This window comes from Pseudomonas marginalis (assembly GCF_008692035.1).
Lineage (GTDB): Bacteria > Pseudomonadota > Gammaproteobacteria > Pseudomonadales > Pseudomonadaceae > Aquipseudomonas > Aquipseudomonas marginalis.
Genome location: NZ_VTFG01000002.1, coordinates 1478994 through 1535253 on the forward strand (window position 1 = coordinate 1478994; position 56260 = coordinate 1535253).

Consider the following 56260-nt stretch of genomic DNA (forward strand, 5'->3'; position numbering starts at 1 on the left):
ACAAAGGCCGGCATCGGCATGAACGCCGGGCGGTGCAGCGCCTGGCCCAATGTCCTGGCGAACTCGCGGTTACGCACCGGGTGCGGCGCGCAGGCATTATAAGGACCGCTGGCGTCATCCTTGTGCAGAAGAAAATCAATCAAGGCGATTTGATCCTTGATATGCACCCACGGCATCCACTGCCGCCCGTTGCCGATAGGCCCGCCCAGCCCGAGTTTGAACGGCAGCAACAGGCGCGACAAAAAGCCGCCCTCGGCCGCCAGTACCAGGCCGGTGCGCACCAGCACCACGCGGATGCCCATCGCTTCGGCACGTTGGGCGGTTTCTTCCCAGGCGATGCACAGTTGGCTGGGGAAATCGTCCTGTACCGGCCCACTCGCCTCGGTCAGTTCGCGCTCGCCGCCGTCGCCGTACCAGCCCACCGCCGAACCGGAAACCAGCACCGCCGGCTTCTGCGCCTGGCTTTCGAGCCAGGCCAGCAGGGTTTCGGTCAAGCCGATGCGGCTGCTCCAGAGCAGCGCCTTGCGTTTGTGGGTCCAGGGACGGTCAGCTATCGGCGCGCCTGCCAGGTTGACCACCGCGTCCACCGCGCCAATCACCTCCTCCAGACGAGCCACCCCGAGCACCGTTGCACCGCATAACCGGGCGACGTCTTCAGGATGGCGGCTCCACACCGTCAGGCGATGACCTTGGGCAATCCAGTGTTGGCAGAGTTGGCGACCGATCAGGCCGGTACCGCCGGTCAGCAAAATATGCATGGGACGCTCCTCATGTAACGTTCGCCGCCGATCACTAGTCTATTTTATAAGCAGGGATCAATTTGTAATCGAGCGTGACTTTTGTTTAAGCCTCATGCTTAACCATAGGTCACGCCAAGCGATCAGGTACGCCAAAACTTATACCAAAAAATAATATTGTACAGCTATTGGTGTCGGCGTAGCCTGTACCCAACGGTAAAACGAGGCCTCCCATGACTGTCCCCATCGCGATCATCGGCACCGGCATCGCCGGTCTCTCCGCCGCCCGAGCGTTACAAGACGCCGGGCACGTTGTACAACTCTTCGATAAAAGCCGCGGCAGCGGCGGCCGCATGTCCAGCAAGCGCAGCGACGCCGGCGCATTGGACATGGGCGCCCAATACTTCACCGCCCGCGACCGACGCTTCGTCAACGAAGTGCAGCGCTGGCAAAGCAACGGCTGGGCCGAGCAGTGGAAGCCCCAGCTGTACAACTTCAAGTCCGGCCAACTCACGCCCTCCCCCGATGAACAGATCCGCTGGGTCGGCACGCCGCGCATGAGCGCCATTACCCGCGCCCTGCTCGATGACCTGCCGGTGGAGTTCGGTTGCCGGATCACCGAAGTGTTCCAAGGCAAGCAACACTGGAACCTGCTGGATGCCGACGGCGAAAACCACGGCCCGTTCAGCCATGTGATCATCGCCACGCCTGCGCCCCAGGCCACGGCCCTGCTGGCGGCAGCGCCCAAATTGGCGAGTGCCGCCGCCGGCGTGAAGATGGACCCGACCTGGGCCATTGCCCTGGCCTTCGACAAGCCCCTGGATACCCCCATGGAAGGCTGCTTCGTGCAAGACAGCCCGCTGGACTGGCTGGCGCGCAACCGCAGCAAGCCCGGGCGCGATACGACCCTCGACACCTGGGTGCTGCATGCCACCAGCACCTGGAGCAAGGCCCACCTGGACCTGTCCAAGGACGCGGTGATCGAACACCTGCACGGCGCCTTCGCCGAATTGCTGCACAGCGCCATGCCCGCACCGTCCTTCAGCCTGGCCCACCGCTGGCTCTACGCACGGCCGTCAGCCGCCCATGAGTTCGGGGTGCTGGCCGACGCCGACCTGGGCCTGTACGTGTGTGGCGACTGGTGCCTCTCGGGCCGCGTGGAAGGGGCGTGGCTCAGTGGCCAGGAAGCCGCGCGACGGTTGATCGAGCACCTGCAATGAACCGCATCAACCCGGCCAAATTGCTGCTGTCGAAGTGGACGGCAGCCCGGCCCCGCAACAAGGAAAAACACTTTCTGGTGACCGAACTGTTTCGTGACGAAGACGGCACAGTGCTGGAAATCGAGTTGCAAGCCGTGATGACCCTGCGCGCCCAGCGCCTGGCCTGGCAAACCCTGCAAAATGCCGAGGCTTGGCAAATCGGCTGGAAATAGCCCCGCGCAAATACTTGTACAAAATATTTGACTTGTACAGCATCAAACCTATGATGAGATTTAGTTGTACGGATTTCAGATCTTGTACAGGAATCTTGCAGAGGTTTGGCCATGCCCAGCACACCGTCCATCAAGCCGAAGATTGGCATCAGCGCCTGCCTGCTGGGCGAGAACGTGCGTTTCAATGGCGGTCACAAGCAATCCCAGCTATGCAGCGAGGTCCTCGCCGAGTACTTCGACTTTGTGCCGCTGTGCCCGGAAGTGGCGATCGGACTGGGTATCCCCCGTGAAACCATTCGCCTGGTGGGCAATGCCGAACAGCCCCAGGCAGTCGGCACCGTACACCGCGAGCTGAATGTCACCGCGCCGCTGGACGCATACGGCCGCAAAATGGCCGCCGAACACACCGACCTGTGCGGCTACATCTTCATGCAGAAGTCGCCGTCCTGCGGCCTGGAACGCGTCAAGATCTACCGTGAAAACGGAGCGCCGGTGGAGGGCGGCGGGCGTGGCATCTACGCCCAGGCGTTCTGCGCGCGCCACCCGAACCTGCCTGTGGAAGAAGACGGCCGCCTGAATGACCCGGTACTGCGGGAAAACTTCCTGACCCGCGTCTTCGTCTACGCCAGTTGGCAGCAACTGCTGGCCGAGGGCCTGACCCGCCACCGCCTGCTGGCGTTTCACGCGCGCTACAAGTATTTGCTGATGGCCCACAGCCTGATGCACTACAAGAGCCTGGGCCACCGCCTCGGCAGCATGGCCAGGGACGTCAACCTCGACGAGGTGGCCGCCTGCTATTTCAGCGACTTGATGACCGGCCTGAAAAAGTGCGCCACCCGCGGCACCCACACCAACGTGCTGCAACACATCAGCGGCTACCTCAAGCAGGCCATCAGCGCCGATGACAAACAGGAAATGCAGACGGTCATCAGCCAGTATCACCAGGGCATCGTGCCGCTCGTGGTGCCGTTGACCCTGCTCAAGCATCACTTTCGCCAACACCCGGACCGCTACATCGCGCAGCAGGCCTACTTGCAGCCGCACCCGGAAAATCTCAGCCTGCGTAATGCGATCTAAACCATGAAAAGCGTCATGACCGCTATCTTGCAAGACGAACCCGGCGCAGACATCGCCCAAGCCCTCGAAGACGGCTGGCTGCCGATTCGTGAAGTGGCGCGCCAGACCGGCGTCAACGCCGTGACCCTGCGCGCCTGGGAGCGCCGTTATGGCCTGATCGTGCCCCAGCGCACCCCCAAGGGCCATCGGCTGTTCAATGCCGACCATGTCCAACGCATCCACACCATCCTCACCTGGCTCAATCGCGGCGTGCCGGTCAGCCAGGTCAAAGGCCTGATCGATTCCGCCCAGGCCCTTCCCGATGCCGTCGAGAACGAGTGGCACGCCTTGCGCCAGAACCTGGTACAGGCCGTCAGCGAACTGGCCGAACGCCGGGTGGACGATGTGTTTAACCAGGCGATGGCGCTGTACCCGCCGCGCACCCTGTGCGAGCAATTGCTGCTGCCGTTGCTGCAGGAGCTGGAACAGCGCTGGCAAGGCCAGTTTGGCGCACAGATGGAGCGGGTGTTTTTCCTGTCCTGGCTGCGCAGCAAGTTCGGTGCACGCATCTACCACAACAACCGGCAGTTGCACGGCGCGCCGCTGCTGCTGGTCAACCACTCCGACCTGCCCCTGGAGCCGCACCTGTGGCTCAGCGCCTGGCTGGCCAGCAGCGCCGATTGCCCGGTGGAAGTCTTCGACTGGCCGTTGCCCACCGGCGAGCTGGCCCTGGCGGTGGAACACCTGCAACCGCGCGCCGTGCTCCTGTATTCGAGCAAGGCCCTGCAATTGCCGGCACTGAGCAAGCTGCTGGCTGGCGTCAATTGCGCAAAACTGCTCGTCGGACCCACGGTCTGCATCCACCAGACCGAGCTGTCCGTATTAACCCAAGACATTGCGCAATTGTTCGTGGCCGAAGACCCGTTGTCGGCCCATCAGCTCCTGATCCAGCGTGGACTTATCTAAATGCACTTGATCTGGCTGCGCACCGACTTGCGCCTTCACGACAACACCGCCCTGGCCGCGGCCTGCCAGCGAGGCCCGGTGGCGGCCGTGTACCTGGTCACGCCCGAGCAATGGCTGGCCCATGACGATGCCCCCTGCAAAGTGGATTTCTGGCTGCGCAACCTGCAGCACTTGAGCCAGGCCCTGGGCACCCTGAACATTCCCTTGCTGATCCGCCATGCCGCTGACTGGGATCAGGTTCCCGCCGTGTTGAGTCAACTGTGCCGGGAACTGGCCGTGGAGTCGGTGCACGTCAACGAGGAATACGGCATTCATGAAAGCCGTCGCGATGCAGCTGTCGCTGAGACGCTGGAAGCCGGCGGCGTGACGTTCCACAGCTACCTGGACCAACTGCTTTTCCAACCGGGCAGCGTGCTGACCAAGACCGGCACCTACTTCCAGGTGTTCAGCCAGTTCCGCAAGGTCTGCTACGCGCGCCTGCACAGCGCCCTGCCGCGTCGGGTCGCAACGCCCAAGGCCCAAGCCGCGCTCACGCTCAAGAGCGATCCGATTCCCGAACAGGTCGACGGCTTCGAACCGCCCAGCGACACCTTGCGCGCCCTCTGGCCCGCCGGCGAAGACGAAGCCCGCCGCCGCCTCGACGCCTTTGCCGACCAGCAGATCAGCTACTACAAAGACGAACGGGATTTTCCGGCCAAGCCCGGCACCAGCCAGCTCTCCGCCTACCTGGCCGCCGGTGTGGTTTCGCCGCGCCAATGCCTGCACGCCGCCCTGCAAACCAACCAGGGCGAGTTCGAAAGCGGCGACATCGGCGCCATCACCTGGATCAACGAACTGCTATGGCGTGAGTTCTACAAGCACATTCTGGTCGGCTACCCGCGGGTCTCCCGTCACCGCGCTTTCCGTCCCGAGACCGAAGCCCTGGCCTGGCGCGATGCGCCCGAGGACCTCGCCGCCTGGCAACAGGCGCGCACCGGCCTGCCGATCATCGATGCCGCGATGCGCCAGTTGCTGGAAACCGGCTGGATGCATAACCGCCTGCGCATGGTAGTGGCGATGTTCCTGACCAAGAACCTGTTGATCGACTGGCGCGAAGGCGAGCGCTTCTTCATGCGCCACCTGATCGACGGTGACCTCGCCGCCAACAACGGCGGCTGGCAATGGAGTTCATCCACCGGCACCGATTCGGCGCCGTATTTCCGGATTTTCAGCCCGCTGAGCCAGTCGGAAAAATTCGACGGCGACGGCGTGTTTATCAAGCGCTGGCTGCCGGAGCTGGCCACGCTGAACAAGAAGGAAGTGCACAACCCGCAAGCGCTCGGCGGCCTGTTTGGCGTGGCGGATTACCCGCGCTCGATTGTCGACCTGAAAAAATCCCGCGAACGCGCCCTCGCAGCCTTTCGCAACCTGCCTTCACGCCAGGAGGTCGCCGAACATGAGTGACTTCCTGCGCCGCTTCGCCCAGGCCTTTGCCTCGCTGGACAAGCACAATCTGCAGCTGCTCGACAGCCTCTACAGCCAGGACATCGCGTTCACTGACCCACTGCATGAAGTCCATGGACTGACCGCGCTGCACACGTATTTCGCCGAGTTGTACAGCAACGTCAGCCAGCTGCGCTTCGACTTCCATGGTTTCGACCAGGTGGCCGAAGGCGAAGGTTACCTGCGCTGGAACATGAGTTTCTGCCACCCGCGCCTGGGCAAAGGCAAGGTCATCCGCGTGGAGGGCTGCTCGCATTTGATGTGGCGTGACAAGGTGTACCGCCACCGCGATTACTTCGACGCCGGCGCCCTGTTGTACGAACACCTTCCCGTGTTGGGTGGGGTCGTCAGTTGGTTGAAAAGGAGAGTGGGATGAACGCACTGCCGCCCCGTCGTTATTGGCTGACCGGTGCCAGCAGTGGCATCGGTGCTGCGCTGGCCGTGGAGCTGCTCAACAGCGGCGCCCACGTGGCCCTCAGTTCACGCACCAAAGGCCCGCTGGAAGCACTCGCCCAACGGTACCCCGGCCAGGCGCTGGTGGTGGCCGGCGACCTGACCAACAGCCAGACCGTGCGCGAGATCGGTGAACACATCGGCGCGACCTGGGGTTCGGTCGACACCGTCATCCTCAACGCCGGCACCTGTGAATATGTCGACGCCAGGCAATTCGATGCCTCGATTATCGAACACGTGGTGCGCACCAACCTGCTGGCCAGCAGTTACTGCATTGAAGCGGCGCTGCCGTTGTTGCGCGCCGGGCGCACGCCACACCTGGTGGGCGTCGCCAGCGCCGTAACCTACCTGCCGATGCCACGGGCCGAAGCGTATGGCGCGTCCAAGGCCGGGCTGCGCTACCTGTTCGAATCCCTGCGCATCAGCCTGTCGACCGAAAACATTGATGTCACGGTGATCAGCCCGGGCTTCGTCGACACCCCACTCACCGAGCGCAATGACTTCCCGATGCCCCTGAGCTGGCCAGCCGACAAGGCCGCGCGGCATATCTTCGCCAAGCTGGAAAAACGCCCGCTGGAGATCGCCTTCCCCGCACTGTTTATCGCCACGCTGTGGCCGCTGTCGAAACTGCCGAACCGCGCGCAATTGATCATCGGCAAACGCATGTTGCGCAGCCCGCCGCCGAAAAAGGACGACCTGTGAAGATCGCCATTATCGGCAGCGGCATCGCCGGGCTGACCAGCGCCTACCTGCTCAGCCGCCGCCACGACATCACCCTGTTCGAGGCCGGCGACCGTATCGGCGGGCACACCCACACGGTCAACGTCACCGTCGAGGGCAAACCCTATGCCGTGGACACCGGCTTCATCGTGTTCAACGATTGGACCTACCCCAACTTCATCCGCTTGCTGGGGCAGATCGGCGTGACCTTCAAACCCACCGAGATGAGCTTTTCGGTGTGCGATCAGGGCAGCGGCTTCGAGTACAACGGCAACAACCTCAACAGCCTGTTTGCCCAGCGCCGCAATATCCTCTCGCCGGGCTTCTGGGGCATGCTGCGTGACATCCTGCGCTTCAATCGCCAGGCCCCGCTGGACCTGCAAGAGCAGCGCATCAGCACCGAGATGACCTTGGGTGACTACCTCGAAGCCGGGGGCTACGGGCCACGGTTTATCCGGCATTACATCGTGCCGATGGGCGCGGCGATCTGGTCGATGTCCCTGGCGGACATGCTGGATTTCCCGTTGCAGTTCTTTGTGCGTTTCTTCAAGAACCACGGTTTGCTCTCGGTGAACAATCGGCCGCAGTGGTGCGTGATCGAAGGTGGCTCCAACCGTTATATCGAACCGTTGACCCGCAGCTTTCGCGAGCAGATCCGCCTCGACTGCCCGGTGCATCTGGTCGAGCGTGACGCAGAGGGCGTAATCATTTACAGCGCCGCCGGCACCGAAGCCTTCGACAAGGTGGTGTTCGCCTGCCACAGCGACCAGGCACTGGCCCTGCTCGGCGACCCAAGCCAGGCCGAGCGGGAGATCCTCGGTGCCCTGCCCTACGCCGACAATGACGTGGTGCTGCACACCGACACGCGGCTGCTGCCCGAGCGCGAACTGGCCTGGGCCAGCTGGAACTACCGGCTGAGCGGCGACACGCAGACCCAGGCCGCTGTCACCTATGACATGAACATCCTGCAAGGCATCGACAGCGCCACCACCTTTTGCGTCAGCCTCAACCAGACCTCGATGATCAACCCGCTGAAGATCCTCGCGCGCTATACCTACGCCCACCCGCAATACAGCCTGGCCGCCGTGGCCGCACAAGCACGCTGGGAAGAACTGAACGGCACCCGCCATACCTGGTACTGCGGCGCCTATTGGGCCAACGGCTTCCATGAAGACGGCGTCGTCAGCGCCCTGCGCGTAGCCGAAGCCTTCGGGGAAAGCCTGTGAACAGCGCCCTGTACAGCGGCTGGATCGCCCATCGGCGGTTTGCCCCCAAGGCCCATGCCTTTCGCTACCGCATCGGCCTGCTGTACCTGGACCTCAGCGAACAAGACGAAGTGCTCGGGCTGTCGCCCCTGGCCGGTGCAAGTCGCCTGGCGCCCTTCGGCTTTCGCCAGCAGGACTACCTGCGTGAATTCACGCGCCACGGCATGCCCTTGAGCGATGCCGTGCGCCAGGAAGTCGGCAAGGCCCTGGGGCATACACCCCTGGGCGTTATCTGCCTGCTGACCCAGGCCCGCAGTTGGGGCCTGGCTTTTAACCCGGTGAGTTTCTTCTACTGCTTCGAGGCCGATGGGCAACTGGCCGCGATCCTGTGCGAAGTGACCAACACCCCATGGCGCGAGCGCTATCACTACGTGCTGCCGGCCCAGGCCCTCGGCGCGGATGAACACCAGCACTTCGCCGTGGCCAAGGCGTTTCACGTGTCGCCGTTTTTGCCGCGCGACCTGGAATACCGCATGAGCTTCAGCCCGCCCGCCACCAGGCTCGGCGTGCACATGGCCGATTGGCAGGGCGACGTGAAAGTCTTCGACGCCACCTTGAGCCTGCACAAAGAAACGCTGAACCGCGCCAGCCTGCACCGTTACCTGTGGCGCTATCCGTGGATGACCGCCAAGACCTGCCTGGCCATTTATTGGCAGGCCCTGCGCCTGTTGCTCAAGCGCACACCGATTTTTTCCCATCAGGCCGCCGACGGCGCTTCTCGCACAGCAGTCGGGTACACCAAGGATCGCCGCCATGAAATCCCCTAGCTTATCGGTCAAGACCCACCGCCTGAACGTCAACGGCATGACCAGTGCGCTGCTGCGCAAGGGCGTGCTGCGCCAACTCAGCCAACTGCGCCATGGCCAGTTGGTGGTGATCGAGGACGGCGAGCGCCAGGTATTCGGCGCACGGGAAGCGCACCTGCTGGGGGAAATCCAGATTATCGATTCGGCGGTCTGGGGCCTGGTGGCGGCCAACGGCTCCATCGGTGCGGGCGAAGCGTTTATCCACGGCTATTGGACCAGCCCGGACCTGACGGCGGTGGTGCGGGTGATGGTGAGTAACCTGGATGTGCTCGATGCAATGGAGGGTGGCCTGGCCAGATTGGCACGGCCGTTCACCCAAGGCCTGCACTGGCTCAACCGCAACACGCGCAAGGGCTCGCAGAAAAACATCGCCGCCCACTACGACCTCGGCAATGAGCTGTTCGAAGAATTCCTCGACCCGACCATGATGTATTCGGCCGCGCAGTTCCTGACGCCCGACGACAGCCTGGAACAGGCGCAACTGAACAAACTGCAACGCATCTGCCAGAAGCTCGCGCTCAAGCCCACCGATCATCTGCTGGAAATCGGCACCGGCTGGGGCAGCATGGCGCTGTATGCGGCGCAGCAGTACGGCTGCAAAGTCACCACCACGACCTTGTCCAAAGAGCAGTTCGCCTACACCGAAAAACGCATCGCCGCCTTGGGCCTGCAAGACCAGGTCACGTTATTGCTGCAGGACTACCGCGACCTGACCGGCGAGTACGACAAGCTGGTGTCCATCGAAATGATCGAAGCGGTGGGCCATCGGTTCCTGCCGACCTACTTCAAGCAGTGCGCGCACCTGCTCAAGCGCGATGGCCTGATGTTGCTGCAAGCCATCACCATCCGTGAGCAACGCTTTGAGCAGGCGAAGAACAGCGTCGACTTTATCCAGCGCTATATCTTCCCCGGCGGCGCCCTGCCCAGTGTGCAGAACATGCTGCATATCGTCAGCCGCGACACCGACATGAACCTGCTGCACATGGAGGACTTCGGCCTGCACTACGCGCGAACCCTGCGCCTGTGGCACGAGAACTTTCGCCACGCCCACGGCCGCCTGACGGAGTTGGGCTACGACGAATATTTCCTGCGACTGTGGGAGTTTTACCTGTGCTACTGCGAGGGCGGCTTTATGGAGCGCACCATTGGCACGGCGCAATTGCTGTTGGCCAAACCGTCGGCCATCAACCCTCCGTTGCTCGGGCGCTTCAGTGCTTAAACCACTGATCAATGCCGTGCTGTTCCAGTGCGGGTGGTTTGCCTGCGTACTCGGTGGCGATAGCCCTTGGTTGCTGGTGGGGCTGGCGGTGCTGGCAATCCACCTGCTGTGGATAAGTTCGTGGGCCACCGACGGCGCGCTGATTATCCGCGTGACGCTGCTGGGCACGGTACTGGATACGTTGCTGCGCAGCCTGGGGGTGTTTCACTTCAGCGAGCCCGGACCGCTGATTCCCTTTTGGCTGATCCTGCTGTGGGCGGAGCTGGCCACCACCCTGCGCCATTGCCTGGCCTGGAGTGCACGGCCCTGGTGGCGTGCGGCCGCATTGGGGGCGATCGGGGGGCCGTTTTCGTATTACGCCGGGAGCCAGTTGGCGGGCGTGCATTTTGGCTACCCACTGCTATCCACCATGGCGGGGCTGGCGCTGCTTTGGGCGGCGGTGTTCGTCGGACTGCACCGGCTGGCGCGCTGACGTCTGTCAGAGCATTCACACGCATAGCATCCGCTTGCCTTACACTGCGCGCCTATGACCAACATCCCCCACACCCAGATCACCGAACCCGCCGTCACCTGCTCGACCTGCGCGGCCTGCTGCTGCCAGCTGGAAGTGATGCTGATCACCGACACCGGCGTGCCGGAGCGCTATATCGACACTGACGATTGGGGCGGTGAAGTGATGCTGCGCCTGGATGACGGCTGGTGCGCGGCGCTGGATCGGGACACGATGATGTGCACGATTTACGAACGTCGGCCGCTGATCTGCCGGGAGTTCGAGATGGGCGCACCGGAGTGCCTGACCGAACGCGAAGGCATCGCCACGGCCTACCGCTGATCTCAGGCCAGTGAGGACCTTAATGTGGGAGGGGGCTTGCCCCCGATAGCGGAGTGTCAGTCGCGGAATTTGCCAACTGATCCATCGCCATCGGGGGCAAGCCCCCTCCCACACTGTCTTGCAGCGTTCCTGGGAATTACAGCGGCATGGTGTAGTGCAGCGAGTAGCTTTCTACACCATCGTTATTGCTGCTGATCCCGGCATTGGAGTAGTGCGTGGCGCGAATGCCGACTTCATGCCCACCGGTGAAGCGCAGGCCAAAGCCCAGGCGGTCTTCGAACTGGAAAGCCTGGCCGATGTTGTTGTCTTCCAGCTTGGTACGCGAGAACACCGCCACGCCAATCCCGGCTTCGATGTAGGGCTTGACCGACTGCCCGGCAAACTCATACACAAATACCGGCGAGAACGACAGGCTGCTGGCACCTGCACGGTCATCACCCTCCCAATAGGTATAGGCGCCGCTCCAATAGCCGGTCAGGCGACCGACGTCGCTCTGCATCCAGCTTTTATCCCAATCCGAGGTCAGGCCCAGCCGATAGGTCAACGTCGAATCGCTGGTACTGCCCACCCCAAACTCCAGGCCTGCAGCCTGGGCCGAAACAGAGTGTCCCACCACTACGGCCGCAATCGCGGCCAAACAGAACAAGCGCTTCATAAGAAACAGTCCTTTGAAAACAAAGTTTGTATGAATTTTTACAGGCCATCTCGCTATAGAAGCTGACGCACACTCAGAAGTTCAGCGACATTTCACGAAATTTTCACGACCCGAAGCTTCGCACAACTGCAGAATGTTTCCATAGTGTCGGTAGGATATTTCTTAGGTGATACACATCACCACTGGTCCAGAACTGTGCAGGCTCAGGATCGCCGAGGGCCAGCAGTTCGCGTTCACCCAGCAAACGCTTGAGCTGTCGCGCGACAGCAGCGCCGGTGTCGATGAGGATGATGCTGGCGGGCAGCATCTGCGCCAGCAGCGGCTTGAGGAAGGGATAGTGGGTACAGCCGAGGATGATGGTGTCGCAGCCGGCGCTGAGCAGCGGGTCGATATAGCCCTGCAACAACTGACGCAGGGCCGGGCTGTCCAGATCACCGGTTTCAATCAGTTCCACCAGGCCCGGACACGGCTGGGTGATCACCCGCACATCGGTGGCAAACCGATCGAGCAACGCGGCGAACTTGGCGCTTTGCAGGGTGCCGGTGGTGGCGAGCACCCCGACCACGCCACTGCGCGTGGCCGCCGCGGCGGGTTTGACCGCGGGCTCCATGCCCACCAGGGGCCAATCGGGGTAGTCCTGGCGCAAATCCGCGACGGCCGCCACGGTTGCGGTGTTGCAGGCGATCACAAAAGCCTTGGCGCCCTGCTCGCGGAAAAACCCGGCAACCGACCGGGAGCGCTCAAGAATGAACGCCGGGGTTTTCTCGCCGTAGGGTATATGCCCGCAATCGGCCACGTACAACAGAGACTCATGGGGCAGCAATTGCTGAATCTCATCCAGCACCGACAAGCCGCCGACACCGGAATCGAACACACCGATTGGCGCGTCCTTACCCATGTTGTGTCCCGCAGACACTGCAAGCGGGATCACGCTTGACCCGCAGTTCGCGAAAACGCGTGGTCAACGCATCGATCAGCAGCAAGCGGCCCACCAACGGCTCGCCGAAACCCGCCAGCAGTTTCAGGGCCTCCAGGGCTTGCAGGCTACCGACCAGGCCCACCAGTGGGCCGACCACACCCGCTTCGCTGCAGGTCAGTTCAGTGTCGCTGCCATGCCCGTATAAACAGTGATAGCACGGGCTTTCGGCACGACGTGGATCGAACACCGACAGTTGCCCTTCAAGCCGGATCGCCGCGCCGCTGATCAATGGCCTGGCCGCCGCCACACAGGCAGCATTGACGGCCTCGCGGGTGGAGAAGTTGTCGCTGCAATCGAGCACTACGTCCACACCCGCCACCGCCGCCGCCAAGGTATCGGCATCCAGCGCGATGGGATGGGCGACCAAGGTGATTTCGGGGTTGAGGGCACTCAGGCGGCGCATGGCCGAATGGACCTTGGCCTGCCCGACGCTGTCGGTGTCATGGATGATCTGGCGTTGCAGGTTGGTGAGGTCGACGGTGTCGAAATCCGCCAGGTGCAACTCACCGACACCCGCGGCGGCCAGGTACATCGCCACCGGGGCACCCAGGCCACCGAGGCCGACGATCAACGCGCGGCCGTTTTTCAGGCGCAATTGGCCGTCGATGTCGACATGCTGCAACAGAATCTGTCGGCTGTAGCGCAACAGCTCCTGATCGGTCAGCACGGCCGGCGTCCCAGGGAGATACGTTCGTGACCGCCAAGGTCGATGCGGCTGTGCACCTGTTCGAAGCCTTGGCTCAGCAACAGGTCGCGCACCGCGCCAGCCTGGTCGTAACCGTGCTCCAGCAGCAGCCAACCCGCGGCGTTCAGGTGGGCCGGGGCCTGGGCGATGATCAGCCGCAGGTCGTCCAGGCCATCATGGCCCGCCACCAGGGCGCTGGCCGGCTCGAAACGCACATCGCCCGCCACCAGGTGCGGATCGTTGGCGGCGATGTAGGGCGGGTTGCTGATGATCAGGTCGTAGGCGTGGCCTGCCAGGGCGCTGAACCAATGACTGTTGATCACCGTGGCGTTATGGAGGTGCAGGCGCTGGCGATTGCGTTCGGCCAGCGCCACGGCTTCCAGCACGCGATCGACGGCCGTGACGTGCCAGGCCGGACGCTCGCTGGCCAGGGCCAGGGCGATGGCGCCGCTGCCAGTACCGAGATCGAGGACCTTGACCGGTGTGGCCGGTAACAATTCCAGGGCCGCTTCCACCAGCAGCTCGGTGTCCGGACGCGGGATCAGCGTGTGGGGCGCGACCTCCAGGTCCAGCTTCCAGAAACCTTGCTGACCGAGGATATAGGCGACCGGCTCGCCGGCGCGGCGGCGTTGCAGGTAGCCGGCAAACGCCAGGGCGTGTTCGCTGCTGACGATTTTTTCCGGCCAGGTGTGCAGGTAGCTGCGGGACTTGCCCAAGGCCGCCGCCAGCAATAACTCGGCATCCAGGCGCGCCGTGGGCGAGTCGGGCAGGTCGGCGGCGCGCAACAGGCTGGCGATAATGGTCATTTATTCACCTATCGCCGCCAGCTGATCGGCCTGGTATTCGGCGAGCAGTGGCTCGATCACCGCATCCACGCCACCGGCGAGAATCTCGTCCAGGGAATAAAGGGTGAGGTTGACCCGGTGGTCGGTGACCCGGCCCTGGGCAAAGTTGTAGGTACGGATGCGCTCGGAGCGGTCGCCCGAGCCCACCAGCAATTTGCGCTCGCTGGCAATCGCGTTGGCGGCGGCGCTGGTCTGCTGGTCATTGAGCTTGGCCGAGAGCCAGGACATGGCCCGTGCACGGTTCTTATGCTGGGAACGTTCTTCCTGGCACTCCACCACGATGCCCGACGGCAAGTGGGTGATACGAATCGCCGAGTCCGTCTTGTTGACGTGCTGGCCACCGGCGCCCGACGAGCGGTAGGTATCGACCCGAAGGTCGGCCGGGTTGATCTCGATGGCTTCCTGCTCGTCCGGCTCGGGCAACACGGCCACGGTGCAGGCCGAGGTGTGGATGCGACCTTGGGATTCCGTTGCGGGAACGCGCTGCACACGGTGGGCACCGGACTCGAACTTCAGCTTGCCATAGACATTGTCGCCTTCGACCCGCGCGATGACTTCTTTATAGCCGCCGTGCTCACCTTCGTTCTCGGACAGGATCTCGACCCGCCAACCGCGACGCTCGGCATAACGCGAATACATGCGGAACAGGTCGCCGGAGAAAATCGCCGCTTCATCACCGCCGGTGCCGGCACGGATTTCAAGGAACACATTGCGCCCGTCGTTGGGGTCTTTGGGCAGCAGCATGCGCTGCAGGTCACCTTCCAGCTCGGCCAACTTTTCCTTGGCCTCGCGGACTTCTTCCACGGCCATTTCACGCATGTCCGGGTCGCTGTCCTTGAGCAGCGCCTGGGCGCCTTCAAGGTCGGCCTGCACTTTGGTGAGATTCTTGTACGTGGCCACAATGGGCTCAACTTCGGCGTATTCCTTGGAATAGGCGCGGAACTTGGTTTGATCGGAAATGACTTCGCCGTCGCCGAGCAAGGCGGTCAGTTCTTCGAAACGGTCCTGGAGCACGTCCAGTTTATTGAGCAGTGACGCTTTCATTGCGATTTTTTATCCGAAGAGCTGGGCGCGCCCTCACCGAGGGCAAAGAGTTCCTGGGCCATGGCCAGCGCATCGAGGCGGCCTTCGGCAGTCAGTTTTTTTAATTGTACGCTGGGCGCATGCAGCAACTTGTTGGTCAGGCCGCGGGCCAGTTGCATCAGCACCTCCTCGGCGCTGCTGCCGTTGGCGAGCAGGCGCTGGGCCTTGATCAACTCTTCATCACGCAGGCGTTCGCCCTGCTGACGATACGCCTTGAGCACGTCCACCGCCGCCAGCTCACGCAGGCGCACCATGAACTCTTCGGCACCGACGCTGACCATCTCTTCAGCCGCCTGGGCAGCGCCCTGGCGACTCTTGAGGTTTTCGGCGACCACTTCATGGAGATCGTCGACGCTATAGAGGTAAACGTCGTCCAACTCGCCGACTTCGGGCTCGATATCCCGGGGAACGGCAATGTCCACCATGAAGATCGGCTTGTGCTTGCGCAGTTTCAGCGCGCTTTCCACCGCGCCCTTGCCGAGGATCGGTAGCTGGCTGGCGGTGGAGCTGATGACGATATCGCTGCGCACCAGTTCGGCCGGGATGTCCGACAGCAGCACCGCATGGGCGCCGAACTGCTCGGCGAGAATGCTGGCGCGCTCCAGGGTACGGTTGGCGACCACGATGCGCTTTACGCCCAGGTCATGCAGGTGGCGGGCAACCAGGGTGATGGTCTCACCGGCGCCGATCAACAGCGCCTGGCTGCGCTGCAGGTCGCTGAAGATCTGCTTGGCCAGGCTGACGGCGGCAAACGCCACGGACACCGGGTTTTCACCGATGGCGGTGTCGGTGCGCACCTGCTTGGCGGAATTGAAGGTGGCCTGGAACAGACGCCCCAGCAGCGGACCGACGGTACCGGCCTCGCGCGCCACGGCATAGGCGGATTTCATCTGGCCCAGGATCTGCGGCTCGCCCAACACCAGCGAATCGAGACCGGATGCCACGCGCATCATGTGACGAACTGCCGCATCGTCTTCGTGCACATAGGCGCTCGCGCGCAGGTCGTCGAGGCTCAAATGGTGATAATCGGCCAGCCAGCGCAGTACCACATCCGCCGAGAGATGTTCCTGCTCTATATAAAGCTCACTGCGATTGCAGGTCGAAAGGATCGCAGCTTCGCGGCTGTCGGTGAGACGGCAGAGCTGCTGCAAGGCCTCAACCAACTGCTCTGGCGTAAACGCCACGCGCTCGCGCACGTCTACGGAAGCAGTCTTGTGGTTAATACCGAGTGCGAGGAAGGCCATTCAATATCGCTGATGATGTCGGGAAGCCGACAATTGTCCTACTTCGAAAGATTCAGAACAACCACCGTCGTCTATTGTCCTAATGCCTTGTGTCTATAAAGGCATCAACTGAGACTCGGTTATGTTTGGCCGAAGGCTTGTGTCATGATGATCCGACCGCAGGTTAGTCGTCCTCTTCCTATATGAATAGATCTTCCGCGTTGCTCCTTGCTTTTGTCTTCCTCAGCGGCTGCCAGGCCATGGCACCCGTGTCGCCGGACGGTACACCGCCGGTGGAAGACAGCACACCCGCCCCTGAAAAGCCCAAGGTTTATTCCTCGTTCAGTGAAGAAACGGTGTTCAGCCTGCTCAGTGCGGAACTGGCCGGCCAGCGCAATCGCTTCGATATTGCGCTGGATAACTACGTGACCCAGGCCATCAACACCCAGGATCCGGGAATTTCCGAGCGGGCGTTCCGCATTGCCGAGTACCTCGGGGCCGATCAGGCCGCGCTGGATACTTCGTTGATCTGGGCAAAGAACGCGCCGGACGACCTGGAAGCCCAGCGGGCGGCCGCCATTCAGTTGGCGCGGGCCGGGCGCTATGACGACTCCATGGTCTATATGGAGAAAGTCCTGCAAGGCAAGGGCGACACCCATTTCGACTTCCTCGCACTGTCGGCTGCCGACACCGACCAGGACACCCGCAATGGCCTGATGAAGAGTTTCGACCGCCTGCTGCAAAAACACCCGAAGAACAGTCAACTGGTGTTCGGCAAGGCCCTGCTGCTGCAACAGGATGATGAAGCCGAAGCCGCATTGAAGCTGCTGGAACAGAACCCGCCGGAAGACGGCGAGATCGCGCCGATTCTGCTGCGCGCGCGCCTGCTGCAGAACCTCAACCGCGGCAAGGAAGCGATTCCACTGCTGGAAAAAAGCATCAAGAAATACCCGGACGACAAGCGCCTGCGCCTGACTTACGCACGCACGCTGGTGGAGCAGGACCGCATGGAGGACGCCAAAGTGCAGTTCGCCAACCTGCTCCAGCAATACCCGGATGACGATGAACTGCGTTACTCCCTGGCGCTGGTGTGCCTGGAAGCCAAGGCCTGGGACGAGGCCAAGGGTTACCTGGAAGAGCTGATCGAGCGCGAAAGTCATGTCGACTCGGCGCACCTGAACCTGGGCCGCATCGCTGAAGAGCGCAACGACCCACAGGCCGCCCTGCTCGAATACGCACAAGTCGGCCCAGGCAACGACTACCTGCCGGCCCAACTGCGCCAGGCCGACATCCTTATGAACAACGGGCGTACCGATGAGGCAGAAAAACGCCTGGCCGCTGCACGGGATGCCGAACCGGACTACGGGATCCAGCTTTACCTGATCCAGGCCGAGACCTTGTCAGCCAATAATCAGGGCGAGCGCGCCTGGAAGGTGCTGCAACAGGCCTTGCTGCAATTCCCCGACGATTTGAACCTGCTGTACACCCGTGCCATGCAGGCGGAAAAACGCAATGACCTGGCGCAGATGGAAAAAGACCTGCGCCTGATCATCAAGCGCGACCCGGACAACGCCATGGCCTTGAATGCCCTGGGCTACACCTTGTCCGACCGCACCACGCGCTACGACGAAGCCAAGGCGTTGATCGAGCAGGCGCACAAGCTCAACCCGGAAGACCCGGCCGTACTCGACAGCCTGGGCTGGGTGAACTATCGCCTGGGTAACCTCGACGAAGCCGAACGCTTGCTGCGCCAGGCCCTGGAGCGCTTCCCCGACCAGGAAGTCGCTGCACACCTGGGCGAGGTGCTGTGGGCCAATGGCAAGCAGCGCGAAGCCCGCCAGATCTGGGAAAAATTCCTCAAGGAACAACCCGAAAGCCCCATCCTGCGCGGCACCATCAAGCGCCTGACCGGATCCGAGACCCTTTAAGCTTATGTTCTTGCGCCACGTTATCGTTTTCAGCTTCATCGCCCTGCTCGCCGGTTGCGCGGGCTTCGGTGCCCGCGAATCCGTTGAGGGCCAGGGCAACCCGGCGCAATGGAAGCAGCACAAGGATCAGCTCGGCAGCATCGACGGCTGGCAGATCGAAGGCAAAGTCGGGGTTCGCGCACCGAAAGATTCCGGCAGCGGCACCTTGTTCTGGCTGCAACGCCAGGATTACTACGACATTCGCTTGTCCGGCCCCTTGGGGCGTGGCGCCGCGCGCCTGACCGGCCGCCCGGGACAAGTCAGCCTCGAAGTCGCCAACCAGGGTCGCTACGAGGCCACCTCGCCCGAAGCGCTGCTGGAAGAGCAGATTGGCTGGAAACTGCCTGTCTCGCACCTGGTGTGGTGGGTCCGCGGCTTGCCCGCGCCGGACAGCAAGAGCCGCCTGAGCCTCAACGGTGACAGTCGCCTGGCCACCCTGGAACAGGATGGCTGGCAGGTCGAGTACCTCAGCTACGTGGAACAGGGCGGTTATTGGCTGCCAGAGCGCATCAAGCTGCATGGCACCGACCTTGACGTCACGCTGGTGATCAAGGACTGGCAACCGCGCAAGCTGGGGCAATAACGTGGCCGTACAAAAACTGACCCTGCCCTCTCCTGCCAAACTCAATCTGATGCTGCACATTCTCGGTCGCCGTGAAGACGGCTACCACGAGCTGCAGACACTGTTTCAATTTCTCGACTACGGCGATGAGCTCACCTTCGCCCTGCGCGACGATGGCGTGATCCAGCTGCACACTGAATTCGAAGGCGTGCCCCACGACAGCAACCTGATCGTGAGGGCCGCGAAAAAACTCCAGGAGCAGTCCGGCTGTTCCCAGGGCATCGATATATGGATCGATAAGATTCTGCCCATGGGTGGCGGAATCGGTGGTGGCAGCTCGAATGCAGCGACCACACTGTTGGGTCTGAACCATTTGTGGCAACTGGGCTGGGACCATGATCGCCTGGCTGCGCTGGGCCTCACGCTGGGCGCCGACGTCCCGGTTTTCGTGCGTGGACACGCCGCTTTTGCTGAGGGCGTGGGGGAAAAACTCACCCCGGAATACCCCGAAGAGCCGTGGTATGTCGTGCTTGTCCCGCAAGTATCTGTAAGTACAGCAGAAATTTTTTCAGATCCGCTGTTGACACGTAACTCTCCTCCCATTAAAGTGCGCCCCGTTCCCAAGGGAAACAGTCGAAATGACTGCTTACCGGTTGTAGCAAGGCGTTATCCAGAGGTACGTAACGCTTTGAATTTGTTAGGTAAATTTACCGAAGCAAAATTAACCGGAACTGGAAGTTGTGTGTTTGGGGGCTTCCCAAGCAAAGCTGAAGCTGATAAAGTCTCGGCCCTTCTTACAGAGACCCTTACAGGGTTTGTAGCAAAGGGAAGCAACGTTTCGATGTTGCATCGCAAGCTGCAAAGTCTGCTCTAAAAGGAATCGAGTACTGGGTACTCGTTGCAACAGATACAGGGGCGTCGCCAAGCGGTAAGGCAGCAGGTTTTGATCCTGCCATGCGTTGGTTCGAATCCAGCCGCCCCTGCCATTTTCTAATACTCATCCAGGTTACCCTCAGCCTCTAGGTACTGCGCGTGTCCAAGATGATGGTCTTTACGGGGAACGCCAACCCCGATCTGGCTCGACGTGTCGTACGTCAGCTGCATATCCCTCTCGGTGACATCTCTGTCGGTAAATTCTCCGACGGCGAAATTACAGCCGAGATCAATGAAAACGTCCGCGGTAAAGACGTCTTCATTATCCAGCCGACCTGCGCTCCGACCAACGATAACCTGATGGAACTCGTCGTGATGGCTGATGCCTTCCGCCGCTCCTCAGCGACTCGAATCACAGCTGTAATCCCTTACTTTGGTTATGCCCGCCAGGATCGCCGTCCGCGTTCCGCACGTGTGGCTATCAGCGCGAAAGTCGTTGCTGACATGCTGACCGTGGTAGGTATCGACCGTGTGCTCACGGTTGACCTGCACGCTGACCAGATCCAGGGGTTCTTCGATATTCCGGTAGATAACATCTACGGCTCCCCCGTCTTGGTGGATGACATCGAAGACCAGCGCTTTGAAAACCTGATGATCGTGTCCCCGGACATTGGTGGCGTCGTGCGTGCACGGGCTGTTGCCAAATCCCTGGGCGTGGACCTCGGGATCATCGACAAACGCCGTGAGAAAGCCAATCACTCTGAAGTGATGCATATCATCGGTGATGTCGAAGGGCGTACCTGTATTCTGGTTGATGACATGGTCGACACCGCCGGCACCCTGTGCCACGCGGCCAAAGCCTTGAAAGAGCACGGTGCTGCTAAAGTCTTCGCCTACTGCACACACCCTGTGCTGTCGGGCCGAGCGATCGAGAACATCGAGAACTCCGTGCTGGACGAACTGGTGGTGACCAACACCATCCCGTTGTCCGCCGCTGCTCAAGCCTGTGCGCGTATCCGTCAACTGGATATCGCACCGGTAGTTGCCGAAGCGGTTCGCCGCATCAGCAATGAAGAATCGATCAGCGCGATGTTCCGCTAAGGGTCAAACCTTCGGAACACCTCACTGACGAAAAGCGCCCCGCCCCAGCATACTGTTGGGGCGGGGCTTTTTTGCCCATATCGCCTTTAGCGCTGGTCGCAAACGCTGGGGCGAATGTGGTTATTTTGGAGATACAACATGAACGATTTTACTCTGAATGCTGAAGTGCGTTCCGACCTGGGGAAAGGTGCGAGCCGCCGCCTGCGTCGTCTCGCAAGCCTGGTTCCAGCTGTAGTTTACGGTGGCGACAAAGCCCCTGAATCCATCAGCATGCTGGCTAAAGAAGTTGCCAAACTGCTCGAAAACGATGCGGCCTACAGCCACGTTATCGAACTGAACGTTGGCGGCAAAAAGCAAAACGTCATCATCAAAGCCCTGCAACGTCACCCATCCAAGGGTCATGTTCTGCACGCTGACTTCGTACGCGTCGTAGCCGGCCAGAAACTGACCGCTATCGTGCCTGTGCACTTTGTTGGTGAAGAAGCTCCGGTCAAGAAAGGCGGCGAGATCTCTCACGTCCTGAACGAAATCGAAGTGACTTGCCTGCCGAAAGACCTGCCTGAGTTCATCGAAGTCGACCTGTCGGCTCTGGAAATCGGCGCAATCATCCACCTGTCCGACCTCAAGGCTCCTAAAGGCGTTGAGTTTGTCGCACTGGCTCACGGTGATGACAAAGCTGTTGCAAACGTACACGCTCCACGCGTTGCTCCAGAAGCTGAAGAAGGCGCTGCAGAGTAATTCACTCTGTATTGCCGGAGCTTGAGGAAACATCGCGGACCGAAACGTAGCGAGAAAGCGGGCGATAACGCGGCGTTTACTCTTGAGTAAATGATCTCTTGTCGTCCACTTTCGCCGCACGCAGGTGTAGCGATGTTATCCACAACTCCAAAGGAAGGGCCCCTGTCGTGACTGCCATTAAACTGATCGTTGGCCTGGGAAATCCAGGCGCCGAATACGAACAGACCCGGCATAACGCGGGGGCCCTTTTTGTTGAGCGCATCGCCCACGCCCAAGGTGTAAACCTGGTGGCCGATCGCAAATATTTTGGCCTGACCGGACGCTTCTCGCATCAGGGTCAGGATGTTCGTCTGTTGATTCCCACCACCTACATGAACCGCAGCGGCCAGGCTGTAGCGGCGCTTGCGGGCTTCTTCAGGATCAAACCCGAAGAAATCCTGGTGGCCCATGACGAACTGGACCTGCCACCCGGCGTTGCCAAGCTCAAGCTCGGCGGCGGGCACGGCGGGCACAATGGCCTGCGCGACATCATCGCGCAGTTGGGCAATCAGAATAATTTTTACCGCCTGCGGCTCGGCATTGGCCACCCAGGCGTCGCCAGTATGGTTTCAAATTTCGTCCTGGGTCGTGCGCCACGCGCCGAACAGGAAAAACTCGATGCCAGCATCGACTTTGCCCTCGGCGTGCTGCCGGATATCTTCGCCGGTGAATGGAACCGCGCGATGAAAAACCTGCACAGCCAGAAGGCCTGACTTTTTTCCGAGGGGAAACACCATGGGATTCAATTGCGGCATCGTCGGCCTGCCCAACGTCGGCAAATCCACCTTGTTCAACGCTTTGACCAAGTCCGGTATTGCGGCGGAGAACTTCCCCTTCTGCACCATCGAACCCAACAGCGGCATCGTGCCGATGCCCGATCCGCGCCTGGACGCACTGGCGGCCATCGTCAATCCCAAGCGCATCCTGCCGACCACCATGGAGTTCGTCGACATCGCAGGCCTGGTAGCCGGCGCGTCGAAAGGTGAAGGCCTGGGCAACAAGTTCCTGGCCAACATCCGTGAAACCGATGCCATCGCCCACGTGGTCCGCTGCTTTGAAGACGAGAACGTGATTCACGTCTCCAACAGCGTCGACCCGAAACGCGACATCGAGATCATCGACCTGGAACTGATCTTCGCCGACCTCGACAGCTGCGAGAAGCAACTGCAGAAAGTCGCGCGCAACGCCAAAGGCGGCGACAAGGACGCAGTGGTCCAGAAAGGCCTGCTGGAACAGTTGATCGCGCACTTCACCCTGGGCAAGCCGGCACGCAGCCTGATGAAGACCATGGGCCCTGACGAGAAGGCCGTGATCAAGGGTTTCCACCTGCTGACCACCAAGCCTGTGATGTACATCGCCAACGTCGCTGAAGATGGCTTCGAGAACAATCCTTTGCTCGACGTGGTCAAGGCCATCGCCGACGAAGAAGGCGCCATCGTGGTGCCGGTGTGCAACAAGATCGAAGCGGAAATCGCCGAACTGGATGACGGCGAAGAGAAAGACATGTTCCTTGAGGCCCTGGGCCTGGAAGAACCTGGCCTGAACCGCGTGATCCGCGCCGGCTACGAAATGCTCAACCTGCAGACCTACTTCACCGCCGGTGTCGAGGAAGTCCGCGCCTGGACCGTAAAAGTCGGCGCCACTGCGCCACAGGCTGCCGGTGTGATCCACACCGACTTTGAAAAAGGCTTTATCCGTGCGGAAGTGATCGCCTACAACGATTTTATCCAGTTCAAGGGTGAGGCCGGTGCCAAGGAAGCGGGTAAATGGCGTTTGGAAGGTAAGGAATACATTGTTAAAGATGGCGATGTGATGCACTTCCGCTTTAACGTGTAAACGCTACCTGCGAAGTCTACGACAAATAAAAAAGCCGATGCACTGCATCGGCTTTTTTGTAGGTGAAACTTCCTAACATAGGACAAGCATCGTTCACACTTCACTACCAGACTTCCCCTACTTACCCCCTCCGCCTTTAATGCAGCCAGGCAGTTGCACAATTTAAACTCAATAATGCCGGGGTTTTCCTACATTATTCCGGCCCACACTTACGTCAATATCCCCGTATAAGTTCTATACCCTCATTCCTGATTGACGAGCATAGACTGTCCTCTCAACACTGAAGTCGAGCGATAATGGAGAACTCTTCGATGTCGGTCTCCACCCTTGGAGAAAATGAAAAAGATACTTCACTCTTCGAAGACACGGATATTGAAAACACACTGAGCAGCACGGCCCCCCTCAACATAGACATACTGTTGCTGGGAGAAACCGGCACTGGCAAAGATACCCTGGCGCAGCGGGTTCACCGCCTATCGACACGGCGGGGCAATTTTGTCGCGGTCAATTGTGCGGCTATTCCTGATAGCCTCGCCGAAAGCCAATTGTTCGGCGTCAACAGCGGTGCCTATACCGGCGCCATCCAGTCCCGTGCCGGTTTTATCGAGGCAGCCCATCTCGGCACCCTGTACCTCGATGAGATCGATAGCATGCCGTTGAACCTGCAAGCCAAACTGCTGCGCGCGCTGGAGTCGCGGGGGGTAGAGCGCCTGGGCTCAACCCGCTTCATCCCGGTGGACATGCGTGTGATCGCGTCTGCCCAACAATCGCTCCACCAGATGGTCGAACTCGGAACCTTCAGGCGCGATCTGTACTTCCGTCTGAATGTCGTCAACATCCAGCTTCCAGCCTTGCGTGATCGGCGAGAGCACATCATCCCGTTGTTCCTGGAGATGATTCAGCAGGAAGCCCACCGGTTCAAACGCACTGCCCCGCCGCCCACTGACGGGCTGCTGCAACAACTGCTGTGCCACACCTGGCAGGGTAATGTTCGGGAGTTACGTTCTACGGCCAAGAGGTTCGTGCTGGGCCTGCCACCGTTTTCTACCTCGGTGAGCGACCAACAGAAAATCCAGATGGGCCTGAAGGCACGCCTACAACACGTTGAAAAAGCGTTTATTGAGGAGTCGTTGCGCAGGCATCACCACTGTGTAGAAACCGTCGCGGTTGAACTGGGTGTTGCCAAGCGCACGCTGTACTACAGGATGAAACAATTAAATATATCATTAATGTAGAAAAACTGTTTCAGCTAAGTGCCTCGCCTAACTAGACACCAGCGCATCTAAAAAACACATTTAGGAACATCTATACCGAGCAATATTCGGAACCATTTCCTTCTAGCAACCACACATTCATCGTCAGATTCAAGTTGTGGAGAAACATGTCACAGACTCAATACAATTTGCTTTACTGACGGTTAGTACCACTTAAATACCTTAAGATAGGAAGTTATTATGAGCGCAATTTCCGCTTCAAGCCCTGTTTCTTCTGGCTACGCCACAAATAATTACGCTTCACCAACGTCATCGGATTTGTCCGGAGCAATGGGCGGAGGCGACGATGATCTGATAGCCCAAGCAAAAGCTGTCGGCAGGGACGGTGCGATGAAAATGCTTGATATGAAAGCGTTTAACAACGTCACCTCGGCCGCTAAAGCAGTCCAATAATAAAAGCACCTCTCCGAGCTGATGATTGGAGAGGTGCTTGTATTGCTTGAATGATTCAATCGTTAACGTCAGCGACAAAAAAACTATCGCCCCCCACACAGTAGACTTCACATGTGGATAGAAAATATTGAGTCTTCAGTATCTGACGAGACTGTCGAGAGGAACGACAAGACGTCTGAATTTTTGGCGCTGGATACGGATGTCAACTTTTTCAGCTCAATGCTCGAACACTCATTCCCGGCTACCTCCGCCTCAGGAAAAAGAGGCCTGCCGACGGCGCTGATAGAAGCGATTGAGCCGCTCAATATCACAAGAGCGCGTCTTGCGCGAGCACTGAAATCCACAAACAAGCAGATAAATATCCAAGAACTTAAAAAATTTCCGGGAGAGCTTTCCGGTGCGGTTCTCACGTCTCAACTACTGGTAAAAACCCTTGGCAAGACAACTCAAGGCATCGACAAGATTTGCAATATGCAATAGTGAACATGAATAGATTGTTATCCGCCGCGCTGATTTTTTTTATTACGTTGATATTAAGCGGTTGCGGTGACCGCGTTGAACTTCATCGTCAGCTCTCTGAACAAGAGGCCAATGAGGTCATAGCAGAATTGGCAGATAAACATATTCGAGCCTTAAAAATCCCGGCCAAAGATGGTGTCGTCGTGGCGGTTAACGCAATCGATATCGGACGCGCCGTACGTACCTTGGAAGCCGCCGGTCTACCGAGAATGGCCCGGGCAACGTTGGGCGATACCTTTCGCAAGGAAGGCGTTATTTCCACGCCATTGGAGGAGCGCGCACGTTACATCTATGCCTTGTCCCAAGAGCTTGAGGCGACCTTCTCTAACATCGACGGCGTTATCGTTGCGCGGGTACACGTAGTGTTGCCCGAACGCATCGCACCTGGGGAACCTGTCCAACCCGCATCCGCGTCAGTATTCATCAAGCATGATCCGCGCCTGGATCCCGATAACATCCAAGCACGCATTCGCAGAATGGTGGCAAGCAGCATCCCTGGCATGACCACAGCAGTGGAAAATCCGCAAAAACTGACCGTGGTATTTGTACCTGCCACCGCTTACCAGGAACAGCAGCGCCTCGTGTATTTTGGCCCTTTCCTGGTACCCAGCGATGACCTGGGGTTTTGGCGCAACAGCACAGTCTTCACTCTGCTAGCCATGGTTGCCGTCGTGAGCACCGGACTATTCCTACGCAATCGGCGTCAGCGTCTTGTAAAAGGTGCGTCCGTGGCAGGCGAATCGACTGGCCTCTCCCATGACGCCTAGACCCGTCAATCCAATGAGCGAACATCTGGCCTGGGCTCAATGGTGGGCATTCCCATGGAAGTATGCCCACGAGGACTGGAGAGGCGAAAAATACCCAGCGATCAGCACGCTATATCACCTTGGACGGTTGGCGCCGGGCAACCTCACGGGGGTTGCAACCTGCTTGCCTGCTGCCCCTCACCCTACCGTGCTTCGCCTGGCCCTCGCCTCAACTGAGCAACTCGACCTGGCGATGACACTGATTCACGACACCTTTAATCCTGAGGCAGCAGCCCCCTTGAGCAACAGCCATCATCTGTGGTGCATGCGTCTGTCCAAGGCGCTGCCCCCAGCCATGCTGCCTTGCGACGCTGATCCATTGCAATTGCTCCATAGCTGGGTGGAACCGGCGACTTGGCAACGTCTTCGGTTGCGCTTCCCACGTGAGCGTGTAGGTGATGTCGAAAAAAGAAATATCTCATTCGAGAACGCCAGCAGCCGCCTGAACACACTGTGGCAAGCCGTGGTCTGGCGCGTGACGAATTTGGCAAGCGACCCCACGCCCCCCTGAATCGAAGGGGTAAGGAAATCAGCGATGTTATGTCGATACACCATTGAGTTGCTCAAGGACGCTACGCACGTACAGAGCAGCCTGATCCTGCGGGAAGAGCTTGCCAACTGGAAGCAGGCCGACCAACTCTTGAACCGGGCCCATGCACAGGCCGATGAGCTGATAAGCCTGGCAGAGGAAAAATGCGAAGCCTTGCTGGAAAAAGTATCCCTGGAGGTCTGGCAGCGCGCGGATGCCCAATTCAAGCGATGGGAGCACGACCGTCAAGCGATGTACGACAGCCTGGAGCACTACGCAACATCGATCACCAACCAGGCAATTCGCTGCCTGCTTGACGAGACGGTAGCCCAACAAAGGCTTGGAGCCCTTCTCAAGCATTTGATGGCGAACCAGATTCAAGAGGTCAACGCCACACTACTCTGTCACCCCCATGACCTGGAGGAGGTGAAACAGTTTTTTGTTCGTCACACCTCCACACGCTGGAAACTTCAGGCTGATGACACAACCCCCCTGCAGACACTGGTACTGAAAACAGACGAGGGCGATTTTCGCATCAGTTGGAATTCGATGATCGAAGCTTTTTTCAACGGCAGTTACGCAAACGAGTCCTCTCCACAATAAGGAAAACCATATGGACTTTTTCGATAAGTTGTCACGCCAACTTTTGAAGAATAACGCTGTCAGCGATAAACGTCTTAGGGCTTTAGTGGAGATGGAAGAAGAGGATGAAGAGTCTGCCGAACTATTCTACAACCTCGCGCTAAGACGCTCTGCGAGCGATATGGCTTATCACGAGCACAAGCGGGCGACCCATCTTATGTACAAATCGACGTTTGAGAGTTTCACCTGATATGCACGAGTTGATCAATGAATGGTTAAACAGCCATAACGAACAGATCAGTTTGTTCGAAGGCGACGATGAAATCATTCTTAAACGTCAAGGGGAAGTGCTATTACTGGGTGCTCAACTAACTTCAGTTCGTCCCGATAATGCAATCCTGCAGAATTGGATGCGACTGGGCGCCGCCAGCCTGAATCATTTCCAAGGCGCACTGGCCCTCAAAACTGAAAGCGGCGCGCTATGGCTGGTTCAAAGTCTGCGCAGCGGGCAGGAAAAGAGGGCTGTGCTCGGCTGTCTCGAAGCCCTGCTTAACCAACGTGACACATGGCGCTCAACGGTGACACGTCTCGCTCAGCCGGCCCGAAACCTCAAACCCACTTCGCTACGCTCACTATCCTACTGAACAGAGAACTGTGAATGTCTAACAAGCCTCACAAGCGCAGTCGCTTGCGTCCAGACTCGCCTGCCGATTCCCTTAAAAGATTCCATTGGCGCAACATGATCCTGCTTCCCTGGCTGCTGATCCCAGCAGGGAACACACTGGCGGCCATACCCCCCGAGTGGAAAAACACCGCATACGCTTATGAAGCTGAACATAAGCCACTCCGGGAAGTGCTGGAGGATTTCGCCCAGACCTTTGGGACACAACTACATGTCGAGGGCCTGCTGGAAGGCAACGTAAATGGCAAGATTCGCGCCAATACCCCGCAGTCGATGCTCGACCGTCTGGGGGTAGAACACCGTTTCCAGTGGTACCTGTACAACAACACCCTCTATATCAGCACGCTGGACCAGCAAGACTCGGCGCGCCTGGAGGTTTCTTCCGAGACCATTGCCGACCTTAAGCAAGCGCTCACCGATATTGGCCTGCTCGATAGCCGTTTCGGTTGGGGCGAGTTGCCCGAAGACGGCGTGGTACTGGTTTCGGGCCCTCGACGCTATATCGAGCAGATCAAACAGTTCAGTACCCAGCGCCGCTCTCCGGATGAAAAGCAGAGTGTGCTGAGTTTCCCGCTTAAATTCGCCAATGCGACGGATCGTCAAGTGGATTACCGCGGCGAGAAGCTCACTATTCCGGGAGTGGCCAGCATTCTGCGTGGATTGCTGGAGCCGCGCTCCAATTCGACCCTCAACAGGCTGAACCAACCCTCCCCGTCACAGCCAGCGCCGCTCGTACCGAACATTCCCCGATTGAACAACCCTTTACTGGGGCAGATGCTGGGTACAAACGTTAACACCGGGCAGGTGGATCCGCTCCCGACACTCACCTCGCGAGCCCCGGTCTCACCCAGCAGGATTCGCGTCGAAGCCGATGTACGCAATAACGCTGTGCTGATCTATGACCTGCCTGAGCGGCAGGGCATGTACCGAGAGTTGATCACTCAACTCGATGTCGCGCGCAAACTGGTGGAAATCGACGCGATCATTCTCGATATCGAGCGCACCCAATTGCGAGAGTTCGGGGTGAACTGGGGGTTTCAGAACAGCCGATTCCGTGGCGGCGTCAATATGGCACCGGGCACCTCTTCACAGGTGTCGATTGAGAACCGCGAGCGCTTCTACGCAGATATACGCGCGCTGGAAGCCAAGGGGCTGGCAAGCATGGTCTCCAACCCCTCGGTGCTCACCCTGGAAAACCAACCGGCGGTCATCGACTTCAACCGCACCCAGTACCTGACCCCCGGCCGGGAGAATGCAACCATTTTACCGGTCACCGTGGGCACCAGCTTCCAGGTGGTCCCCCGTGTCATCACCAGCCGTGGCAGCCACCAGATCCATTTGGCGGTGGATATCGAAGATGGCAACTTCAACGAAACCAACCCCACTCCCGGCAACCTCGATGTACGCCGAGGCAAGGTCAGCACCCAGGCCGTCATGGCGGAAAAGCGCTCACTGGTGGTCGGTGGTTTCCACGTCACCGAAAGCAGCGACAAGCGCAACAAAGTCCCCCTATTGGGTGATATCCCGCTACTGGGCAAGGCGCTGTTTTCCTCGACAGAACGGCAGAATAATCGACGTGAACGCCTGTTCATCCTCACCCCGCGCGTCATCGGTGACCAGGCCGATCCGTCGCGCTACCTGCCCCAGGCCGACCAGGTCGAATTGCAGGCAGCCCTCGCACCGTTGGCGCGGCGCTACAGCCCTCACCAGCCGGTAATCAAGCGCAGCGACATCATCAGTACCCTGGCGCACATGGTCAGCGGGAAAGTGCCCAAGGCCTTCAAGGCGGCACCAATGCCCCTGGGGCTAAACAGTTTGTGCAGCACCCGCGACTTGCTCGCGCTGAACACCGAACGCAGCCAATGGTATGCGGGACCGGACTACAACGTGGCGGTAGTGGTCCTGCGTAACCAGGTCAAACGCCACGTGCGTATCGACGAAAAGGAATGCAGCAACTCGCAGACCCTGGCCGTCAGCGTATGGCCGCGCGCCTGGCTCAAGCCGGGTGAGGAAGCCGAGGTGTTTATCGCCATGCGCCCGGTGGTGAAGGATGAACACCTCAGCGTGCCTCGCCCCTCCTTGATTACTCCTGCTCAGAAGGCCACGCCATGAAACACCGCTTATTGTGCGTCACCCTGATCGCAACGGCACTGCTTGTCACCGCCTGCACGCCCACCTGCAAGGGGGACTCCTGCTCACGCCCGCAATCGAGCAAGGACAAGATGGTGATCTGGTGGCCACCGCAGATGCGTGCCGAGCCTGGTCCCGCCGGGGAACGTGCGGATTACCAGACTATCTCGCTGGAACGATGAGCCGCCAGGAAATGCCCGACAATCAACGCCAGGTATTTCTGGACAATCTGGTGAGTGGCGCTGCCGCTCACCTGATACTCGCTCCCGGTATCAAAGCATGTGCACTGCACGCCGGCAAACGCCCGGGCATGGCCTTGCATGTCGCTCGTTCGGCATTACAGGCAGGGCAGTTGCAGCAGGTATTGGAGCGGCGCTTTGAGCTTGCCGTGGTGTTCGATGGTTGTTTTATCTACCTGGACGCGCAGGATGCCTTGGTAATCTGGCATGCGCTGCCGGCTGCAAACGATGCGCTCGACGGACTCCTCAGCCGGATGCTTTCCCTGGCCAACCTCCAAGCCCTGGACACACGCTCCACCTGCTGATCAGCGACGTTCCAACTCAGGCAATTCCAGCGTTTCGCGCTTGGCTTCATCATCAAGCTCACGCAAGGTGCGATAGATCAGTGCCACAGCCTGCAAGGATTCGCGGGGAATGCTTGCTCCCAACGCTTTGGTATAGAGCAAGCGCGCCAGCCATACGCATTGGATGACCGGCACCTCGGCAGCCTTCGCCTGCGCAATCAACTGGCGGGCGACGGCATCCGTACCTTTGCTGACCAGCAGCGGAAGCGGTGTCTTGCCCGGGCGGTAATACAGGGCGACAGCAAAGTGGGTCGGGTTGACCACCAGCATGTCGGCTTCCTCCAGCTTGGGCAGCTTGACCTTCGGTTCCTCCTGGGCCAATTGCTGCGCCAGCGCGCGGCGCTGGCCCTTCACATGCGGGTCGCCTTCCATATCCTTGTACTCTTTGACGACCTCGACCTGGGTCATGCGCATGCGCTTGGCGAAGAAGTACTTCTGCAAGGTGAAATCGATAACTGCCAGTACCAGTAACAATGCAAGACAGGCATGCAGCAGATAGCGGAACAGGGCGATCAACGCCAGCAGGTAACTTTGCAGATCGCTGTTGGCCAGGTTGATCAACGTCCCAAGAGAGGGCCAGACCACCAAAAATACGATCAGCCCCAAAAGAAACGCCTTGGCGATGCTCATCAACAGATTCATCAGCGACTGGGCAGAAAAGAATTGTTTAACTTGGCTGATCGGGTTGAGACGATTGAAATCGAGCTTCAGTGCCTCGGGTGCAAACAGCAATCCGAACTGCATCCAACTGGCGATCAGCTTCGTGGCAATCGCCACACCGGCCATCAGCAGGCCGAATGAGAAGAACACCACCAGGCCTTCAATCAGCACTTCTTCCAACGCCCGTACAAAGGGCTGGTCCAGGCGTGAGATCGGCAACACCATCAATTGCTGGAAACGTTGCAAGCTGGTATCGGCGGTGAACAAGGCGATCTCGCTGATGGCCGCCAGCACCATCAACTTGGCCACATCCTGACTTTGAGCGACCTGGCCTTTCCGGCGCTGGTCACGCAGCTTCTTGGCTGACGCCGGGTGCTTTTTTTCCCCCGAGTCACTCATGGCATCGGGGCCTTGAATAAAAGGCCCAGCGAGTGCTTCAGGTCACTCAGTTGGCTCATACTCCCCACGATCAAGTCCTGCAGCAGCGCAAAATACAACAGCAGAATACCGATCCCCGCCAGGCACTTGACCGGTGGCGCCAGCGTACTCACCTGTAGCTGCTGACTGTAGACCCCCAGCAGTGCGATGCCGAACTCCAGCAACAGCAGCACCGCGATAAAGGGAGCAGCGTAGAGCATCATATGGGTGAAGGTGTCGCCCAGCAGGCCGACAAATACGCTCATGCCATCAGGCGCCGGGAGTGGGAACCATACGGTGGGTGGCCAAATCAGGTAACTGTCCCAGATCACCTGAGTCAACGCGCCTAACCCCAGGGTGGCCATCAATAGAAAAATCGCCAATTGCTTGAACAAATGCCCTATCGGCGTCGCATCCGGCCCCAGTGAAGGATTGAGCTGACCACCGGCCAAGGCTCCGCGCTGGTTATCGAGCAAAGCCCCCACCGACTCGAACAGCCAGAACGGCATCGCAAGCAACATCCCCAGCAACACCCCCAGCGCCAACTCCTTGAGCGCCAATGCAGCGAGCACAAACGCTGAGTAATCATGCTCCGTCAACACAGCATGAATACCCGGCGCGGGCATCAGCGCCATGACCATCACAAGGATGTGCCGGAGCATGCCGCGTATATGCTGGAAACAGAACGCCGCCACCAGTATTCCGCACGGGTAGATTCGCGCCATGCCGATCATCAGACTGGGAAGGAAATCAAGATAAGCCAACACGGGCGAGGCCTCAGTTCCGGGCCGAGCGGCCAATCATTTCGAAGGTCAAGTTGATCAGTTGGATCAACTCCACGCCAATCCAGCGCCCCGTCAGGATCAACGTAACCCCTACAGCCACCAGCTTGATGCCAAAAGGCAGCGTCTGGTCCTGTATCTGCATCAATGCTTGCACCAGAGACACCAGCACCCCCACCACCACCGCCACAATCAATGGGGGGGCAGACAGCACCACCACCAGCAACATGCCCTGCTTGAACAGCACAATCGGGTCCATACGCCACTCAGAGATAGGAGAGGAACAAGCTGTCGAGCAACCGTGACCAACCCGACACCAACACGAACAACAGCAATTTGAGCGGCAGGGAAATGGTCATCGGCGAGACCATTTGCATGCCCAGCGCCAGCAGCAGGTTGGAAACAATCAGGTCGATCACGATGAAGGGGATATAGATCAAGAAGCCTATCTCGAACCCTGCCTGCAGCTGCGACAACACGAAAGCCGGAATCACCAGGATCAGATCTTCGCGTTGCACCTCCTGCGCCATTTGTGCAGGCCAGAGGCGCGTGGTGTTTTCCAGCAGGTGCGTCAATATATCCGGGTCCACATTGCGCAGCATGAATGCGCGTAACGGTGTGATGGCCTCATTGCCCGTCTGCAGAAACGTTTGCACGTTACTCATGTCCAGGGGCGATGCCTTGACGCTCTCGGCGATCTCATAACCCACTGGTGCCATGATGAACAGCGTGGCCGCCAACGCGATGCCATTGATGGCCATGCTGGGCGGTACCTGCTGCACACCGATGGCATTGCGGGTGATCATCAGCACGATGACGATCTTCAAGAACGATGTGCAGACGATCAACAGCATGGGCATCAGCGTTAATGCCCCCAGGAATACCGCCAGAATGAGGGGGTCTATCCCCTGCAAACTCATCGGCCGAACATCACGCGAGACAACTGCAACCCCAGGCGCCCATCGACTTCCACCAACTGCCCCTGGCCAATCGGCCGATCGCCGTAATACAGGCCGGCCATGCCGGGAGCGTAACCGCTAATGCCCAATACCGAACCGGGCGCGAGGTTACGCAGTTCGCCCAAGGTAAGGTTCAGCGTTCCACAGCGCACATTCAGCGCCATGCTCAACTCATCGAATGGTTCGTGGCCAAATACATCCACGACCGGTTCATCATCCTCATGCGCCGAGTAATGGGGCGCTGCAAAATGTTCGTCCACAGACGAGTCCTCGATAGAAGTAAGCGTCAGGCACAACGGCCCGGTGTCATCGTCAATGCGGCCATGCAAACGTTGCCTGCCAACCTGCACGTAGCCGCTGCCTTGGGCGGAAAAAAAATACGGGCCGAGCACCAGCACATCACCGGTACGCAGGCTGCGCACCTGCGCAATCGGTAACTGCACGCGGCCCAGGGTCACGGCGATTGCCAGTTGAAACGGCGCCGGCAAAGCTGCCGCAGTGGCGCGCCAAGGCCCTGCCTCACACAAGGCCAGGAAACTCTGGGGGGTCAACCATAGGTAGCCTTCAACCCGGGACGCCCCCTGGGTCACACTGAGCCGGCAGCCAAACCCCTTGGGTCGATCCGTTTCCAGCAAGCGCACATAACCCAGCAGCGCCCGCACCTGGGGACTCATGTGGTACTGGTACAAGGCCCAGAACCAGGAGTCCGGATCGTTGCCAACCTGGGACAGGGTCACCGGGCACTCACCCAGCAGACTGAGCAACGGCCCTGCTTCTACAAGCGCCAGCACGCCACACACCGTCTCAAAGCACAAAGCCTTGCCGCCAGCTGGGGCACGCCCGGGCTCAATCAGCAACTCGCCGGCCTGCCCGGCCACCTTGAACGGCAGGCGCAGGCCGCGCCCCAATCGACGGCGCGCGGCAACCGTATCGCTATTAATCAAGGGAAAGGTCAGCGCCGGCATCAGCATGCGCAACCGACGCTGGGCATCAGCAAGTTCACCGGCAGCCCCAGCGCTCCCGCGAATCGACCCTCGCACTGTTGGCGTACACCGCAAAGCCAGCGCGCCGTAGCGTCCTGCTCCGCCTCCAGCTCGATCGTCCAGGCGCCCTGCTCGCGGCGCACGCTGGCGTTGATCCGCCCCAGGCGAGGCAAGTACAGCACCGCCTGCAACGGCCACTGCGACGCAGCCTGCACACGAGGCGCCAGTTGCTCGGCAAGCGCCTCGATCAGGGCTATACCGGTGGACGCCTGTTTGCCCGATAAGGCAGTCCCCACACCAGCGCCGCCATCGTCTCCAGTAAAAAATTGAGTGAATAATCGCCCGAGTTCCATGGACACGGCTGTCGTGGCCCCCGGCTCACGCTCCTCCCGCGGCTCGCGCTGGCGCGGACGCTCAGTGGGTTTATTTGAAACCTGGGTCATGTCGGCTCCTGAGCCAGTAAGAGGGATAACTCCTGAAGTTTTTCCACCTGCCGCAGGCACTCCGTGACGTGTTTCTGGGCGCTGCCAACCCGACTTTCGCTTTCCCCCTGCTGGCCCCGCAACGCCTCCAACTGGCCTATCTCCCGCTGAGTACTGGCAGATAGGGAGCGCTCCTGCGCGCCCCAGGATTTCAAGGCCTTGAGGCTCAGCACCTGACCCTGATGCTGACTGAGCAATTCAGCACTTTGCCGGGCCTCCTCCTGCCGAGTCTGCTCAAGCGCATCCTTAGCCTGCTGGATATGTGCAAGCAGGGCCTGCTGGGCGCGCCTGGCCTCACGCAGGGCGCGCTCGGCGCGGTCAGCCCTGTGCCTGCGCAGGCGCCGCAACGTCTCGACTTCACCGAGAAGCACATCAGAATGGGACATGGGCGGTCAGATCCTTAAGTTGTTCCAGCGTCGCCACCATCGGCGTAGGCACACGCAAGTCCTGGCGCAGGAACCCGTCGACCGCCTGACGGCTGTCCACCGCCAGATCGGTCAGGGCATCGCTGCCGGGTTGATACTCTCCCAGCTTGAGCATCAGCTCGATCTGTTGGTACGCCGACAACAACCGTCGCAATGCCGTACCCGCCTGGATGTCCTCCGGCTCCGCGACGTTGCTCAAGATCCGTGAAAGGCTTGCCAACACATCCACCGCCGGGTAGTGCCCACGCTCGGCAAGCTTGCGGGACAGCACGATATGCCCATCGAGCAGCGAGCGAACTTCGTCGGCCACCGGATCGTTCATGGAGTCCTGCTCAATCAGCACCGTATAGATCGCGGTGATCACACCGTCACGCGTCAACCCGGCACGCTCCACCAGTCGTGGCAGCAGGCTGTATACCGAAGGAGGCAAACCTCCGCGCCCCAGGGGTTCGCCGGCAGCCAGGCCGATCTCACGCTGGGCCCGGGCGAAACGGGTCAAGGAGTCAATCAGCAGCAATACCCGCTGCCCCTTGCGCCGAAAACCTTCGGCCAATGCCGTGGCCGTGAACGCGGCGCGGGCGCGCTCCATGCTGGAGCGATCGGAGGTGGCGCACACCAGTACCGCCTTGGCGCGCAGCTGGTCATCGAGCTCATGGTCGAGAAATTCACGCAGCTCCCGCCCCCGCTCGCCGATCAGGCCGAACACGATGACATCGCACTCGACGTTACGCGCGATCTCGGCCAGCAGGGTGGTCTTGCCACAACCGGCCCCGGCGAACAGGCCTACACGCTGCCCCTCGCCAATCGTCATCAGGCCATCGATCGAACGCACGCCGGTGGCCAGTGCACGGTTAATCCTCGGCCGTTCAGTGGGCAACGGCGCTTCACACAACACCGCACTGGTATCCGGTAAGTCAGCCTCGACAAACGCACTCACGCCCTGCCCCGTAATCGGCCGCCCAAAACCATCCAGCACCTGGCCCAACAGGGCCTCGCTGACCTGGACTCGATGCGATACCCCAAGGCGCTCCACTCCAGCACCTACCCGCACGCCTTCCAAATTACCCAAGGCGCTGAGCACCGCGTCCTGCTGATCGAAGCCGATGATCTCGGCGAGCATGTAGTCGCCCGGACTTTTTTCCACCTGGCACAAATCGCCGATACGCGCCTGGGGTAGCCGGCACTGCAGCAGCATGCCGTTGACGCGCTGGATTCGGCCACGCATCGTCACCGGTGCAAAGGTGCTCAGTGACTGGGCCTGACGCTGTTGCCAGGCGTCCAGACGAGCTTGCAGTTCCGCACTCACCAGCGCACCTCGTAACGCTGCGCACCATCAAAAACCACTTTGCCGTTGTCGATCAGCACCAGCCGCAGCCCTTCCACTTCGTCGCCCACAAACAGTCGGCTGCCTTCTTCCAGGACCACGTGACCATTCGGCCCGCCGACGATTTGCACAATCCTGAATGGCAGTGTGCCGTCGCGCACACGCACACGGCTGATCACCGGCACCGAGCTGTCGAATTGCTCGCCAAAACGGCTGAGCATGCGTGCTACCAGCTCCACCTCGTCCTGTGAGACCTCTCCATTGAGCGCCACCTGGTCATTGATCACTTGCAAGGTAACCCGCTGACTCAACTCACGCTCGCTGAGCATCTTCAACAACTGCTGGCGTACTTCAAAAGACGAAGCCAATTCCTGTTTCTGCACCGCGGGCGGCATCAGCGAAGCCTGCGCCTCACGCTCCCCAGTGGAAACCATGCCCACTGCCACAATGATTACCGTCACCACCAGCACCAGGCTGATCAGGCGCTTCTGCTGGGAGGGCGAGATTGACGATAACGTCATCACCTGCGCAGGCACATCGGCCGCTAGCGGCGCTACCGGAGCAGGGGCTGCGGGTTGAGGCCAGGGTTGCTCGGCCAAGGTCACGCACAGCCGCACCCCTCCCACTGTAAACGGCACATTCAGTTCCAGTTTGGCGATCTGCGCCAGTACCTGGCCTTCGGGGTCTCGCAACAGTCCGGCTTCGGCCTGCACCAACCAGTTGGCGTCGATAAACCGCAGGCACGCATGCTGCTCGACGACTCCCGGATCGTTCAGCATCAGGTCAGCGTCCGCGTGCGCACCAATACTCCATCGCTCCCCAAATAACGGCAACGCAGCGCCCTGGCGCAGCCCATCAAGCACCCTTAACTCAAACATCATCGCAACCTCCACGCTGGCCATGGCCGAATACTCATGCCACCGCACCACGCATCAGCTCGTCCTGGCCCAGGTCAATTCGCCCCAGCACCTTGACCTTGGAGGAGCTCCCCAACTCGGCAAACGACAGCACCGGGACATGGTTGAACTCTTCCAGCAGCAAGGTACGCAAGGGGCTTCGCAGGTCCTGCGCCACCAACAGCACACTTTTACTCTTGGCCCTTAAGGTAAAGGCCTGGTTGAGCAGGCTGATCAACGCAGCGCTGTGCTCATCGTCAAGCGCGAAAAACACCCCGGTCTGGGTCTGTCGCAATGCCTCGCGCAGGATGTTTTCCGTATGCGGTGAAAGCAGCCAGGCATGCAGGCCGTCGGCCTCGCTGTACTGGTGGAAAATCTGCGCCTTGAGCGCAATACGCGCGTAGTCGGCCAATGCTTCCGGTTCACGCTCATGCTGGCCATACTCGATCAACGATTCGACAATCAGCCGTACGGCCCGCAGCGGCACACCTTCGCTGGCCAGGCGTTGCAACACCGACGAAAAGCGCGACAGCGGCATGATTCGCTGCAGTTCCTGCACCAGCTCCGGCTGGTTGTGCTCCAGCCAGCTGAGGATCGACTTGCTCTCCTGGATCCCCAGGAACTGCGGGCCGCTGAGCATCATGGCCTGCTTCATGCGTTCGATGATCAGACTGGTCGCGGTGAAGCGCTCCAGTTGCGGATCGTCGAGCAGTGGATCATCCGGTGCCAGCCAGACCCAGTCCTGTTCATCACGCTCGGCCAGCCCGGGTATTCCATGCTCGGGCTCGACCGTCAAGGCGTTACGCTCAACGGCCAGATAGTTGACAACCGAGGCCTTGACCATCGGCACTTCATGCACACAGAAACGCATTTCATCGGCGGCCAGCGAGTCATCGAGCTCGACCTCGAATGGCGGCAGGGTCAGGCCGATATTGGCAACCAGTGCATTTCGGGACTGGCGAATCCCATGAATAAGCTCCGTCACCTCAGGCGTCCCACGCAAAACCGGGGGAAACTGCAACAGGTAGGGGCGCGACGGATCGAACCCGCGCAAGTCCTCTTTTCCGTTCTCTTCGGGACGCACGGCTTCGGAGGCTTCGGCCGCGGGCGCTGCCTCTCGCTGACGCTGGCGCATCAGGTAATACCCCAATGTGCCGGTTATCAGCGAAATAAGGATAAATACCCCGGTCGGCATACCGGGCACTATCGCAAAGGCGAGCATGCCCACCGAAGCGATTATCCAGCTCTTGGGCTCGCTGGTCATTTGCCGGGCAATTTCGGCCCCCATGTTACTGATGCCCTTGCGCCCCTCCGGCGCCACCCGGGTGATGATCATGCCGGCGGTCAGGGAGATCAGCAGCGCCGGAATCTGTGCAATCAGGCCATCGCCGATAGTCAGCACCGAATACAACGCCATTGAATCAGCGGCGCTCAAGCCGTGCTGGAACATGCCCGTAGAGAAGCCACCCAGCAGGTTGACCACGACGATGATCAACCCCGCGATAGCGTCGCCCTTGACGAACTTCATGGCCCCATCCATCGCACCGAACAACTGGCTCTCACGGGACAACTGCTCGCGCTTGTCCCGCGCTTGCGTGCCGTCGATCAGGCCGGCACGCAAGTCACTGTCGATGGACATCTGCTTGCCCGGCATGGCGTCCAGGCTGAACCGCGCCGCGACCTCGGCCACCCGTTCCGAGCCCTTGGTGATCACCAGGAAGTTAACCAGGGTCAGGATCAGGAAAATCACCATTCCCACCGCCAGGTTGCCCCCCACCACGAAATTACCGAAGGCCTCGACGATATCGCCGGCGTCTTGCTCCAGCAGGATCAGACGCGTGGTTGCAATCGACAGGGCCAGTCGAAACATGGTGGTCAACAGCAGGATCGAGGGGAACGAAGAAAACGCCAGGGGGCCCGGCAGGTAAAGCGCAAGCACGATCAACAGGCACGAAATGCAAATATTGAGGGCGATCAGAATATCCACCAACCAGGTGGGTAACGGCACGATAAAGATGAATACGATGGCCATGACCACCACAGCGCCCAGCACCTCGGCGCGTTGTGCCACTTTGAGCAACCCACGGTTGATGGCCGACAGAGCGGTCACGTCATCAGCCTCGGTTCACCGGCATACCGTGTGGGTCCACGCAAGGCGCGGTCCAGTTCATCGATCACCGTCAGCAGGATCTGCAGGGTTTCCAGGCGTATTCGCTTTTCGGACCACAATGCCAGGGGAAATTGCTGAAAAAGAGGGTAAAGGGCATTGAGGGACATCAGTTGACGGTCAAGCGGACCGCCTCCCAGTTCGTCCCCCAACCGCAGCAATTCATCGACAGCGATACCGGCGCCGGCATACCCCAGCAGGCGTTGCAACAAGCTCACGGCGTTATGCTCGATACTCAAGCGCTGGATCAGCTTGTGACAACCGCCCAATACGCTGCTCAGTTGCCCGCAGTCCCGCAGGCCCATCAGCAAAGTGCGCAACAGGGGTGTGGGCATTGACGACACCGCGGCCGCGATGTCATCCGCCAAAGCCTTACGCATCACCTTGAGCCCGACGTGGAACTGCTCACCACCATATACACCCAGCAAAGCCTGCATCATCGTCGACAGGGACTGGCGCGTGACCACACTGGCATAGTAGAGCACACGCAGTGCCTGGCGCTCCTGCGGGTCGACCCCGGCCGACTGCAATGCCAAGGCAATGTTCAGGCCGGCCTGGATCTCCCCTTTGAAACGAGCCTCAAGCTTGGCAATTGCATCGCGCGCCAACGTAGTGTCGGACGGGCGGCCCTCGCTGTCTGCCTTGGCCACCACATGCTTGAGCACCACGAACGCGCGCGCCGGGTCCCCGTCCGCAAGCTTCAGCAATTTTTCGACAGTCGGTCTGTCCTGCAATTGCTGCCTGAAGAGCAGTGAGAGGAAAGCCAGGGTTTTCTTGGCCGGATGGCCCAACTGATCATAAAGTTGCGCAAGCTGCTCGGCCGGGAGCACGCGTACCACCATCTTTCGTTCGTTCAGCGCCCGGCTGTTGAGCTCCACCTCCTGACCAAACAGATGTGCAAGCTCATCGATGCCCTTCGCGGATGTGTGCACTTGCGCTGAGGCATGGCTGACAACCGCTTCACCCTCAGAGGGGTGGGTGCGCACATCGTTACGAGGGTCAGTTGTTTTACGGGATACTTGTTCCATGGACACGCCAGTACAGGAAGAGTGTTTCCCTGTGTGGCAACGTCTCCCCATGCAGTTCCATCAAAATCCGTGCTCACTAGGAATTTGAAAAAACTTGCAAAAGCCTTAGGCGCCCCATGCAAATCACTGCATAAAAACCCACCAAATAAAAATATTTATATATGTAAATCATATAGTTATGTATTTTTTTCGATTGGCACAGGGAGTGCTAAGGGGACCTGTCGACACCCGCTCGACTGCGTCTACCCTAAGGAAAAAAAACATGAATCTCCCCATTGAAGCTTTAGCTCACCTCGTTGGCAGCTCGCCTCAATTCATGCATCACCTGACAGACGACCAGCAGAAAAAACTCAGGCGCTTCATTCACAAGCGCGTACTCAACCCGGAAGATGCGGATGATCTTCTGCAACTGACGTACCTGGAGGCCTGGCGCAACCGCGAGCGCTTCTGCGGTAACGCCTCGCTCAGCACCTGGATGTGCGGCATCGCGCAAAACCTGATTCGCAACCACTTCAGGCGCATGTATGCCAAACCCGTGCATTGCGAATTTGATGAATCGCTGTGGCATGGGCAGGAAGAAAACAACAACCTGGATTGGGAGTTTGAGATCAACCGCCGCCTGGAGAACACCCTGAGCGCCATTGACCACCTGCCGACGGAAATGCGCAGGACGATGTACGCCTCGCTGGAAACCGACGGCAGCTACCAGGACACCGCCGATGTATTGGACATCCCTATCGGCACCGTTCGCTCACGCTTGTCGCGAGCACGCGAACAGCTCAAGCGCACCACCCAGAACCCGTTCCAATCGTAAAACCGGCTGACTGGCCAAGCGTTGGGCGAAAGGGATATCTGCCCAACCGAATCAGACCTTTTTCGTACATGCCAGGAAGATCACCAATCACCCTGACAGCGTCGCACCGATCCCGCCAAAACCGAACATCAGCCCCAAGCCCCTTGAGCGATCAGTCCCGTTGCAAGCAGGATCAACGAGCTGCTTTGCCCAGCAGCCGAGGGATTGCCTGGCGCCAGGGGGGTCCCTTCATAGAAGCAGCGAATCATCAACCACTCGTCGCCCAACTCGCTCATTTCCGATAAATAATTGAAAGCGTAGATAAAAACTCAAAATAAATGCTTGACGCATTCCCGTTCTACGCGAATAATGCGCGCCACTTGGCTACATAGCTCAGTTGGTTAGAGCATAGCATTCATAATGCTGGGGTCCGGGGTTCAAGTCCCTGTGTAGCCACCAAGTACCGATCCATAGATGTCTACAGCAGTCTATGAATCACCTCAAGAAGCCCGCCTCGTGCGGGCTTTCTTGTATCTGGCCGTTTATCCCTGTCTATCCCTCCCCACCCCGCACCATCGCTGCCCACTGGCATGCCGGGCATCTATACCTGTCCTTTTTAACCAAACGGTTGTCCATTCGAGCCAAGCACACTTCATCTCCCCTAGATAATGTTCACTCCACGCCGTGTCCCTAAAAACACAAATGACGAGGTGTCTCATGCATCTACGAGAACAGCAGCGACTATCCGATTCATCCTGGTTTTTACACAGATGGGACATGGCACCCGAAGAGTTTGCCACTTACCTGCTGCAACTCGGGACCTTGGTGCTGCAACGCCGATGGAATGGGAGCAATCGTAAAACACCAACGTCCACGGCGATCTAGAACAGCGAACCGTCCGGTCAAGACAGAAATAAAGGAACCCCAGTCACGGACCATATCTCCCCCCATGGCCGCAGGACCAGTTCCGATGTCAGCATTCTGCGTCGGCTGCAAGCACGGTTTTCCTAAGCCGTTGTCCGTCTAGACCAAACGATTGTCCTTGCCAGCAAAGCGTGCGCTCGACAGCAGCTCTAATTTTGTATTCGTCCCACGTTCTCGCGCCCTTTATCAACCGTGCGGAACACGACATTGAGCGAATCAGATCGTCCCCAGCCGAAACGGAGAAACCGCATCATGACCGACCAGCAACCATCCGTGGAACAACAGCCCTCCCTCTATGCGCGTCTTGGGGGCTACGACGTCATTTATCAGTTCGCAGGTGCAGTTTTGAGGAAGACCATGGGACATCCCGCTATCGGCCATATCTGGGCCCACATGTCCGAATCAACATTCCAGAAGGAACACATCAACTTTGTCGATTTCCTTTCTGAACATTGGGGTGGCAGCGCCAAATACCGGGGCAGGGACATGGTCACCGCGCATCGCGGAATGGGTCTTACCGAGGTGCACTGGCAAGCCGTGCTCGATTGTCTTGAGGAATGCTACAACGACTACGATCTGGCACCGGACCTGCGCAAAGAGGTCAATGACTTTCTGATCAAGTTTAAACCCGCCGTGATTGGTAGCCCCTCCTACCGCGACGTAGTACTCGCACACCCCGAAATGGACCCCGCCAAAGGAATGAAAAGCGTTGGGGTAATTTGGCCGAAACGAGGAAAGTAACCTGTGAAAAAGCTGGCGCCGGATACGGGTATTGCTGCACTCGTCGAGTAATGCAGGGAGCGATTTCACCAACTTCAGAGGGGGCAAAGACATGAGCCATACGCACGAACATCATCACGATCACGACCACACTGAGCCACCGGAGGCCATAGCGCTACGCGTCAAAGCGCTCGAGTCCCTGCTGACGGAAAAGGGCCTGGTCGATCCCGTCGCCATGGATGCTTTGGTGGACACCTACCAACACAAGGTCGGCCCGAGAAACGGCGCCCAGGTCATAGCGAAAGCCTGGTTCGACCCTCTGTACAAACACAGGCTGCTGGAAGATGGCACTGCAGCCATCGCCGAGCTGGGCTTTTCTGGTGTTCAGGGTGAAGACATGGTGGTCGTGGAGAACAGCCAGACCGTGCACAACGTGACGGTATGCACACTTTGCTCCTGCTACCCGTGGCCGACCCTGGGCCTGCCACCGGTCTGGTACAAATCCGCACCTTATCGCTCGAGGATAGTCATTGACCCGCGCGGCGTGCTGGCGGAGTTCGGTCTGACGATTCCTGATGACAAGGAAGTTCGCGTCTGGGACAGCAGCGCTGAGCTGCGCTATCTGGTATTGCCGGAACGTCCGGCGGGTACTGATGGCTGGAACGAGGAACAACTGGTCGAACTCGTGACTCGCGACGCCATGATCGGTACCGGACTGCCTAAGAATCCGGATCAAGTAGCCTGAACCTGAAAAGGAGAAAACCCATGAATGGTATACACGACCTGGGCGGCATGCATGGTTTCGGCCCAGTGCTCACGGAAGAGCACGAACCCATCTTCCATCATGATTGGGAGCGCAGGGTTTTTCCGCTCTTCGCCTCGCTCTTCGTCGGCGGGTACTTCAACGTCGACGAATTCCGCCACGCCATCGAACGCATGAAGCCGGCCGAATACCTGCAGTCGAGCTACTACGAGCACTGGCTGCACGCCTTCGAGACCCTGCTGACAGAAAAGGGCGTCATCAGCGCCGCCGAACTGCAGGGTACGGCCAAACCAACCCCACCGACACAGCCCGTCACGGTTTTAACTCCGGATATCGTCGACGCCGTCGTGCTCGGCGGCGCCTCGTCACGAGCAAAAGAAGATGTCCCCGGCCAATTCCAAGTCGGTGACCGGGTGCGGACGAAGTGCCTCAACCCAACCAATCACACCCGGCTGCCACGCTACGCGCGCGGTAAGGTCGGCACAATCGTGATCGCGCATGGCGCGTTCGCTACCCCGGACACGATGGCCCATGGTTTGGGCGAACAGCCGCAGCAGGTCTATGCCGTACGCTTCAGTGCCGAGGAATTGTGGGGAGTACGGCGACCGGACAGTGTGTGCATCGACCTATGGGACAACTACCTGGAGGCCGTATGAACACGAGCATGCACCACGACTACAAGGCCGTCGGCCTCCCTCTCGACGATGAAGGCCCGGTGTTCGACAAGCCTTGGCAGGCTCAGGCTTTTTCCCTGCTGGTGCACTTGCACCAAGCCGGCGTGTTCCCCTGGAAGGACTGGGTGCAGGTATTCAGCGAAGAGATCAAGGCTGCCCCGGCGCAACCCGGAGAAAGCGTCAATGACGCCTATTACCGGCAATGGATCACGGCCATGGAAAGAATGGTCACCACCCTCGGCCTGACCGGGATGGAGGACATCGTCCAACGGGGCGAGGAATGGAGGCAGGCCTATCTGAATACTCCCCATGGACAACCAGTGGTTTTGCTCAATGCAAGTTGTCCACCGGCCCACGGGCACACCGGTGAGCATCTGCCGCATCGCGAGCCCGTGGCGATCAGCCGAGCCTCTCACTGAGGGCGGAGCAGTTTTTTGTTGTCCTTTTTTACCTAGCAAGCCGCAGAGGCGGCCAAGGAGTCATCGTCATGCATATCGAACCTGGCCTCGTGGAAGCCGGAAAACTCTGGCTGAGCTATGTTACCGCCGCAAGCGTCGGCACCTACACCGTCAAACTCGTTGCGGACGCCATTGGCGAACGAGGTGCCGTCTCGCTGGTGGTTCGCGCCGCCGCCGCCACGGCGCTGGTGTTTGGCTTCTTTGAACTGCTACCGCATCATCCGGTTGGCGTCTCGGAGGTGCATCTCATACTCGGCTCGACGCTGTTCCTGTTGTTCGGTGCAGCACCTGCAGCAGTAGGTCTCGCTTTGGGGCTGTTAATCCAGGGTCTGTTCTTCGCCCCATTCGACCTGCCGCAGTACGGCATGAACGTCACCACCCTTTTGGTACCGCTGTTGGCAGTTGCTGCCCTGGCGCGGCGTATCATCGCGCCAAACACGCCCTATGTTGATCTGGGCTATCGCCAGGCACTGGGCCTGTCGACGGCCTTCCAGTCAGGCATCGTCGCCTGGGTTGCCTTCTGGGCCTTCTACGGGAAGGGCTTCACGGCAGAGAACGCACTGTCAGTCCTGACCTTCGGCAGTGCCTACATGACCGTCGTCATCCTCGAACCGCTGTTGGACCTGGCCGTGCTGGCCGGTGCCAAGGCAACGCATCGCCTGCGTAACAGCAGGCTGGTCGAGCACCGTCTGTACCAGGCCGCCTGAGTCGACAGACGCCAGTCCAAGCCAGACTGTCCCCGGGCATTCGAAGACCGCAATGCTCGGGGCATCAAGAGCGAGAACGACCTCAACACCTCGTGAGCAAAACTGGAGGTAGTTGATGCTTTTCAGAAATAGCCCCCGCAAGTCAGTCCGGGGAGTACCGCTGGCTCCATATTCATGGCGAAACGCGCCGTGATGAACGGGGACTACCAACAGATGACCCCAGGTCACCCTGCGCCGCATCCCGTCCCGGCACCTCGCACCTTGATCGCCTTTGTAGTTCCTGAACCTTGTCTTCACCTGATCAGAAGATCCTGGACCGATCCACAACTGTTCGTTCCTGGCTTGGCTTCACCCTCTACGCTGGCTGCAAGCCCCCTTGGGGAAATCCCGAACCGCTGCTTGAACAACCGGGAGAAATGCGAGGCATCGTTAAATCCCCAGCGCAGCGCTACGGCGAGCACGCCAGGATGGCTGGAACTGCAGAGATCGCGCGCGCTGTGCCGCAAGCGCAGCTCCCGGATCAGGCCACTGACGGAAAATGGCTCTTCCTCGAACAGGCCATAGAGTGTCCGGCGCGAGACCTTGAATCGCGCCGCAAGCAGGTCCGGCCCGAGCCCGGGTTCAGATAAATGATCGGCTATATAGGTCTCGACCGCCTGGCGGAAGGCTGTCCGCAGCGGCACCCGGTCCTGTTCCTGCGCCTCCAGCGTGGCGCCCAGCGCGACGGCGATGACACCGTTGAGCGCGGCGCTGAGCCCATGCTGCGCCTGTAGGCCGACGCTGGCGTCCATCTGTTCAAGTGAGCGGGCGAAGCGAGCCGCGACCAGTCCAAGTCCCGCTTGTCCGCTGACGCAGCGCGCTGTCGCCTGGCGCGGTGCCGCGAGCCTGGACACCAGTTGCTCCCTGGGTATACGGAATGACAGCACGCGCCAATCTTCCCTGAAATCGAGAAAGTAGGGACGCGTGGAGTCCACGACGGAGAAGTCACCGGGCAACACCAGTGTCTCCTGCCCATCCTGACGTACCACACATGACCCTTCCAACTGGAAGTTCGCGAAGCAGAACTCGACCGGGTTGCGGCGGATTTCATCCCAGCGTCGTTGGACGAACTGCGCACGGGAAAACACGCGGGTCTGCGCGCTCATGGAGAGGGGCCGGGAGCTCACCTCGCCCGTGAAGTTCGATCCTGCAGGCTCTTGCTTGAGGATGGGATTGAGCGAGACGAAGGCTTCGCAGAGGACCTCACGCCAGTAGCTGAATCTTTCGCGCTGCACGCACGCTTCGGTAGTCCAGATTTGCATCCTGCGGTCACCCCTCAGTGGCGCAAAAGACAATCATCACGAGCGCAAGCCAGCGACTGATTTCTGAGCCAATGTCACGGTATGGCGGGCCGCTCAGACGTGTCATGTGTTCCTCCTGTTGCACAGATCGTCAACTGGTCTTGCACGCAAAGGCAAGTCGTCGGTTGATGGGCGTTCAGGCACCCTGGCACGGCATTTTCGTTTGTGCCTGCGCTGTGCACGGCGGGAATGCGAATGCGTCATGCCGGTGCAGTTTTCGCCGGATAAACAGGCGCAGGACTGAACCCATGTGACCTGCGGCAGGAAGACGCAAAGTCCGCGCCAGAACCAAGGGGGCATTCACCCGCTACAGGCTCTTTCTGCAGAAGGCACGACCTCAGTCGGGAAAGCCCTGTGCCCTTGCGCAAATCGTCAATTGGGCTTGCACGCTCCGGCGAGACCGAGGCAGTCCGGCTGCCTACGATGGGTTGTCCGTTACCTAACCCACCGCAAGAAAGGTCGCTTCCCATGGCTATCGATTTCCAGCTCACCGAATCACAGAAGGCTTTACAGGCAAGCGCGCGAACCTTCGCCGCCGAAGTCCTCAGCAAGGTCGCCCCCACTATCGCCCCAATCGCGCGACCGGAAGACCGGTTCTACGCCACGCGGCCGTTCTACGATGCAATGGTCGACGCCGGCTTCATCAAGGCGTTGCTGCCCGTCTCGTGCGGCGGCAGCGCCCTGACCACGCTGGATTTTGCCTTGGCAGCCGAAGAACTCGCCGCCGCCGACGTCAACTTGCCTTCGGCCTTGCTGGGCACCGGCCTGGGTTTGCACGCGGTGCTGCACCACGGCACCGAGGAGCAGAAGCGCCGCTTCCTGCCGGACTTCGTCGAAGATGGCTCGCGCCTGGCCGCCCTGGCCTTCACTGAGGTCACCGGAGGCGCTAACTACGACAACCCCGACCCCTCCGCCGGCGTGCAGACATTCGCCCGCCTCGAAGGCGACGAATGGGTCATCAACGGCGCAAAGCACTACACCACCAACGGCACCGGTTGGGACGGCAAGGGCGCGCACCTGTACAGCGTCATATGCCGCACCGATGCGACCCTGCCGCCGCAGCAATCGCTGGCGGTCATCATGGTGCCCGGCAGCGCCCAGGGCATCGAGATCGCGGGCTTTCTCGATACCGTCGGCCATCGCGCGACGATCTCGCCGCGCATCCACTTCAACAATGTGCGCGTGCCGGCGGCCAATATTGTGGGCAAGCCGGGCGATGGCATTGCCATGGTGGAAGATGCCTTCTCCTGGACTGCGGCGCTCATCGGCGCGGCCTGCGTAGGTGTGATGCGCGCGGCCTTCGACGTCGCCTTGAAGTTTGCCCGCACCGACAAGCGCTCCGGCACGGTACCTGTGATTGAGCACCAGAACGTTGGCTTCATGCTGGCCGACATCAAGATGCGCATCGAGGCCGCGCGCTACCTGACCTGGAAAGCCTGTCACCAGCTTGATATCACCCAGGGACGCAGCCGCGAACTGGCCATCATCACCAAGGTTCACTGTTCAGAACTGTGCGTTCAGGCCGTCTACGATGCCATGCGCGTTGTCGGTGTCGATGCCTATACCGACCTCTACCCGTTGGCCGGCCTGATGCAGGACGCGCTGTGTTTTCCCCTGTACGACGGCGGCAACATGGGGGTCCGTCGCCGGCAACTCCATGCGCTGCTGCGCTCGCCGGCCTACGACGCCATGGCCGGTGCAGAGGCACGCAGTTGAAGCGGCCGCCGTGCCACGAGGCGTAAGCGCCGAGCAGCTGTCCTTCCCAGCACAACGAATGACCGCCCCAACAAAGCGACTTGGGGCGCGTCCCCCCTATCTTTGTCATGCGCACTGCCGCGTTGTCCTGTGTCGCCGCACTTCGCCGGCCGATCAATGACAGATGACTACTCGAGAGAGGACTTCCGTAATGACCCAAGCATTCTCCAGCGTCGCCCGCAGGACCGGCCACGTGTCAAAGGCCGGTACCCACTCGCCCCTGAGCAGCATGAACAAGGTATTGGCCTTGGCCTGTCTACCAATGGTCACGATGGTGCCGATGACCGCGCGCGCCATCGATGTGGACATCGGTGATTTCGTCCCGGCGCCGGAGGGTACGACGGCGGGGTTGCTGTACCTGCAGCATGCCGAGCGCAACAAACTCTATGCCCAGGGACGGCAGACGGCGCGGGATCCTCGGCTGGTCTCGGATGTCGGCATCGGGAGGCTGGTGCACTACACCACGATCGGCGGGCTGACGGTAGGCCCCCAGATCCTGGTACCGTTTGGCCGGCTGGATGCCGGGCGCGACACGAGTGCACTGGGCAAGACCAGCGGGGTAGGTGACGTTATCCTGGCCGCACCAGTCTGGTTGATCAACGACGCAGCGTCTCGCACCTATCTAGCCATAGCGCCCTATCTGTACCTTCCAACGGGTAGCTATAGCCACGACCGCCCGCTCAATCTGGGTGAAAACCGCTGGAAGTTTGATTTACAGGTAGGTTTCGTCAAAGGGCTGACCGACAATTGGTATGTCGACTTGACCGGCGACGTCATGTTCCACGGCAAGAACGACAACTACGGCGCTGCCGGCGACACGCTCAAGCAGAAACAGCTCTACCAGGGGCAGGGATATTTGCGTTACCAGTTCACGCCCGGCGCCAACGCTTTCGTCGGCCTGTCACAGACCTGGGGCGGTGAGACCCGAGTCAATGGCGTTGACAGCGACGACGAAGCTCGGCAACGAAAAATCAGCGTGGGTGGCAGTTACTTCATCCGCCCGAAGACGCAGGTGCTGGTGGCGCTCGGGCGCGACCTTGAGGTGGAAAATGGCTTCAAGGAAAGCGCCCGCATCAACGTTCGACTGTTGCAGGTGTTCTGAGCAAAAATCTCATTCAGGGCTACTCGATAACGCCTGGCGTTGAAACAACGCCGGGCATGAGGTGGCCAGGTGTAATCGAACAGCATTTGCCCTCAATTGACGCGTAACCCGGTACTGATAACGGTTTACCGAAAGGTAGAGCGTTTTTTTATGCCTTGAAAAAAGTGCCTGGGGCATACTCGCAGCCCCCTCCTGGATACAGAACTGAGCCAATAGGATGCCCCTTCATGAGCCTTGATGTGTTCGCAATCATCATGCTGGGCGCTGCGTTGCACGCGACTTGGAATGCCGTGGTCAAGGGCGGTGACAACAAGCTGCTGACCACCTGCATGATCGCGTCCATTGCATCGCTGATCGCAGCGACGGTCATTCCGTTTCTGGAGTTGCCGGCCAAGGAAAGCTGGCCCTTCATCGGTGCGTCGGTGATTTTGCAGGTGGTGTATTTCGTGCTGGTCGCCTCGACTTACCGCATTGCCGACATGAGCCAGACCTACCCGATCATGCGCGGCACCGCGCCGCTGCTGGTGGCGACAGCGGGCGTAGGGCTGTTGTCCGAATCCTTGTCCTCATTCGCCTGGCTCGGTATTGCCATCATCTGCATCGGCATTTTGAGCATGGCTGCCGCCCCCAGCATCGGTCAGCGAAAAGGCATGCTCCTGGCGCTGGTCAACGCGGCAGTCATCGCCGGCTACACCCTTATCGACGGTGTGGGTGTGCGCAAATCCGGCGCGCCGGCGGCCTATACGCTGTGGATATTCCTGCTCACCGGCCTCGCGCTTGCCGTATGGGCATTTGCCGTCAGGCGGCGCGAATTCTGCCGCTATCTGGCGCGCCACTGGCGCCCAGGTGTTATCGGTGGCTTCGGCACCGTCGTGTCCTACGGCCTGGCACTTTGGGCAATGACGGCGGCACCGATCGCCACGGTTTCGGCGCTCAGGGAGACGTCGATCCTGTTTGGCGTGGTGATCTCGGCACTGGTGCTCAAAGAGCAACTGACCCGCCGCCGCATCATGGCTGCGTGCATCATTGCCGGCGGGGCTATGGTATTGCGATTGGGCTGACGGGCAGGCCGCTTTTGACGCCCTCCCTTACCACTGTTAGTGTCCAGCCTCCCCCCACGCACGGAGTGCTTCACGGTGAAACTGGACATCTACCAAGTCGACGCCTTCAGCCAACATGCCTTCGGCGGCAACCCTGCCGCGGTGTGCCCGCTCACCGAGTGGCTGCCCGATGAGCAACTGCAGCATATCGCCGCCGAAAACAACCTCTCCGAAACCGCCTACTTCGTGCCCCGCGATGGGTTCTATGAGTTGCGCTGGTTTACCCCGCAAGTCGAAGTCGACCTGTGCGGCCATGCCACGCTGGCGACGGCGTGGGTGTTGATTCACGCGCTGGCGGATGCACCCCAGGTGCTGCGCTTTGCCACCCGCAGCGGCGAGCTTCGCGTGACGCGCAAGGGTGATGAGCTGGCGATGGATTTCCCCGCCCGGCAACCACAGCGTTGCGAACCGCCCGCTGGAATGTTGAGTGCCCTGGGGATCGAGAGTGCCGACGTGTTCAGCACCGATGACTACATCGTGCTGGTGGACGACGAAGCCCAGGTCGCCGCGCTGACGCCTGACTTTTCGCGGCTCAAGGGCCTGCCCAAGCGCGGGATTGCAGTCACCGCCAAGAGCACCCGGTTTGATTTCATTTCGCGCTGGTTCGGGCCGAATGTGGGGATCGATGAAGACCCGGTCACCGGTTCGGCACACACCTCGCTGGCACCGTTCTGGGCCGAGCGCCTGGGCAAGTCGCACTTGACGGCCGAGCAAGGGGGCCAGCGCAAGGGCCAGTTGCACTGCGAGCTGCAGGGCGACCGCGTGATTATTTCCGGCAAGGCAGTGTTGTACATGCAAGGCACGATTTACCTGTAAACCGCAGCGCCCCACGGACAACAGATCATTCGCACAATGAACGGAGTTCAGCACGTGTTTTCGATTTCCCGCCGCCAACTGTCACTCATGGCCGCAGCCCTGACCCTGGCTGCCTGCCACACCCCGGTCAACGACCAGCCACCGGCACCGGAGTTGGGCTCTGGCTATCGCACCGACCTCAGCACCCGCCATGCCGAGCGCCATATGGCCGCCGCCGCCAACCCGCTGGCGGCCGAGGCCGGCCGCGAGATGTTGCGCCAGGGCGGCTCGGCCATTGACGCCGCCATTGCGATGCAGGCGGTGTTGACCCTGGTGGAACCACAATCCTCCGGCATTGGCGGCGGTGCGTTCATCATGCTGTGGGACGGGAAAAACGTGCACGCCTATGACGGCCGGGAAACGGCTCCGGCCGGGGCGACCGAGCGGTTGTTCCTGAACGCCGACGGCACGCCGATGGCCTTCACCGACGCGCAGATCGGCGGGCGTTCGGTGGGCACGCCCGGGGTGCTGCGGGCCTTGGAAATGGCCCATAGGAAGACCGGCCGCCTGCAATGGGCCAAGCTGTTCGAGCCGGCGATTCGCTTGTCGGAGCAGGGCTTCGCGATTTCACCGCGCTTGCACAGCCTGATCGCCGCAGACCGCTTTATCCCGCAATCGCCGGAGATGGCGGCCTACTTTCTGAATGCCGACGGCACGCCAAAAGCCGCCGGTACACGGCTGAAAAACCCGGCGCTGGCCGCTGTGTTCAAGCGCATTGCCAAGGAAGGACCGGACGCCCTGTACCACGGGCCGATTGCCGACGAGATTGCGCGCAAGGTGCAGGGCAACCGTAATGCCGGCAGCCTGACTCAAGCCGACCTCAAGGGCTACGCCGCCAAGGAACGCGTGCCGCTGTGCACCGATTACAAACGCTGGAAAATCTGCGGCATGCCGCCGCCGTCCTCAGGCGGGATTGCGATCGCGCAGATGCTCGGCACATTGCAGGCCCTGGAAGCTCGCGCCCCGCACCTGGCCATCGCGCCGATGACACCGATAAAAAGCGCTTCGCCTGCCGGGCTTGAGCCCACGCCCGAGGCCGTGCACCTGATCGCCGAAGCCGGTCGCCTGGCCTTTGCCGACCGTGCGCTGTACGTGGCCGATGCGGACTTCACACCGGTGCCGGTGGCCGGCCTCGTGGCCCCGAACTACCTGGCACAGCGTGCCACGCTGATCGGCGAGCGCAGCCTGGGCATCGCCAAGCCAGGCCGACCGGCCGGTATTCAAGTCGCGTATGCACCGGACCGTTCGCCGCTGCGCATCTCCACGTCACAAGTCGTCGCCGTAGATGACCTGGGTGGCGCCGTGTCGATGACTACCACGGTGGAAGCAGCGTTTGGCTCCCATGTAATGGTCCAGGGCTTCTTGCTCAATAACCAGATGACCGACTTCTCATTCATCCCCGAAGAAAACGGCCAGCCGGTCGCCAACCGCGTGCAACCCGGCAAACGCCCGCGCTCGGCGATGGCGCCGACCCTGGTGTTCGACCGCGAGAGCGGTGAATTGCTGGCTACGCTCGGTTCGCCGGGCGGCTCGCAAATCATCGAGTACGTGAGCAAATCCCTGGTGGCGCTGCTCGACTGGAAACTCGACCCGCAAGCCGCCATCGGCCTGCCCAATTTCGGCAGCCGCAATGGGGCTACCGAGCTGGAGGCCGGGTTGTTCAGCCCAGGCCTGAAGCAGGTATTGAAGGACAAGGGCCATGAGCTGAGCGAGATCGACATGACCAGCGGCATCCAGGCCATCGTGCTCAAGCGGGACGCCCAGGGTAAGGTGTCGCTCAGCGGCGGCGCCGACCCTCGGCGCGAAGGCGAGGCGCTCGGCGACTGATTTTATTGAACGGAGGTAAGCCCTTGCATCAGGCTGAAAATCTCGCTGCCATCCCTGGCATCGACCACGGTTTCTGTTCGATCGACGACCCACGGCGCCCGGATGAAGTGTTCATCTGCAAGCAAGTGCACAGCGCCTCGGTGATTGAATGGCAGGCCGGCCAGGTGGCCAATACGATCGAGGCCGATGGGGTGTTGACGCACCACGCTCACCCGATCGCGGTGATCACCGCCGATTGCCTGCCCATTCTGTTCGCGTCGAAAACCGGCGAACGGGTGGCCGCAGTCCATGGCGGCTGGAAGGGGCTGCAACGCGGGATTATCGCCAACGTCATGCAGCGCTTTGCCGCCGAAGGGATTGCAGCCGACCAGCTGCAAGTAGCTATCGGCCCCTCGATCAAGCCGTGCTGTTATGAAGTGAGCGACGGGTTTATCGCCGAGTTCCAGAGTGACCAAGGGCACCTGTGGCAACACGCCCAGGCGCCGTGGAGCTACGTGCAACCGGCACCGCTGCGGTCCCCGCAAATCAGTCCGCCCCATGCAAGGCAAGCAGGCAGTGCGTGGTTTGACTTGAGCGGGTATGGGTTGTTGCTGCTGCAAGCGGTGGGTGTCAAGCGTGAGCAGATCGACGTGAGCGAGGTGTGCACCTACTGCACGTCGCCGACGTTTGCCAGCTACCGCAGAAGGACGCATCAGCCGGAGGAAGCGAAGACGTTGATTTATTCGTGGATTGCTCGCACAGACTAATAGGAGAAGGCCTACAACACTCTTTCTCAAATCCTCTACATGTCTTCAGAGACTTACGGCAAGGGCGCTACGGAGAATATTCCAGCGCACATCCTGTACAAAATTGCGAAGGAGATGAACCATGCCTCTCACTGATAAACAACTGCAGGAACGTGACGCCAAACGCAATATCGGCGAAGAATTACTGAGCGCTGTTCAGGATGTTAAAGCAGGACGCTACGGCGCCGTGCAACAGATCGAAATCACTCAAGCTGCCGAAGCAAGAAGCAAGACAGGACTGTCGCAACCCAAATTTGCCGAGCTTTTGGGGGTTTCGGTAAGGACCCTTCAGGAGTGGGAACAGGGGCGTCGTTCCCCCTCCGGCGCAGCACGCTCACTGCTGCATATTGCGGCCATAAGGCCAGACGTTTTTCGGGAGGTCCTCAGTAAGGCCTGATGGCATTACTGGCCACTCCCTGAAGATCAACGGCTGATCTTCAACCCCTTCCGCCCCGCATGCCGCTCCAACGCCAGCTCGATCAAACGGCTCACCAGCTCGCTGTAGCTCATGCCCGCTGCCTGCCACAATTTGGGGTACATGCTGATGCGGGTGAAGCCGGGCAGTGAGTTGATTTCGTTGATCAGCACTTCGCCGTCGTCGGTCAGGAACACATCGACCCGCGCCAACCCCGCGCAGCCCAACACCTCAAATGCCTCAAGGGCCAAGCGGCGAATCCGCTCACTGGCTGCATGGCTGATGTCCGCCGGCACCACCACCTGGGCCGCCTGGCCGTCGATGTATTTACTGTCGTAGGAGTAGAAACCGCTGTTCACCACGATCTCGCCGCAGCCGCTGGCCACAGGGTTTTCGTTGCCCAGCACGGCGCATTCGATTTCGCGGCCCTGGACCGCCGACTCCACCAGCACCTTTTGATCAAAACCCAGGGCCAGTTCAACCGCGGCGTGGTACTCAGCCTCGTTGCCAACCTTGCTCACACCCACCGAAGAACCCTGGTTGGCCGGTTTGACGAACATCGGCAGGCCGAGTTTATTCACCGCTGTTTCAAAGGAAGTACGCGCGGCGTTGCTGCGGGTCAGGGTGATGAACGGCGTCACGGCAATGCCTGCGTCGCGCAGCAGGCGTTTGCTGATGTCCTTGTCCATGCACACCGCTGAGCCGAGCACGTCGGAACCGACGAAAGGCAGGTCAGCCATGCGCAACAGGCCTTGCAGGCAGCCGTCTTCGCCGAGGGTGCCGTGGACGATGGGAAAGATCACGTCGATGTGTGCCAGCAGGCCGTTACCGGAGGTTTCCACCACCTGCTGGCTGGCCTTGCCGGGT

Annotated in this window: 63 protein-coding genes and 2 tRNA genes (2 of these 65 only partly in view); 45 read left to right on the forward strand and 20 right to left on the reverse strand. The window is 60.0% G+C overall.

Annotation, left to right across the window (positions count from 1 at the left end; translation table 11 throughout):
• Positions 1-758, reverse strand: the 5' portion of a protein-coding gene (locus FX984_RS27055) for a TIGR01777 family oxidoreductase (RefSeq protein ID WP_027606867.1). The gene continues 142 nt to the left of window position 1, outside the view; the window shows 758 of its 900 coding nt (coding positions 1-758); it begins with the start codon at positions 756-758; its stop codon lies off the left edge, out of view.
• Between the two features lie 212 nt (positions 759-970).
• Between FX984_RS27055 and FX984_RS27060 the strand changes: the two genes are divergently transcribed.
• The 12 genes from FX984_RS27060 to FX984_RS27115 all read left to right on the forward strand — a co-directional run bounded on the left by FX984_RS27060 (position 971) and on the right by FX984_RS27115 (position 10968).
• Complete coding sequence (locus tag FX984_RS27060) at positions 971-1957, forward strand: NAD(P)/FAD-dependent oxidoreductase (RefSeq protein ID WP_027606868.1); 987 nt, start codon at positions 971-973, stop codon at positions 1955-1957.
• A complete protein-coding gene (locus FX984_RS27065) occupies positions 1954-2169 on the forward strand; it encodes a TIGR02450 family Trp-rich protein (protein WP_027606869.1) in 216 nt (71 codons plus the stop codon). The genes FX984_RS27060 and FX984_RS27065 overlap by 4 nt, the downstream gene beginning before the upstream one ends.
• Positions 2170-2280: 111 nt before the next feature.
• Positions 2281-3246 (forward strand): YbgA family protein, encoded by a 966-nt coding sequence (locus FX984_RS27070; protein WP_146478150.1) that lies wholly within the window; start codon positions 2281-2283, stop codon positions 3244-3246.
• A gap of 15 nt (positions 3247-3261) precedes the next feature.
• On the forward strand, positions 3262-4191 hold the full coding sequence (locus FX984_RS27075) for a MerR family transcriptional regulator (RefSeq protein WP_108573865.1): 930 nt from the start codon (positions 3262-3264) through the stop codon (positions 4189-4191).
• On the forward strand, positions 4192-5634 hold the full coding sequence (gene phrB, locus FX984_RS27080) for a deoxyribodipyrimidine photo-lyase (protein WP_146478148.1): 1443 nt from the start codon (positions 4192-4194) through the stop codon (positions 5632-5634).
• Complete coding sequence (locus FX984_RS27085) at positions 5627-6049, forward strand: nuclear transport factor 2 family protein (protein WP_027606873.1); 423 nt, start codon at positions 5627-5629, stop codon at positions 6047-6049. Before phrB ends, FX984_RS27085 begins: the two co-directional genes overlap by 8 nt.
• Positions 6046-6828: an SDR family NAD(P)-dependent oxidoreductase gene (locus tag FX984_RS27090; protein ID WP_146478147.1), complete on the forward strand. Its 783-nt coding sequence runs from the start codon at positions 6046-6048 to the stop codon at positions 6826-6828. Before FX984_RS27085 ends, FX984_RS27090 begins: the two co-directional genes overlap by 4 nt.
• Positions 6825-8072 (forward strand): NAD(P)/FAD-dependent oxidoreductase, encoded by a 1248-nt coding sequence (locus tag FX984_RS27095; RefSeq protein ID WP_146478145.1) that lies wholly within the window; start codon positions 6825-6827, stop codon positions 8070-8072. The genes FX984_RS27090 and FX984_RS27095 overlap by 4 nt, the downstream gene beginning before the upstream one ends.
• Complete coding sequence (locus FX984_RS27100) at positions 8069-8878, forward strand: DUF1365 domain-containing protein (protein WP_146478144.1); 810 nt, start codon at positions 8069-8071, stop codon at positions 8876-8878. Before FX984_RS27095 ends, FX984_RS27100 begins: the two co-directional genes overlap by 4 nt.
• A complete protein-coding gene (locus FX984_RS27105) occupies positions 8865-10136 on the forward strand; it encodes an SAM-dependent methyltransferase (RefSeq protein WP_146478142.1) in 1272 nt (423 codons plus the stop codon). Before FX984_RS27100 ends, FX984_RS27105 begins: the two co-directional genes overlap by 14 nt.
• Positions 10129-10608, forward strand: coding sequence for a DUF2878 domain-containing protein (locus FX984_RS27110; RefSeq protein ID WP_146478140.1), 480 nt, complete (start codon positions 10129-10131; stop codon positions 10606-10608). Before FX984_RS27105 ends, FX984_RS27110 begins: the two co-directional genes overlap by 8 nt.
• Positions 10609-10662: 54 nt before the next feature.
• The gene (locus tag FX984_RS27115) at positions 10663-10968 is read left to right on the forward strand and encodes a YkgJ family cysteine cluster protein (RefSeq protein WP_016977069.1); all 306 of its coding nucleotides are present in this window, start codon (positions 10663-10665) and stop codon (positions 10966-10968) included.
• 136 nt (positions 10969-11104) lie between these two features.
• Here FX984_RS27115 and FX984_RS27120 read toward each other — a convergent pair whose 3' ends face one another.
• The 6 genes from FX984_RS27120 to hemA form a co-directional block, all read right to left on the reverse strand.
• Positions 11105-11623 (reverse strand): acyloxyacyl hydrolase, encoded by a 519-nt coding sequence (locus FX984_RS27120; protein ID WP_027606880.1) that lies wholly within the window; start codon positions 11621-11623, stop codon positions 11105-11107.
• A gap of 103 nt (positions 11624-11726) precedes the next feature.
• Positions 11727-12521 carry a glutamate racemase gene (gene murI, locus FX984_RS27125; protein WP_146478138.1) on the reverse strand — a complete coding sequence of 265 codons (795 nt, stop codon included), beginning with the start codon at positions 12519-12521 and terminating at the stop codon, positions 11727-11729.
• Positions 12514-13269, reverse strand: coding sequence for a molybdopterin-synthase adenylyltransferase MoeB (locus FX984_RS27130; RefSeq protein ID WP_027606882.1), 756 nt, complete (start codon positions 13267-13269; stop codon positions 12514-12516). Before FX984_RS27130 ends, murI begins: the two co-directional genes overlap by 8 nt.
• Entirely contained in the window at positions 13263-14093 is an 831-nt protein-coding gene (prmC, locus tag FX984_RS27135; RefSeq protein ID WP_027606883.1) for a peptide chain release factor N(5)-glutamine methyltransferase, read from the reverse strand. The genes FX984_RS27130 and prmC overlap by 7 nt, the downstream gene beginning before the upstream one ends.
• On the reverse strand, positions 14094-15176 hold the full coding sequence (gene prfA / locus FX984_RS27140; protein WP_027606884.1) for a peptide chain release factor 1: 1083 nt from the start codon (positions 15174-15176) through the stop codon (positions 14094-14096). It lies immediately after the preceding gene.
• Entirely contained in the window at positions 15173-16459 is a 1287-nt protein-coding gene (gene hemA / locus FX984_RS27145) for a glutamyl-tRNA reductase (RefSeq protein ID WP_027606885.1), read from the reverse strand. Before hemA ends, prfA begins: the two co-directional genes overlap by 4 nt.
• Positions 16460-16641: 182 nt before the next feature.
• Here hemA and FX984_RS27150 point away from each other — a divergent pair, with 182 nt between their 5' ends.
• From FX984_RS27150 to FX984_RS27240, 19 genes are all read left to right on the forward strand, one after another.
• The gene (locus FX984_RS27150; protein ID WP_146478136.1) at positions 16642-18366 is read left to right on the forward strand and encodes a tetratricopeptide repeat protein; all 1725 of its coding nucleotides are present in this window, start codon (positions 16642-16644) and stop codon (positions 18364-18366) included.
• Between the two features lie 4 nt (positions 18367-18370).
• Entirely contained in the window at positions 18371-18988 is a 618-nt protein-coding gene (lolB, locus tag FX984_RS27155; protein WP_027606887.1) for a lipoprotein insertase outer membrane protein LolB, read from the forward strand.
• 49 nt (positions 18989-19037) lie between these two features.
• Positions 19038-19841, forward strand: a complete 804-nt coding sequence (ispE, locus tag FX984_RS27160) for a 4-(cytidine 5'-diphospho)-2-C-methyl-D-erythritol kinase (RefSeq protein ID WP_205885421.1) — start codon at positions 19038-19040, stop codon at positions 19839-19841.
• A gap of 37 nt (positions 19842-19878) precedes the next feature.
• Positions 19879-19953, forward strand: a tRNA-Gln gene (locus FX984_RS27165).
• A 46-nt stretch (positions 19954-19999) separates the two neighbouring features.
• Complete coding sequence (locus FX984_RS27170; RefSeq protein ID WP_003171603.1) at positions 20000-20941, forward strand: ribose-phosphate pyrophosphokinase; 942 nt, start codon at positions 20000-20002, stop codon at positions 20939-20941.
• A 138-nt stretch (positions 20942-21079) separates the two neighbouring features.
• Positions 21080-21679 (forward strand): 50S ribosomal protein L25/general stress protein Ctc, encoded by a 600-nt coding sequence (locus tag FX984_RS27175; protein WP_027606889.1) that lies wholly within the window; start codon positions 21080-21082, stop codon positions 21677-21679.
• A 167-nt stretch (positions 21680-21846) separates the two neighbouring features.
• Positions 21847-22431 (forward strand): aminoacyl-tRNA hydrolase, encoded by a 585-nt coding sequence (gene pth, locus FX984_RS27180; protein WP_010213318.1) that lies wholly within the window; start codon positions 21847-21849, stop codon positions 22429-22431.
• Positions 22432-22453: 22 nt separating this feature from the next.
• Positions 22454-23554: a redox-regulated ATPase YchF gene (gene ychF / locus FX984_RS27185; protein WP_146478134.1), complete on the forward strand. Its 1101-nt coding sequence runs from the start codon at positions 22454-22456 to the stop codon at positions 23552-23554.
• 311 nt (positions 23555-23865) lie between these two features.
• Positions 23866-24789 (forward strand): sigma 54-interacting transcriptional regulator, encoded by a 924-nt coding sequence (locus FX984_RS27190; protein ID WP_146478132.1) that lies wholly within the window; start codon positions 23866-23868, stop codon positions 24787-24789.
• A gap of 219 nt (positions 24790-25008) precedes the next feature.
• The gene (locus tag FX984_RS27195; protein WP_133822121.1) at positions 25009-25221 is read left to right on the forward strand and encodes a hypothetical protein; all 213 of its coding nucleotides are present in this window, start codon (positions 25009-25011) and stop codon (positions 25219-25221) included.
• A 111-nt stretch (positions 25222-25332) separates the two neighbouring features.
• Positions 25333-25701 (forward strand): EscI/YscI/HrpB family type III secretion system inner rod protein, encoded by a 369-nt coding sequence (locus FX984_RS27200; protein ID WP_027606892.1) that lies wholly within the window; start codon positions 25333-25335, stop codon positions 25699-25701.
• Between the two features lie 5 nt (positions 25702-25706).
• Positions 25707-26507, forward strand: coding sequence for a type III secretion system inner membrane ring lipoprotein SctJ (sctJ, locus tag FX984_RS27205; RefSeq protein WP_027606893.1), 801 nt, complete (start codon positions 25707-25709; stop codon positions 26505-26507).
• A 13-nt stretch (positions 26508-26520) separates the two neighbouring features.
• Positions 26521-27057: a hypothetical protein gene (locus FX984_RS27210; RefSeq protein WP_027606894.1), complete on the forward strand. Its 537-nt coding sequence runs from the start codon at positions 26521-26523 to the stop codon at positions 27055-27057.
• A gap of 24 nt (positions 27058-27081) precedes the next feature.
• On the forward strand, positions 27082-27678 hold the full coding sequence (sctL, locus tag FX984_RS27215; protein ID WP_098480399.1) for a type III secretion system stator protein SctL: 597 nt from the start codon (positions 27082-27084) through the stop codon (positions 27676-27678).
• Positions 27679-27688: 10 nt separating this feature from the next.
• A complete protein-coding gene (locus FX984_RS27220; RefSeq protein ID WP_027606896.1) occupies positions 27689-27907 on the forward strand; it encodes a hypothetical protein in 219 nt (72 codons plus the stop codon).
• A 1-nt stretch (position 27908) separates the two neighbouring features.
• Entirely contained in the window at positions 27909-28301 is a 393-nt protein-coding gene (locus FX984_RS27225) for a hypothetical protein (RefSeq protein WP_027606897.1), read from the forward strand.
• 14 nt (positions 28302-28315) lie between these two features.
• Positions 28316-30451, forward strand: a complete 2136-nt coding sequence (gene sctC / locus FX984_RS27230; protein ID WP_108573856.1) for a type III secretion system outer membrane ring subunit SctC — start codon at positions 28316-28318, stop codon at positions 30449-30451.
• Positions 30448-30651 (forward strand): HrpT family type III secretion system protein, encoded by a 204-nt coding sequence (gene hrpT, locus FX984_RS27235; RefSeq protein ID WP_027606899.1) that lies wholly within the window; start codon positions 30448-30450, stop codon positions 30649-30651. The genes sctC and hrpT overlap by 4 nt, the downstream gene beginning before the upstream one ends.
• Positions 30652-30662: 11 nt before the next feature.
• Positions 30663-31013: a transcriptional regulator gene (locus FX984_RS27240; protein ID WP_098480937.1), complete on the forward strand. Its 351-nt coding sequence runs from the start codon at positions 30663-30665 to the stop codon at positions 31011-31013.
• Here the strand turns inward: FX984_RS27240 and sctU are convergent, their stop codons facing one another.
• Genes sctU through sctW form a run of 11 tightly spaced genes read right to left on the reverse strand, consistent with a single transcriptional unit; the run spans position 31014 to position 41175 of the window.
• Positions 31014-32111, reverse strand: coding sequence for a type III secretion system export apparatus subunit SctU (sctU, locus tag FX984_RS27245; RefSeq protein WP_146478130.1), 1098 nt, complete (start codon positions 32109-32111; stop codon positions 31014-31016).
• A complete protein-coding gene (gene sctT, locus FX984_RS27250; RefSeq protein ID WP_027606902.1) occupies positions 32108-32896 on the reverse strand; it encodes a type III secretion system export apparatus subunit SctT in 789 nt (262 codons plus the stop codon). The genes sctU and sctT overlap by 4 nt, the downstream gene beginning before the upstream one ends.
• A 10-nt stretch (positions 32897-32906) precedes the next feature.
• Complete coding sequence (gene sctS, locus FX984_RS27255) at positions 32907-33170, reverse strand: type III secretion system export apparatus subunit SctS (protein ID WP_027606903.1); 264 nt, start codon at positions 33168-33170, stop codon at positions 32907-32909.
• A gap of 7 nt (positions 33171-33177) precedes the next feature.
• Entirely contained in the window at positions 33178-33831 is a 654-nt protein-coding gene (sctR, locus tag FX984_RS27260) for a type III secretion system export apparatus subunit SctR (RefSeq protein WP_027606904.1), read from the reverse strand.
• Positions 33828-34841 carry a FliM/FliN family flagellar motor switch protein gene (locus FX984_RS27265; protein WP_098480402.1) on the reverse strand — a complete coding sequence of 338 codons (1014 nt, stop codon included), beginning with the start codon at positions 34839-34841 and terminating at the stop codon, positions 33828-33830. The genes sctR and FX984_RS27265 overlap by 4 nt, the downstream gene beginning before the upstream one ends.
• Positions 34835-35296, reverse strand: coding sequence for a type III secretion system HrpP C-terminal domain-containing protein (locus tag FX984_RS27270; RefSeq protein ID WP_098480403.1), 462 nt, complete (start codon positions 35294-35296; stop codon positions 34835-34837). Before FX984_RS27270 ends, FX984_RS27265 begins: the two co-directional genes overlap by 7 nt.
• Entirely contained in the window at positions 35293-35721 is a 429-nt protein-coding gene (sctO, locus tag FX984_RS27275; RefSeq protein ID WP_027606907.1) for a type III secretion system stalk subunit SctO, read from the reverse strand. Before sctO ends, FX984_RS27270 begins: the two co-directional genes overlap by 4 nt.
• Positions 35708-37066 carry a FliI/YscN family ATPase gene (locus FX984_RS27280; RefSeq protein WP_027606908.1) on the reverse strand — a complete coding sequence of 453 codons (1359 nt, stop codon included), beginning with the start codon at positions 37064-37066 and terminating at the stop codon, positions 35708-35710. Before FX984_RS27280 ends, sctO begins: the two co-directional genes overlap by 14 nt.
• Positions 37063-37962: an FHA domain-containing protein gene (locus FX984_RS27285; protein WP_146478174.1), complete on the reverse strand. Its 900-nt coding sequence runs from the start codon at positions 37960-37962 to the stop codon at positions 37063-37065. Before FX984_RS27285 ends, FX984_RS27280 begins: the two co-directional genes overlap by 4 nt.
• Positions 37963-37996: 34 nt before the next feature.
• Complete coding sequence (gene sctV, locus FX984_RS27290) at positions 37997-40090, reverse strand: type III secretion system export apparatus subunit SctV (RefSeq protein WP_027606910.1); 2094 nt, start codon at positions 40088-40090, stop codon at positions 37997-37999.
• Positions 40087-41175, reverse strand: a complete 1089-nt coding sequence (gene sctW, locus FX984_RS27295) for a type III secretion system gatekeeper subunit SctW (protein WP_169899173.1) — start codon at positions 41173-41175, stop codon at positions 40087-40089. The genes sctV and sctW overlap by 4 nt, the downstream gene beginning before the upstream one ends.
• 262 nt (positions 41176-41437) lie before the next feature.
• Between sctW and FX984_RS27300 the strand changes: the two genes are divergently transcribed.
• From FX984_RS27300 to FX984_RS27330, 7 genes are all read left to right on the forward strand, one after another.
• Positions 41438-41989, forward strand: coding sequence for an RNA polymerase sigma factor (locus FX984_RS27300; RefSeq protein ID WP_027606911.1), 552 nt, complete (start codon positions 41438-41440; stop codon positions 41987-41989).
• 361 nt (positions 41990-42350) lie between these two features.
• Positions 42351-42427, forward strand: a tRNA-Met gene (locus FX984_RS27305).
• 717 nt (positions 42428-43144) lie between these two features.
• Positions 43145-43633, forward strand: coding sequence for a group I truncated hemoglobin (locus FX984_RS27310; protein WP_027606923.1), 489 nt, complete (start codon positions 43145-43147; stop codon positions 43631-43633).
• A 91-nt stretch (positions 43634-43724) separates the two neighbouring features.
• On the forward strand, positions 43725-44357 hold the full coding sequence (gene nthA, locus FX984_RS27315) for a nitrile hydratase subunit alpha (RefSeq protein ID WP_027606924.1): 633 nt from the start codon (positions 43725-43727) through the stop codon (positions 44355-44357).
• 20 nt (positions 44358-44377) lie between these two features.
• Complete coding sequence (gene nthB, locus FX984_RS27320; RefSeq protein ID WP_027606925.1) at positions 44378-45031, forward strand: nitrile hydratase subunit beta; 654 nt, start codon at positions 44378-44380, stop codon at positions 45029-45031.
• Complete coding sequence (locus FX984_RS27325; protein WP_146478128.1) at positions 45028-45468, forward strand: nitrile hydratase accessory protein; 441 nt, start codon at positions 45028-45030, stop codon at positions 45466-45468. The genes nthB and FX984_RS27325 overlap by 4 nt, the downstream gene beginning before the upstream one ends.
• A gap of 68 nt (positions 45469-45536) precedes the next feature.
• Positions 45537-46214, forward strand: a complete 678-nt coding sequence (locus FX984_RS27330) for an energy-coupling factor ABC transporter permease (RefSeq protein ID WP_146478126.1) — start codon at positions 45537-45539, stop codon at positions 46212-46214.
• A gap of 293 nt (positions 46215-46507) precedes the next feature.
• Here the strand turns inward: FX984_RS27330 and FX984_RS27335 are convergent, their stop codons facing one another.
• A complete protein-coding gene (locus FX984_RS27335) occupies positions 46508-47515 on the reverse strand; it encodes a helix-turn-helix domain-containing protein (RefSeq protein WP_051429384.1) in 1008 nt (335 codons plus the stop codon).
• Positions 47516-48022: 507 nt separating this feature from the next.
• Between FX984_RS27335 and FX984_RS27340 the strand changes: the two genes are divergently transcribed.
• The 7 genes from FX984_RS27340 to FX984_RS27370 all read left to right on the forward strand — a co-directional run bounded on the left by FX984_RS27340 (position 48023) and on the right by FX984_RS27370 (position 55375).
• The gene (locus FX984_RS27340; protein ID WP_098480409.1) at positions 48023-49270 is read left to right on the forward strand and encodes an acyl-CoA dehydrogenase family protein; all 1248 of its coding nucleotides are present in this window, start codon (positions 48023-48025) and stop codon (positions 49268-49270) included.
• Between the two features lie 190 nt (positions 49271-49460).
• Positions 49461-50411 carry a transporter gene (locus FX984_RS27345; RefSeq protein ID WP_223841665.1) on the forward strand — a complete coding sequence of 317 codons (951 nt, stop codon included), beginning with the start codon at positions 49461-49463 and terminating at the stop codon, positions 50409-50411.
• A 227-nt stretch (positions 50412-50638) separates the two neighbouring features.
• A complete protein-coding gene (locus FX984_RS27350; protein ID WP_146478124.1) occupies positions 50639-51472 on the forward strand; it encodes an EamA family transporter in 834 nt (277 codons plus the stop codon).
• A gap of 75 nt (positions 51473-51547) precedes the next feature.
• The gene (locus FX984_RS27355; RefSeq protein ID WP_146478122.1) at positions 51548-52327 is read left to right on the forward strand and encodes a PhzF family phenazine biosynthesis protein; all 780 of its coding nucleotides are present in this window, start codon (positions 51548-51550) and stop codon (positions 52325-52327) included.
• 36 nt (positions 52328-52363) lie between these two features.
• On the forward strand, positions 52364-54193 hold the full coding sequence (gene ggt, locus FX984_RS27360) for a gamma-glutamyltransferase (RefSeq protein WP_146478120.1): 1830 nt from the start codon (positions 52364-52366) through the stop codon (positions 54191-54193).
• Between the two features lie 23 nt (positions 54194-54216).
• On the forward strand, positions 54217-54939 hold the full coding sequence (pgeF, locus tag FX984_RS27365; RefSeq protein ID WP_146478118.1) for a peptidoglycan editing factor PgeF: 723 nt from the start codon (positions 54217-54219) through the stop codon (positions 54937-54939).
• Between the two features lie 121 nt (positions 54940-55060).
• Positions 55061-55375 carry a helix-turn-helix domain-containing protein gene (locus FX984_RS27370; protein ID WP_146478116.1) on the forward strand — a complete coding sequence of 105 codons (315 nt, stop codon included), beginning with the start codon at positions 55061-55063 and terminating at the stop codon, positions 55373-55375.
• A 26-nt stretch (positions 55376-55401) separates the two neighbouring features.
• Here FX984_RS27370 and ddlA read toward each other — a convergent pair whose 3' ends face one another.
• Positions 55402-56260: the 3' portion of a D-alanine--D-alanine ligase gene (gene ddlA, locus FX984_RS27375; protein ID WP_098480413.1), read on the reverse strand. The gene runs 236 nt beyond the window's last position; the window shows 859 of its 1095 coding nt (coding positions 237-1095); its start codon lies beyond the right edge, outside the window; the stop codon is at positions 55402-55404.

Bases quoted from the DNA above. Each gene is read 5' to 3' on its own strand.
- FX984_RS27060 (WP_027606868.1), top strand. From the start codon at position 971: ATGACTGTCCCCATCGCGATCATCGGCACCGGCATCGCCGGTCTCTCC.
- FX984_RS27065 (WP_027606869.1), top strand. From the start codon at position 1,954: ATGAACCGCATCAACCCGGCCAAATTGCTGCTGTCGAAGTGGACGGCA.
- FX984_RS27070 (WP_146478150.1), top strand. From the start codon at position 2,281: ATGCCCAGCACACCGTCCATCAAGCCGAAGATTGGCATCAGCGCCTGC.
- FX984_RS27075 (WP_108573865.1), top strand. From the start codon at position 3,262: ATGACCGCTATCTTGCAAGACGAACCCGGCGCAGACATCGCCCAAGCC.
- phrB (WP_146478148.1), top strand. From the start codon at position 4,192: ATGCACTTGATCTGGCTGCGCACCGACTTGCGCCTTCACGACAACACC.
- FX984_RS27085 (WP_027606873.1), top strand. From the start codon at position 5,627: ATGAGTGACTTCCTGCGCCGCTTCGCCCAGGCCTTTGCCTCGCTGGAC.
- FX984_RS27090 (WP_146478147.1), top strand. From the start codon at position 6,046: ATGAACGCACTGCCGCCCCGTCGTTATTGGCTGACCGGTGCCAGCAGT.
- FX984_RS27105 (WP_146478142.1), top strand. From the start codon at position 8,865: ATGAAATCCCCTAGCTTATCGGTCAAGACCCACCGCCTGAACGTCAAC.
- FX984_RS27115 (WP_016977069.1), top strand. From the start codon at position 10,663: ATGACCAACATCCCCCACACCCAGATCACCGAACCCGCCGTCACCTGC.
- FX984_RS27120 (WP_027606880.1), bottom strand. From the start codon at position 11,623: ATGAAGCGCTTGTTCTGTTTGGCCGCGATTGCGGCCGTAGTGGTGGGA.
- murI (WP_146478138.1), bottom strand. From the start codon at position 12,521: ATGGGTAAGGACGCGCCAATCGGTGTGTTCGATTCCGGTGTCGGCGGC.
- prmC (WP_027606883.1), bottom strand. From the start codon at position 14,093: ATGACCATTATCGCCAGCCTGTTGCGCGCCGCCGACCTGCCCGACTCG.
- prfA (WP_027606884.1), bottom strand. From the start codon at position 15,176: ATGAAAGCGTCACTGCTCAATAAACTGGACGTGCTCCAGGACCGTTTC.
- hemA (WP_027606885.1), bottom strand. From the start codon at position 16,459: ATGGCCTTCCTCGCACTCGGTATTAACCACAAGACTGCTTCCGTAGAC.
- FX984_RS27150 (WP_146478136.1), top strand. From the start codon at position 16,642: ATGAATAGATCTTCCGCGTTGCTCCTTGCTTTTGTCTTCCTCAGCGGC.
- lolB (WP_027606887.1), top strand. From the start codon at position 18,371: ATGTTCTTGCGCCACGTTATCGTTTTCAGCTTCATCGCCCTGCTCGCC.
- ispE (WP_205885421.1), top strand. From the start codon at position 19,038: ATGCTGCACATTCTCGGTCGCCGTGAAGACGGCTACCACGAGCTGCAG.
- FX984_RS27175 (WP_027606889.1), top strand. From the start codon at position 21,080: ATGAACGATTTTACTCTGAATGCTGAAGTGCGTTCCGACCTGGGGAAA.
- ychF (WP_146478134.1), top strand. From the start codon at position 22,454: ATGGGATTCAATTGCGGCATCGTCGGCCTGCCCAACGTCGGCAAATCC.
- FX984_RS27190 (WP_146478132.1), top strand. From the start codon at position 23,866: ATGTCGGTCTCCACCCTTGGAGAAAATGAAAAAGATACTTCACTCTTC.
- FX984_RS27195 (WP_133822121.1), top strand. From the start codon at position 25,009: ATGAGCGCAATTTCCGCTTCAAGCCCTGTTTCTTCTGGCTACGCCACA.
- FX984_RS27200 (WP_027606892.1), top strand. From the start codon at position 25,333: ATGTGGATAGAAAATATTGAGTCTTCAGTATCTGACGAGACTGTCGAG.
- sctJ (WP_027606893.1), top strand. From the start codon at position 25,707: ATGAATAGATTGTTATCCGCCGCGCTGATTTTTTTTATTACGTTGATA.
- FX984_RS27210 (WP_027606894.1), top strand. From the start codon at position 26,521: ATGAGCGAACATCTGGCCTGGGCTCAATGGTGGGCATTCCCATGGAAG.
- sctL (WP_098480399.1), top strand. From the start codon at position 27,082: ATGTTATGTCGATACACCATTGAGTTGCTCAAGGACGCTACGCACGTA.
- FX984_RS27220 (WP_027606896.1), top strand. From the start codon at position 27,689: ATGGACTTTTTCGATAAGTTGTCACGCCAACTTTTGAAGAATAACGCT.
- FX984_RS27225 (WP_027606897.1), top strand. From the start codon at position 27,909: ATGCACGAGTTGATCAATGAATGGTTAAACAGCCATAACGAACAGATC.
- sctC (WP_108573856.1), top strand. From the start codon at position 28,316: ATGTCTAACAAGCCTCACAAGCGCAGTCGCTTGCGTCCAGACTCGCCT.
- hrpT (WP_027606899.1), top strand. From the start codon at position 30,448: ATGAAACACCGCTTATTGTGCGTCACCCTGATCGCAACGGCACTGCTT.
- FX984_RS27240 (WP_098480937.1), top strand. From the start codon at position 30,663: ATGCCCGACAATCAACGCCAGGTATTTCTGGACAATCTGGTGAGTGGC.
- sctU (WP_146478130.1), bottom strand. From the start codon at position 32,111: ATGAGTGACTCGGGGGAAAAAAAGCACCCGGCGTCAGCCAAGAAGCTG.
- sctS (WP_027606903.1), bottom strand. From the start codon at position 33,170: ATGGACCCGATTGTGCTGTTCAAGCAGGGCATGTTGCTGGTGGTGGTG.
- sctR (WP_027606904.1), bottom strand. From the start codon at position 33,831: ATGAGTTTGCAGGGGATAGACCCCCTCATTCTGGCGGTATTCCTGGGG.
- FX984_RS27265 (WP_098480402.1), bottom strand. From the start codon at position 34,841: ATGCTGATGCCGGCGCTGACCTTTCCCTTGATTAATAGCGATACGGTT.
- FX984_RS27270 (WP_098480403.1), bottom strand. From the start codon at position 35,296: ATGACCCAGGTTTCAAATAAACCCACTGAGCGTCCGCGCCAGCGCGAG.
- sctO (WP_027606907.1), bottom strand. From the start codon at position 35,721: ATGTCCCATTCTGATGTGCTTCTCGGTGAAGTCGAGACGTTGCGGCGC.
- FX984_RS27285 (WP_146478174.1), bottom strand. From the start codon at position 37,962: ATGTTTGAGTTAAGGGTGCTTGATGGGCTGCGCCAGGGCGCTGCGTTG.
- sctW (WP_169899173.1), bottom strand. From the start codon at position 41,175: ATGGAACAAGTATCCCGTAAAACAACTGACCCTCGTAACGATGTGCGC.
- FX984_RS27300 (WP_027606911.1), top strand. From the start codon at position 41,438: ATGAATCTCCCCATTGAAGCTTTAGCTCACCTCGTTGGCAGCTCGCCT.
- FX984_RS27310 (WP_027606923.1), top strand. From the start codon at position 43,145: ATGACCGACCAGCAACCATCCGTGGAACAACAGCCCTCCCTCTATGCG.
- nthA (WP_027606924.1), top strand. From the start codon at position 43,725: ATGAGCCATACGCACGAACATCATCACGATCACGACCACACTGAGCCA.
- nthB (WP_027606925.1), top strand. From the start codon at position 44,378: ATGAATGGTATACACGACCTGGGCGGCATGCATGGTTTCGGCCCAGTG.
- FX984_RS27325 (WP_146478128.1), top strand. From the start codon at position 45,028: ATGAACACGAGCATGCACCACGACTACAAGGCCGTCGGCCTCCCTCTC.
- FX984_RS27330 (WP_146478126.1), top strand. From the start codon at position 45,537: ATGCATATCGAACCTGGCCTCGTGGAAGCCGGAAAACTCTGGCTGAGC.
- FX984_RS27335 (WP_051429384.1), bottom strand. From the start codon at position 47,515: ATGCAAATCTGGACTACCGAAGCGTGCGTGCAGCGCGAAAGATTCAGC.
- FX984_RS27340 (WP_098480409.1), top strand. From the start codon at position 48,023: ATGGCTATCGATTTCCAGCTCACCGAATCACAGAAGGCTTTACAGGCA.
- FX984_RS27345 (WP_223841665.1), top strand. From the start codon at position 49,461: ATGACCCAAGCATTCTCCAGCGTCGCCCGCAGGACCGGCCACGTGTCA.
- FX984_RS27350 (WP_146478124.1), top strand. From the start codon at position 50,639: ATGAGCCTTGATGTGTTCGCAATCATCATGCTGGGCGCTGCGTTGCAC.
- ggt (WP_146478120.1), top strand. From the start codon at position 52,364: ATGAACGGAGTTCAGCACGTGTTTTCGATTTCCCGCCGCCAACTGTCA.
- FX984_RS27370 (WP_146478116.1), top strand. From the start codon at position 55,061: ATGCCTCTCACTGATAAACAACTGCAGGAACGTGACGCCAAACGCAAT.